Source organism: Streptomyces sp. DH37, assembly GCF_029813835.1.
Lineage (GTDB): Bacteria > Actinomycetota > Actinomycetes > Streptomycetales > Streptomycetaceae > Streptomyces.
The window spans coordinates 57,511-114,604 of record NZ_JARVKV010000001.1 but is presented as its reverse complement, the minus strand read 5'-3'; the positions used below and the strand labels follow the sequence as shown (position 1 = coordinate 114,604).

48 protein-coding genes and 1 riboswitch (2 of these 49 running past the window's edge) are annotated in these 57,094 nt (G+C 75.3%); of the genes, 16 read left to right on the top strand and 32 right to left on the bottom strand.

The genetic code is table 11. The annotated features are described in order from the left end of the window. From QC029_RS00455 to QC029_RS00440, 4 genes are all read left to right on the top strand, one after another. Nucleotides 1–791 carry the 3' end of an ABC transporter ATP-binding protein gene (locus QC029_RS00455; protein ID WP_279553348.1) on the top strand. 943 nt of this gene lie to the left of the window's left edge, so only the last 791 of its 1,734 coding nucleotides appear in the window; its start codon lies off the left edge, out of view; it ends in the stop codon at nt 789–791. Next, a complete protein-coding gene (locus tag QC029_RS00450; RefSeq protein WP_279553224.1) occupies nt 791–2,713 on the top strand; it encodes an ABC transporter ATP-binding protein in 1,923 nt (640 codons plus the stop codon). The genes QC029_RS00455 and QC029_RS00450 overlap by 1 nt, the downstream gene beginning before the upstream one ends. A 79-nt stretch (nt 2,714–2,792) precedes the next feature. Further along, complete coding sequence (locus tag QC029_RS00445; RefSeq protein ID WP_336621549.1) at nt 2,793–3,023, top strand: hypothetical protein; 231 nt, start codon at nt 2,793–2,795, stop codon at nt 3,021–3,023. An 87-nt stretch (nt 3,024–3,110) separates the two neighbouring features. After that, nucleotides 3,111–3,599, top strand: a complete 489-nt coding sequence (locus QC029_RS00440) for a hypothetical protein (protein ID WP_336621548.1) — start codon at nt 3,111–3,113, stop codon at nt 3,597–3,599. 58 nt (nt 3,600–3,657) lie between these two features. Here the strand turns inward: QC029_RS00440 and QC029_RS00435 are convergent, their stop codons facing one another. The 3 genes from QC029_RS00435 to QC029_RS00425 all read right to left on the bottom strand — a co-directional run bounded on the left by QC029_RS00435 (nt 3,658) and on the right by QC029_RS00425 (nt 5,299). Next, complete coding sequence (locus tag QC029_RS00435) at nt 3,658–3,987, bottom strand: hypothetical protein (protein WP_279553222.1); 330 nt, start codon at nt 3,985–3,987, stop codon at nt 3,658–3,660. Nucleotides 3,988–4,086: 99 nt separating this feature from the next. Then, nucleotides 4,087–4,284, bottom strand: a complete 198-nt coding sequence (locus tag QC029_RS00430) for a hypothetical protein (protein WP_279553221.1) — start codon at nt 4,282–4,284, stop codon at nt 4,087–4,089. Nucleotides 4,285–4,420: 136 nt separating this feature from the next. Beyond that, nucleotides 4,421–5,299, bottom strand: a complete 879-nt coding sequence (locus QC029_RS00425; RefSeq protein ID WP_279553220.1) for an alpha/beta fold hydrolase — start codon at nt 5,297–5,299, stop codon at nt 4,421–4,423. Between the two features lie 121 nt (nt 5,300–5,420). On the opposite strand from QC029_RS00425, the gene QC029_RS00420 reads away from it, so the two are divergent. Further along, nucleotides 5,421–7,400: a BTAD domain-containing putative transcriptional regulator gene (locus QC029_RS00420; protein ID WP_279553219.1), complete on the top strand. Its 1,980-nt coding sequence runs from the start codon at nt 5,421–5,423 to the stop codon at nt 7,398–7,400. A 40-nt stretch (nt 7,401–7,440) separates the two neighbouring features. Here QC029_RS00420 and QC029_RS00415 read toward each other — a convergent pair whose 3' ends face one another. From QC029_RS00415 to QC029_RS00405, 3 genes are all read right to left on the bottom strand, one after another. Then, nucleotides 7,441–7,860 (bottom strand): PPOX class F420-dependent oxidoreductase, encoded by a 420-nt coding sequence (locus QC029_RS00415; protein WP_279553218.1) that lies wholly within the window; start codon nt 7,858–7,860, stop codon nt 7,441–7,443. Nucleotides 7,861–8,044: 184 nt separating this feature from the next. Then, nucleotides 8,045–9,721, bottom strand: coding sequence for a family 16 glycoside hydrolase (locus QC029_RS00410; RefSeq protein WP_279553346.1), 1,677 nt, complete (start codon nt 9,719–9,721; stop codon nt 8,045–8,047). Between the two features lie 230 nt (nt 9,722–9,951). Further along, the gene (locus tag QC029_RS00405; protein ID WP_279553217.1) at nt 9,952–12,438 is read right to left on the bottom strand and encodes a ThuA domain-containing protein; all 2,487 of its coding nucleotides are present in this window, start codon (nt 12,436–12,438) and stop codon (nt 9,952–9,954) included. 298 nt (nt 12,439–12,736) lie between these two features. Here QC029_RS00405 and QC029_RS00400 point away from each other — a divergent pair, with 298 nt between their 5' ends. Further along, nucleotides 12,737–13,762 carry a multicopper oxidase domain-containing protein gene (locus tag QC029_RS00400; protein ID WP_279553216.1) on the top strand — a complete coding sequence of 342 codons (1,026 nt, stop codon included), beginning with the start codon at nt 12,737–12,739 and terminating at the stop codon, nt 13,760–13,762. Nucleotides 13,763–13,852: 90 nt separating this feature from the next. Here the strand turns inward: QC029_RS00400 and QC029_RS00395 are convergent, their stop codons facing one another. The 15 genes from QC029_RS00395 to QC029_RS00325 all read right to left on the bottom strand — a co-directional run bounded on the left by QC029_RS00395 (nt 13,853) and on the right by QC029_RS00325 (nt 30,417). Then, nucleotides 13,853–14,866 carry a sugar phosphate isomerase/epimerase gene (locus QC029_RS00395; RefSeq protein ID WP_279553215.1) on the bottom strand — a complete coding sequence of 338 codons (1,014 nt, stop codon included), beginning with the start codon at nt 14,864–14,866 and terminating at the stop codon, nt 13,853–13,855. A 52-nt stretch (nt 14,867–14,918) separates the two neighbouring features. Then, nucleotides 14,919–16,313, bottom strand: coding sequence for a nucleotide pyrophosphatase/phosphodiesterase family protein (locus QC029_RS00390; RefSeq protein ID WP_279553214.1), 1,395 nt, complete (start codon nt 16,311–16,313; stop codon nt 14,919–14,921). Beyond that, nucleotides 16,310–17,494, bottom strand: coding sequence for a metabolite traffic protein EboE (gene eboE, locus QC029_RS00385; RefSeq protein ID WP_279553213.1), 1,185 nt, complete (start codon nt 17,492–17,494; stop codon nt 16,310–16,312). Before eboE ends, QC029_RS00390 begins: the two co-directional genes overlap by 4 nt. A 3-nt stretch (nt 17,495–17,497) precedes the next feature. Next, nucleotides 17,498–18,346, bottom strand: coding sequence for a TatD family hydrolase (locus QC029_RS00380; protein ID WP_279553212.1), 849 nt, complete (start codon nt 18,344–18,346; stop codon nt 17,498–17,500). After that, nucleotides 18,316–19,038: an EboA domain-containing protein gene (locus QC029_RS00375; RefSeq protein WP_279553211.1), complete on the bottom strand. Its 723-nt coding sequence runs from the start codon at nt 19,036–19,038 to the stop codon at nt 18,316–18,318. Before QC029_RS00375 ends, QC029_RS00380 begins: the two co-directional genes overlap by 31 nt. After that, nucleotides 19,032–19,913 carry a sugar phosphate isomerase/epimerase gene (locus QC029_RS00370; RefSeq protein ID WP_279553210.1) on the bottom strand — a complete coding sequence of 294 codons (882 nt, stop codon included), beginning with the start codon at nt 19,911–19,913 and terminating at the stop codon, nt 19,032–19,034. The genes QC029_RS00375 and QC029_RS00370 overlap by 7 nt, the downstream gene beginning before the upstream one ends. Then, nucleotides 19,910–20,812, bottom strand: a complete 903-nt coding sequence (locus QC029_RS00365) for an SCO3242 family prenyltransferase (protein WP_279553209.1) — start codon at nt 20,810–20,812, stop codon at nt 19,910–19,912. Before QC029_RS00365 ends, QC029_RS00370 begins: the two co-directional genes overlap by 4 nt. Then, entirely contained in the window at nt 20,809–22,047 is a 1,239-nt protein-coding gene (locus QC029_RS00360; protein ID WP_279553208.1) for an inositol-3-phosphate synthase, read from the bottom strand. The genes QC029_RS00365 and QC029_RS00360 overlap by 4 nt, the downstream gene beginning before the upstream one ends. Nucleotides 22,048–22,286: 239 nt before the next feature. Further along, complete coding sequence (locus tag QC029_RS00355; protein WP_279553207.1) at nt 22,287–22,445, bottom strand: hypothetical protein; 159 nt, start codon at nt 22,443–22,445, stop codon at nt 22,287–22,289. A 450-nt stretch (nt 22,446–22,895) separates the two neighbouring features. Beyond that, the gene (locus QC029_RS00350; protein ID WP_279553206.1) at nt 22,896–23,903 is read right to left on the bottom strand and encodes a sugar phosphate isomerase/epimerase; all 1,008 of its coding nucleotides are present in this window, start codon (nt 23,901–23,903) and stop codon (nt 22,896–22,898) included. Nucleotides 23,904–23,913: 10 nt separating this feature from the next. Beyond that, nucleotides 23,914–25,173: a Gfo/Idh/MocA family protein gene (locus tag QC029_RS00345; protein WP_279553205.1), complete on the bottom strand. Its 1,260-nt coding sequence runs from the start codon at nt 25,171–25,173 to the stop codon at nt 23,914–23,916. A gap of 77 nt (nt 25,174–25,250) precedes the next feature. Then, nucleotides 25,251–26,294 (bottom strand): substrate-binding domain-containing protein, encoded by a 1,044-nt coding sequence (locus tag QC029_RS00340; protein WP_279553204.1) that lies wholly within the window; start codon nt 26,292–26,294, stop codon nt 25,251–25,253. 90 nt (nt 26,295–26,384) lie between these two features. Beyond that, nucleotides 26,385–27,407 carry an ABC transporter permease gene (locus QC029_RS00335; RefSeq protein WP_279553203.1) on the bottom strand — a complete coding sequence of 341 codons (1,023 nt, stop codon included), beginning with the start codon at nt 27,405–27,407 and terminating at the stop codon, nt 26,385–26,387. Next, on the bottom strand, nt 27,404–28,942 hold the full coding sequence (locus QC029_RS00330) for a sugar ABC transporter ATP-binding protein (RefSeq protein ID WP_279553202.1): 1,539 nt from the start codon (nt 28,940–28,942) through the stop codon (nt 27,404–27,406). Before QC029_RS00330 ends, QC029_RS00335 begins: the two co-directional genes overlap by 4 nt. Nucleotides 28,943–29,229: 287 nt before the next feature. After that, nucleotides 29,230–30,417: an ROK family transcriptional regulator gene (locus tag QC029_RS00325; RefSeq protein WP_279553345.1), complete on the bottom strand. Its 1,188-nt coding sequence runs from the start codon at nt 30,415–30,417 to the stop codon at nt 29,230–29,232. A 239-nt stretch (nt 30,418–30,656) separates the two neighbouring features. Then, nucleotides 30,657–30,774: riboswitch (SAM riboswitch) on the top strand. 221 nt (nt 30,775–30,995) lie between these two features. Between QC029_RS00325 and QC029_RS00320 the strand changes: the two genes are divergently transcribed. Next, a complete protein-coding gene (locus QC029_RS00320; RefSeq protein ID WP_279553201.1) occupies nt 30,996–32,357 on the top strand; it encodes an aminotransferase class V-fold PLP-dependent enzyme in 1,362 nt (453 codons plus the stop codon). A 35-nt stretch (nt 32,358–32,392) separates the two neighbouring features. Here QC029_RS00320 and QC029_RS00315 read toward each other — a convergent pair whose 3' ends face one another. From QC029_RS00315 to QC029_RS00305, 3 genes are all read right to left on the bottom strand, one after another. Beyond that, a complete protein-coding gene (locus QC029_RS00315; RefSeq protein ID WP_279553200.1) occupies nt 32,393–32,737 on the bottom strand; it encodes an SCO4225 family membrane protein in 345 nt (114 codons plus the stop codon). A gap of 123 nt (nt 32,738–32,860) precedes the next feature. Further along, nucleotides 32,861–33,715: an AfsR/SARP family transcriptional regulator gene (locus tag QC029_RS00310; RefSeq protein WP_279553199.1), complete on the bottom strand. Its 855-nt coding sequence runs from the start codon at nt 33,713–33,715 to the stop codon at nt 32,861–32,863. A 410-nt stretch (nt 33,716–34,125) separates the two neighbouring features. Beyond that, nucleotides 34,126–34,797 (bottom strand): response regulator transcription factor, encoded by a 672-nt coding sequence (locus tag QC029_RS00305; protein WP_279553344.1) that lies wholly within the window; start codon nt 34,795–34,797, stop codon nt 34,126–34,128. Nucleotides 34,798–35,108: 311 nt separating this feature from the next. Between QC029_RS00305 and QC029_RS00300 the strand changes: the two genes are divergently transcribed. From QC029_RS00300 to QC029_RS00290, 3 genes are all read left to right on the top strand, one after another. Beyond that, nucleotides 35,109–35,435, top strand: coding sequence for a sigma factor (locus QC029_RS00300; RefSeq protein ID WP_279553198.1), 327 nt, complete (start codon nt 35,109–35,111; stop codon nt 35,433–35,435). Further along, nucleotides 35,408–35,602, top strand: a complete 195-nt coding sequence (locus tag QC029_RS00295; RefSeq protein ID WP_279553197.1) for a sigma factor-like helix-turn-helix DNA-binding protein — start codon at nt 35,408–35,410, stop codon at nt 35,600–35,602. The genes QC029_RS00300 and QC029_RS00295 overlap by 28 nt, the downstream gene beginning before the upstream one ends. A 149-nt stretch (nt 35,603–35,751) precedes the next feature. Next, the gene (locus QC029_RS00290) at nt 35,752–36,099 is read left to right on the top strand and encodes an SCO4225 family membrane protein (protein ID WP_279553196.1); all 348 of its coding nucleotides are present in this window, start codon (nt 35,752–35,754) and stop codon (nt 36,097–36,099) included. A 33-nt stretch (nt 36,100–36,132) separates the two neighbouring features. Here QC029_RS00290 and QC029_RS00285 read toward each other — a convergent pair whose 3' ends face one another. After that, nucleotides 36,133–38,211, bottom strand: coding sequence for a histidine kinase (locus tag QC029_RS00285; protein WP_279553195.1), 2,079 nt, complete (start codon nt 38,209–38,211; stop codon nt 36,133–36,135). A gap of 158 nt (nt 38,212–38,369) precedes the next feature. Between QC029_RS00285 and QC029_RS00280 the strand changes: the two genes are divergently transcribed. After that, complete coding sequence (locus QC029_RS00280; protein ID WP_279553194.1) at nt 38,370–41,333, top strand: SpoIIE family protein phosphatase; 2,964 nt, start codon at nt 38,370–38,372, stop codon at nt 41,331–41,333. 47 nt (nt 41,334–41,380) lie between these two features. On the opposite strand, the gene QC029_RS00275 is transcribed toward QC029_RS00280, so the two are convergent. Continuing rightward, complete coding sequence (locus QC029_RS00275) at nt 41,381–42,220, bottom strand: NAD(P)-dependent oxidoreductase (RefSeq protein ID WP_279553193.1); 840 nt, start codon at nt 42,218–42,220, stop codon at nt 41,381–41,383. Nucleotides 42,221–42,512: 292 nt separating this feature from the next. On the opposite strand from QC029_RS00275, the gene QC029_RS00270 reads away from it, so the two are divergent. Together QC029_RS00270 and QC029_RS00265 are read left to right on the top strand one after the other, a co-directional pair. Then, nucleotides 42,513–43,439: a 5-dehydro-4-deoxyglucarate dehydratase gene (locus QC029_RS00270; protein WP_279553192.1), complete on the top strand. Its 927-nt coding sequence runs from the start codon at nt 42,513–42,515 to the stop codon at nt 43,437–43,439. A gap of 234 nt (nt 43,440–43,673) precedes the next feature. Then, entirely contained in the window at nt 43,674–45,236 is a 1,563-nt protein-coding gene (locus QC029_RS00265) for a sodium:solute symporter family protein (RefSeq protein WP_279553191.1), read from the top strand. A 129-nt stretch (nt 45,237–45,365) separates the two neighbouring features. Here QC029_RS00265 and QC029_RS00260 read toward each other — a convergent pair whose 3' ends face one another. Next, nucleotides 45,366–46,220 (bottom strand): class I SAM-dependent methyltransferase, encoded by an 855-nt coding sequence (locus QC029_RS00260; RefSeq protein ID WP_279553190.1) that lies wholly within the window; start codon nt 46,218–46,220, stop codon nt 45,366–45,368. A gap of 206 nt (nt 46,221–46,426) precedes the next feature. On the opposite strand from QC029_RS00260, the gene QC029_RS00255 reads away from it, so the two are divergent. Beyond that, nucleotides 46,427–47,329 carry a slipin family protein gene (locus QC029_RS00255; RefSeq protein WP_279553189.1) on the top strand — a complete coding sequence of 301 codons (903 nt, stop codon included), beginning with the start codon at nt 46,427–46,429 and terminating at the stop codon, nt 47,327–47,329. A gap of 451 nt (nt 47,330–47,780) precedes the next feature. Beyond that, nucleotides 47,781–48,215, top strand: a complete 435-nt coding sequence (locus QC029_RS00250) for a subtilase-type protease inhibitor (protein ID WP_279553188.1) — start codon at nt 47,781–47,783, stop codon at nt 48,213–48,215. Nucleotides 48,216–48,713: 498 nt separating this feature from the next. Here QC029_RS00250 and QC029_RS00245 read toward each other — a convergent pair whose 3' ends face one another. From QC029_RS00245 to QC029_RS00225, 5 genes are all read right to left on the bottom strand, one after another. Further along, a complete protein-coding gene (locus QC029_RS00245; RefSeq protein ID WP_279553187.1) occupies nt 48,714–49,445 on the bottom strand; it encodes a peptidoglycan recognition protein in 732 nt (243 codons plus the stop codon). 236 nt (nt 49,446–49,681) lie between these two features. Beyond that, a complete protein-coding gene (locus QC029_RS00240; protein WP_279553186.1) occupies nt 49,682–52,654 on the bottom strand; it encodes a tetratricopeptide repeat protein in 2,973 nt (990 codons plus the stop codon). Further along, nucleotides 52,654–54,516: an HSP90 family protein gene (locus QC029_RS00235; protein ID WP_279553185.1), complete on the bottom strand. Its 1,863-nt coding sequence runs from the start codon at nt 54,514–54,516 to the stop codon at nt 52,654–52,656. The genes QC029_RS00240 and QC029_RS00235 overlap by 1 nt, the downstream gene beginning before the upstream one ends. Before the next feature lie 55 nt (nt 54,517–54,571). Beyond that, entirely contained in the window at nt 54,572–55,588 is a 1,017-nt protein-coding gene (locus QC029_RS00230) for a hypothetical protein (RefSeq protein ID WP_279553184.1), read from the bottom strand. A 114-nt stretch (nt 55,589–55,702) separates the two neighbouring features. Next, on the bottom strand, nt 55,703–56,251 hold the full coding sequence (locus QC029_RS00225; protein ID WP_279553183.1) for a DUF2165 domain-containing protein: 549 nt from the start codon (nt 56,249–56,251) through the stop codon (nt 55,703–55,705). A gap of 250 nt (nt 56,252–56,501) precedes the next feature. Here QC029_RS00225 and QC029_RS00220 point away from each other — a divergent pair, with 250 nt between their 5' ends. Then, a protein-coding gene (locus QC029_RS00220; protein ID WP_279553182.1) for a hypothetical protein crosses the window boundary here: on the top strand, nt 56,502–57,094 show its 5' portion. Its footprint extends 2,014 nt past the window's final position; only the first 593 of its 2,607 coding nucleotides appear in the window; its start codon is at nt 56,502–56,504; its stop codon lies off the right edge, out of view.

The following is a 57,094-nucleotide window of genomic DNA, read 5'->3' as shown; positions in this document are numbered from 1 at the left end:
CCACCAGCGTGGCGCCGCCCCGGGACCCGGTGCGGGAGCTGGCGCGCCACGGCCACCTGGAGATCCGCGGCGCCGGCTTCCGCTACCCGGGCGCCGAGGAACCGGTCCTGCGCGACGTCCTCCTGACGGCCAGGCCCGGCGAGACCACGGCGGTCATCGGTTCGACCGGCAGCGGCAAGTCGACGCTGCTCGGGCTGGTGGCCCGGCTGTTCGACGCGACCGCCGGCGAGGTGCTGGTCGGCGGCGTGGACGTACGCGACCTGGACCCCGCGCTGCTGGCCAGGACGGTGAGCCTGGTGCCGCAGAAGCCCTACCTGTTCTCGGGTACGGTCGCGACGAACCTCCGCTACGGCAACCCGGACGCGACGGACGAGGAGCTGTGGCACGCCCTGGAGGTGGCCCAGGCGGCCGACTTCGTGCGGCGGCTGGAGGGCGGGCTGGACGCCCCCGTCGCGCAGGGCGGGACGAACGTCTCCGGCGGCCAGCGGCAGCGGCTCGCGATCGCGCGCACCCTGGTGCGGCGCCCGGAGATCTACCTCTTCGACGACTCCTTCTCCGCGCTGGACTACGCCACCGACGCGGCGCTGCGCACGGCGCTGGCGCGGGAGACCGCCGACGCGACGGTCGTGATCGTCGCCCAGCGGGTGTCCACCATCCGCGACGCCGACCGCATCGTCGTCCTCGACGGAGGCCGGGTCGTGGGCACCGGGCGCCACCACGAACTGATGGCGGACAACGGGACGTACCGGGAGATCGTGCTCTCCCAGCTGACGGAAGCGGAGGCCGCCTGATGGCCATGGGTCGGATGATGGCCGCGGGCGGCCCGGACCAGCGGTCGATGGACTTCAAGGGGTCCGGCAGACGGCTGCTGGCGCGGTTCGGGCCGGAGCGGGCCACGCTGTACGGGATGCTGCTGGCCGTGGTGCTGAGCGTGGCGCTCTCCGTGGCCGGGCCGAAGATCCTCGGGCGGGCCACCGATCTGCTCTTCGCCGGGATCGTGGGACGCGAGATGCCCGCGGGAGCCGGCCGGGAGCAGGTCCTGGACGGCATGCGGCAGGAGGGCCGGGGCGACGTCGCCGACATGCTCTCGGGGACGGAGTTCACCCCCGGCGAGGGCATCGACTTCACCGCCATCGGCGAGGTCCTGCTGCTGGCCCTGGCGGTGTTCGCCGCCGCCGGTCTCCTGATGGCGGTGGCGACCCGCCTGGTGAACCGGGCGGTGAACAACACCATGTTCCGGATGCGCGCGGACGTGCAGGCGAAGCTGGAGCGGCTGCCGCTGTCGTACTTCGACAGCCGGCAGCGCGGCGAGGTGCTCAGCCGGGCCACCAACGACATCGACAACATCGGGCAGACGCTCCAGCAGACGATGGGGCAGCTGGTCAACTCGGTGCTCACCATCGTCGGCGTCCTGGTGATGATGTTCTGGATCTCGCCGCTGCTCGCGCTGGTGGCGCTGGTCACCGTGCCGCTGTCCGTCGCGGTGGCCAAACGGGTCGGCAAGAGGTCGCAGCCGCAGTTCGTGCGGCAGTGGCGCTCCACGGGCCGGCTCAACGCGCACATCGAGGAGATGTACACCGGGCACGCCCTGGTGAAGGTCTTCGGGCGGCAGGAGGAGTCGGCCAGGACGTTCGCCGAGCAGAACGGGGAGCTGTACGAGGCGTCGTTCAGGGCCCAGTTCATCAGCGGCGTCATGCAGCCGCTGATGTTCTTCGTCTCGAACGTCAACTACGTCCTGGTGGCCGTGGTCGGCGGACTGCGGGTCGCCTCCGGCGCGCTGTCGATCGGTGACGTGCAGGCCTTCATCCAGTACTCGCGGCAGTTCTCGATGCCGCTCACCCAGGTCGCGTCGATGGCGAACCTGGTGCAGTCGGGCGTCGCCTCGGCCGAGCGGGTCTTCGAACTCCTCGACGCCGAGGAGCAGGAGGCCGACCCCGTGCCGGGCGAGCGCCCGGGCACCGTGCGCGGCAGGGTCGGCCTGGAGAAGGTGTCCTTCCGCTACGACCCGGACAAGCCGCTCATCGAGGACCTGTCGCTGACGGTGGAGCCGGGGCACACCGTGGCCGTGGTCGGCCCGACGGGGGCGGGCAAGACCACCCTGGTCAACCTGCTGATGCGGTTCTACGACGTGACCGGCGGGCGCATCACCCTGGACGGCGTGGACATCGCCGCGATGCCGCGCGACGAACTGCGCTCGCGGATCGGCATGGTGCTGCAGGACACCTGGCTGTTCGGCGGCACGATCGCGGAGAACATCGCGTACGGCGCGACCCGCGAGGTGACGCGGGAGGAGGTCGAGGAGGCGGCGCGCGCCGCCCACGCCGACCACTTCGTCCGCACCCTCCCGGACGGGTACGACACCGTCCTCGACGACGAGGGGTCCGGGGTCAGCGCCGGCGAGAAGCAGCTGATCACCATCGCGCGGGCCTTCCTGTCGGATCCGGTGATCCTGGTGCTGGACGAGGCGACCAGCTCGGTGGACACCCGCACCGAGGTGCTGATCCAGAAGGCGATGGCACGGCTGGCCCACGGCCGCACCAGCTTCGTGATCGCGCACCGGCTCTCCACCGTCAGGGACGCCGACGTCATCCTGGTGATGGAGGACGGCTCGATCGTCGAGCAGGGCACGCACGAGGAGCTGCTGGCGGCGAACGGGGCGTACGCCCGTCTGTACAGGGCGCAGTTCGCGCAGGCCGCGGTGGAGGTCGACTAGGCCCGGCAGTCCGGCCGCCCGGCCCCGGGCCCGTGCGCGGTCCGGGGCCGAGGTGCGCCGCCGGCGGCACCGGGCCAGGATGGGAGGCGTGACCGACGAAGCACCGCCGCAGCCCCCGATCGTCGTCTGGGGCGTGACCCCCGGTGACCGGCCGTTCCGCACGGTCCAGATCAGGGGGTTGCCGGCGGGGCTCGCCCGTGACGTCACCGACGTGGTCCGGCTGGCGTACGAGGCGGGCCTGAGCCCGGTGGATCTGGACGATCCGGCCGTCGTGCGGTGGGTCGGCGGGGACAAGTACACCTGGGCCTGAGCGGCCGTCCGTCCCCGCGCGAGCGTGGCGCGGCGGTCACCCTGAGCGGCAGCCGCCGGGCCCCACCGCACCCGACCGGGAGGTTCCATGCCCATGCCCACCACCCGTACGCCGCGCCCGGACGCGGCGACCGTCGCCCGGCGGCTGCCGCTCAGGGTGACCGCCGGGGCGTTCCTGCTCAACTCCGGACTGTCGAAGAGGAACCCCGACGAGGGGACCGCCGAAGGACTGCACGGTTTCGCCTCCGGCGCCTATCCCTTCCTGGAGCGCCTGGAACCCCGGCGGTTGACCGGGCTCCTGTGGAAGGCGGAGGTCGGGCTCGGAGCGGCCCTGCTGCTGCCCGGCGTCCCGGCCGCCGTGGCGGGAGCCGGGCTGACCGCGTTCTCGCTCGGCACGCTCGGCCTGTACCTGTGCACCCCCGGCATGCGGCAGGAGGGCAGCCTGCGCTGGACGGAGCAGGGGCTTCCGCTGGCCAAGGACGTCTGGCTGCTCGGCATCGGGGTGTCCCTGGTGGTCGACGGGCTCGCCGGGGGGCTCACGCCCCGGCGCGCGCCCCGGCACAGGCGCGGGCGGTAGCCGGCCGGCGGACGAACCGGCGGTGCCGTCACCGGCGCCGCCCGCGTCCGGTACGGCCTCAGACGTCGTACCCCCGGGCGGCCAGCCACCGGTGGACCGCCGCCTTGTCGGCGACGCTGATGTGCGCGGGGCCGTCCGGGGCGGGCCCCTCGTCCTCGTTGAACCCGGTGTCGGTGACCCGGGCCGTCACCCAGTCGGCCAGCTCACGGGCGGCCTCGGACGACAGGCGGCCCTGCTTCCAGTCCCGCCCGGCCCGCTCGGCCGCGCCCGCGTCGTAGCGGGCCGCCTCCTCCAGCCAGACCGGTACGAGGCGCTCGGCGACCCGCTCGTCCGCCGGGTCGGCGGGGTCCGCGGGGCCGGCGGGGGAACCGTGGGGGAAATCGTTCATGACACGACGTATGTCCGGCCAGGTCGGGCGCCATGCCCGAATCCCCCCGCTCCGTCCGGGTGGGCCCCGAGCGGGGCCCACCCGGACGGAGCGGGCGGGTCACCGGGGAAGCCCCTCGGCGCCGCCCGGGCCGGCCGCCTCGGGCGCCTGCCACCGCACGGTCCCCGCCACCGGTTCCTTCCGGCGGGCGCACCGGTTCAGCAGCCACACGGTGCCGTTCAGGCCCCAGGTGAGGAGGGCCAGAGCGGCTATGGGCACGACCACGAGGCCGAGGATGAGAAGGATGGTTTCTGTCACGGCGCCTCCTGAAACGACCGGCCTGTGATCGACCGGTGCCCCGTCTGGAGCAGGACACTCCTGCCGGCTCGCGGGGCCGTCGAGGGAGCCTCGCGGCCCGGCCCGGCGGCCCCGCGGGCCCGGCCGTCCCGGTCGCTCAGCGGGCCATGAGGTCCCGCAGGGCCCCGGCGACCTCGGCGGGCGCCTCCTCGGCCATGAAGTGGCCGCAGGTGACGGTGGTGTGCCGCAGGTCGGGCGCCCAGGCCCGCCACAGCGCGGCGGCGTCGTAGCCCAGGGCCGCGCCCCAGTCCTGCTGGAGCACGGTGACCGGCATCCGCAGCCGGTTCCCGGCGTCCCGGTCGGCCCGGTCGTGGTCGGCGTCGATTCCGGCCGAGGCCCGGTAGTCGGCCGTGATCGAGGGCACCGCGCCGCGGCAGGCGTCCAGGTAGGCGGCGCGTACGTCGGCGGGAACGGCCCGCGGGTCGCGCGTCCAGGCGTCGAGGAAGTGGCCGAAGAAGGCGTCCGGACAGGCGGCGATCATCCGCTCGGGCAGGCCGGGCGGCTGGGCCATCAGGTAGAGGTGGAAGCCGACGGCGGCGTCGGCGCCGCGCATCACCTCCCACATGTCCAGGGTCGGCAGCACGTCGAGGCAGGCCAGGTGGGTGACCGCCTCCGGATGGTCGAGCCCGGCGCGGAAGGCGACCAGGGCGCCGCGGTCGTGCCCGGCCAGCGCGAAGCGCTCGTGCCCCAGCGCGCGGGCCAGGGCGACGGTGTCGGCGGCCGTGGTGCGCTTGGCGTAGGCGGTGCCGTCGGTGTCGGCCGGCTTGTCGCTGGCGCCGTAGCCGCGCAGGTCGGGGCAGATGACGGTGTGGTCGGCCGCGAGGTCGGCGGCGACGTGCCGCCACATCAGGTGGGTCTGCGGGAATCCGTGCAGCAGCACGATCGCGGGGCCCGAGCCGCCGATCGCCGTGTTGAGGGACACGCCGTCGGCGACGGGGACGCGCCGGTGGTCGAAGCCGGGGATGGCGGGGGTCATGGTCGCACGCTCTCTTCCGTGGGCGGATGGGATGCTCCGAGCCTGGTGGACGCGGATGAGCACCGGATGAGCGCGCTGTAGCGTGGCGCCCGGGACGGTGTCCCGGAGAGGGTGGTCGCGGGTGCGGGTCGTGTTCGGGGTGCTGGGTCCGGTGACGGCCTGGGACGGCGCCGGGGGCCCGGTCGCGCTGAAGGGGCCGCGGCACCGGGCGGTGCTGGCCCGGCTGGTCGTGGCACGCCGCCGCGTCGTCCCGGTCGCCCGTCTGGTCGACGACCTGTGGGAGGACCCGCCGCCGGACGCGGTGGGCGCGGTGCGCACCTTCGTGGCCGCGCTGCGCCGCGCGCTGGAGCCGGAGCGCCCGCCCCGCGCTCCCGCCCGGCTGCTGGTCACCGACGGTCCCGGGTACGCGCTGCGCGCCGGGCCGGACGAGGTGGACGCCTGGCGCTTCGAACGGGCGGTGGCCGCCGCCGCGGCGCTGCCCCCCGAAGAGGCGGCCGCGCGGCTGGCGGAGGCGCTGGAGTGGTGGCGCGGGCCCGCCTACGCCGACTTCGCCGACCGGCCCTGGGCCCGTGCGGAACGCTCGCGCCTGGCGGAGCTGCGACTGCACGCCGTCGAGCGGCGGGCCGAGGCCCGGCTGGCCCTGGGCCTGGCCGCCGAGGCGGTGCCGGACCTGGACGCGCACGTGGCCGAGCACCCCTGGCGCGAGGACTCCTGGCGCCTGCTGGCGCTCGCGCTGTACCGCGCCGGCCGCCAGGGCGACGCGCTGGCGGTCCTGCGCCGGGCCCGTACGCTCCTGGTCGAGCAACTGGGCGTGGACCCGGGCCCCGCGCTGCGCGGGCTGGAGACCGACATCCTCGGCCACGCCGCCCATCTCGCCCCCTCCCCCGCGCCGCGGGAGGCGGCGGAGCGGGTGTGGGCGCGGACGGCCGCCGCCTACGCGCGTGCCGTGCCGTCCGGCGCCCGGGTCCGGCTGGAGTCGACGGTGGGCCTGCTGCGCGACCTCGCGGTGACCGGGGGCGGCGGTCTGGAGGCGGCCCGCGAGCACCGTGTGGCCGCCGTCGCGGCGGCCGAGGAGCTGGGCGACCCGGAGCTGACCGCCCGGATCATCGGCGTCTACGACGTCCCGGCGGTCTGGACCCGCGTCGACGACCCCGGGCAGGCCGCGCGGGTGGTCGCGGCGGCCGAGCGCACCCTGGCGTCCCTCCCGGCCGCCGGGCACGACGCGGCCCGGGCGCGGCTGCTGGCCACGATCGCCCTGGAGTCGCGCGGCGCGTCCTCCCCCCGCGGGCCCCGGGCCGCCCGGCGGGCGGAGGAGATCGCCCGCCGTCTGGGCGATCCGGCGCTGCTGGCGTTCGCCCTCAACGGCGTGTTCATGCAGACCTTCCACCGCACGGGCCTGGCGCCGCGCCGCGACGGGATCGGCGCCGAACTGGTCGACCTGTCCGCCCGGCACGGCATGCCCGTCCACGAGGTCCTCGGCCACCTCGTCCGCCTCCAGGCGCGCTGCGCCCTGGGGGACTTCGCGGGCGCCGACCGCCACGCGGCCGCCGCGGACCGCCTGGCCGGGCGTCACGAACTGCCGCTGGTGGGCGTGTTCACCCGGTGGTACGCCGCGCTGCGGCTCGACGCGGCCGGCACGGCGCCGGCGGCCGGGGTGGAGGCGGCCTACCGGAGCGCCGCCGCGCGGCTGGAGGGGGCCGGCATGCCCGGACTGGAGCGCGGTCTGCTGCCGCTCGCGCTGCTCTGCCTGCGCGTGCGGCACGGGCTGCCGGTCCTCCGGACCGGCGAGCACACCGACTGGGGGCCGTACGAGCCGTGGGCCCGTCCCCTGGTGCTGCTGGACCGGGGGCGGCGCGGCGAGGCCGCCCGGTCGCTGCGCGCGGTCCCGGACCCGCCGCGCGACCTGCTGTGCGAGGCCCTGTGGTGCCTGGCCGCACGGGCCGCCCTCGCCGTCGGCGACCGGGGGACGATGGAGCGCGCCCACGCCGCGCTCGCCCCCGCGGCGGCCGAACTGGCCGGCGCGGGCAGCGGCCTGCTCACCCTGGGCCCGGTCTCCGGCCACCTGGCCGATCTCGCCGCCGCCCTCGGCCTCCCCGGCTGACCGCGCCCGCCCGCGCGGGGCGGGCGCGGCCGGGGCGGCGTCAGCCGGGCTGGTCGCTGTCCTTCAGGGAGCCCCAGCCGTGCCAGCGGTCGATCTCGATCCAGGCGCTGACGCGGCGGCGGTCCCGCCGGCCGTACGGCTCCCCGAGGTAGTGGCGGGCCAGCCGGTCGATGTCGGCGAGGTCCTCGTCGTCGCGGATCTCGGCGACGCGGCCGATGAGGCTGACGTGCGTGTACCAGTTGCCCTCGTCCAGCACCGTGAGCGTGACGCGGGGGTCGTCGCGCACGTGCCGCAGCCGCTTGCGGGCCTCGTCCATGTTGACCAGCACCCGGCCGTCGTCCCACAGGTACCAGGTGGCGGTGGACACCGGCTGGCCGTCCGACCGCAGTGTCGTGATGACGGCCGGGTTGGCCTTCTCCAGCATGGTCACGGCCGCCTCGGGAAGCGGTGGCTTCGACATCGGTGACACTCCTCGACACATCGCCGTACGCCGTCGGACCGGCATGATCCCGCCCAGCATCACACACCGGCCGCGCCGATCGCGGGAGCACGCACGGGCGTCGGCCCGCACCGGGCCGCCGGGCGCGGCGCCGGCGCCCTCCACCGGTGTGCGGCGGAGGGCGCCGGCGGACTCCTCACCGCGGCTACAGCTCCTTGATCCGGATGTCCCGGAAGGAGACGACGTCGGCCGTGCCATGGGTCTGCAGGCCGATGTGCCCCGAGGCGTAGCGGCGGCCGTCGGTGCCCGGGTCGCCCGCCCGGGGCGGGGAGAACTCCTGGCCCGCGACGTTGTCGAACTCGTTGATCAGCACGCCGTTGCGGAAGACCGAGTAGTGCTGGCCCACCACGCGGATCTCGTACTCGTTCCAGGTGCCCTTCTCCGTGACGCCGGCTCCCCCGAGGCCGACCCGGTCGAACCCGTAGACCGAACCCGTCTTGTACTGGTCGCCGTCGGGTCGGTCCAGGATCTGCACCTCGTGGCCGTACGTGATCGCCACCCACTCGGGGCGGGGCTCCTCGGGGTGGTCGTGTACGTCGGGGAAGCGGACGAAGACGCCGCTGTTGGCCCGGCCCGCCCCCGGCGCGTCGTCACGGAACCGCAGCTTCAGGGAGAAGTCGTCGTACCTCCGCTCCGGGAACCACAGCATGCCCATGCCCGGCACGGTGGTGCTGCTGGTGAGGGTGCCGTCGTCGTTCAGTTCGAAGGCCCCTCCGCCGACGTGCCGCCAGCGGCCGAAGGACTTCTCCGTGCCGTCGAACAGGTCGCGGTAGCCCTGGCCCTGCCCCGGCCTGCCGATGCCCGACTGCCTGGCGGCCCTGTTGACCGCCCTGTGCTCCCGCCCGTCGATCACCCCGTCGTCCAGCAGTCCGTCCGTCACCTTCCTCACGTGCTTGAGGAAGAGGGCGTGGGACGCCCAGTCCTTCTCGTCCTCGATCAGCTCGTTGACGGTGCAGCGGTTGCCGGTGACGCGGTTGGGCACCCCGGTGTCGACGGTCCCGACGACGACGGTGCGGCGCTCGTCCCATTCCGGGCACTGCGGGGCGGGCACCCCGCCCCCCTCGGCCACGGTGAAGGCCACCCGCTTCGCCTCGGAGGTGTTGCCCGCCCTGTCGGTGGCCCGGTGGGCGACGGTGTGGCGGCCCACGCGGTCGACGGTCACCGGGCCGGTGTAGGCGAGGTAGGGGCCGCCGTCGAGCGAGTACTCGGTCCTCTCGACGCCGGAGCCGCCGTCGGTGGCGGTCACCGTCACCTTCGCCCTGCCCACGTACGCGCCGTCGGAGTTCCTCTCGCCCTCCACCGTGGCGGAGGTCTCCGGAGCGGTGGTGTCGCCCGTCGGCGGGGCGGCCACGGTGAACTCCACCGACTTCACCGCCGAGGTGTTCCCGGCCCGGTCCGTCGCCCGGTAGCGCACGGTGTGCGCGCCCGTCTCGTGCACCGCCACCGGAGCGGTGTACGGCCGGAACTCCCCCTCCCCCACCGCGTACTCGATCGTGCCGACGCCCGAGCCGCTGTCGGAGGCGGTGACGGTGACGGTGGCCGTGCCGAGGTAGGCGCCGTTCGCGTCCCGGTCGCCCGAGACGGTGGCGGAGGTCTCCGGAGCGGTGGTGTCCTCGCCGGGACCGCCGTCCGTGACGGTGAGGATGCCCTCCATCAGGCCGTGGCCGGGGATCGTGCAGTGGTAGCGGTACCGGCCGGGGGTGAGGGTGACCTCGGCGGTGTGCCTGCCGCCGGCGGCGTCCAGGGGGCTGGCCAGGATGTTCAGCGGGACGTCGTTGTTGTACTCCGGGTCGGAGACGTCGAAGGTCAGGGTGTGCGGCATGGCGGTGGTGTTGCCGGTGGCCTCGCTGTTCTCGAAGACGATCGTGGCCTTTCCGGCGACCGCGGTCGCGGGTGCCGAGGCGTACCGCGTGATGTCGTCGCCGGCCGTCCAGGTGAGCACCTGCTCCGCGGTGGGACCGGCCGGCGGGGCCGGCCGGCCGTGGGCCGCCGGGGAGGCCAGGCCGAGGACCGTCAGCAGCGCGGTCACCAGGGCCGTCCAGATCCTCCGGTTCACCGCTCCGCCCCCTCGTCCGTCTTGCTCGTCTCAACTGTCTCGTCTGTCTTGTCAGCCTTGTCCGTTGTCCCGTCCGCGCCGATCAGATCGCCGGGCGGCGGGGTCGCCTCGCCGCCGTGGTAGGTGACGCGCCACAGCGCCGACGCGTCGTCGTAGGTGAAGAAGCCGCGCCCGTAGTCGAGGACGTACAGCGCCCCGTCGGGCCCGAAACGCCAGTCCATGAGGTTGCGGATGCCTCCCCGGCCCACGGGGACGATCCCGTCCAGGCTCTCGGCGTGCACGGGCAGGCCGCCCCTGCCGACCGTCTTCGGGTCGGTGAGGACCGCGTGCCGCGGCTGGTCGCCGTCGTAGAGGTCGCCGACGAACCACTTGCCGTCCCAGTACTCCGGCCACTTGTGCGCGCTGCCGCTTCCGGCGTCGTGGCGGTAGACGGGCCCGTTCATCGCGGCCTGGCCGCCGCCCCTGAGCCACGGGAGCAGCAGCTCCTGCTCCTCCAGCCGGTAGCTGGGTACGCCGTCGGCGTCGCGCGGGAAGTCGGGGGCGCCGCCCTGGGGGGAGTACCAGATGGTGTTGGAGGTGACCGGGGGGAGGTTCACCAGGCCGTCGTTGTGGGGGGACTCGTTCCTCGGGCGGTCGCAGTCGTACCAGCCGAGCGGCTTGCCCGGGTCGGGCAGGTTGCGGTCCCGGTAGGGCTGCTTGTTGCCCATGCAGAACGGCCAGCCGTGGTTGCCCGCCCTGGTGATGGCCGCGAAGGTGTCGTACTTCGCCGGTCCCCACACGGGGCTGGGCGCGGAGGCGTCCGGGCCGACCCACCCGGCGTGGAGGACGTCGGTCTCCCGGTCGACGGCGATGCGGGCCGGGTTGCGGACGCCCATGACGTAGATCTCGCCGCGGGTCTTGCCGCCGCCCTCGTCCTGCTCCCTGCCCGTGAAGAGGTTGCCCTCGGGGATGGTGTACGTCCCGTCGTCCTCGGGGTGGATGCGCAGGATCTTCCCGTTGAGGTTGTTGGTGTTGCCGGAGGTGCGGCGGGCGTCGGCGAAGGCCCCGCCCCGGAAGTTCGGTTCCGGGTTGTTGCCGGAGTAGCCGTCGCTGAAACCGGAGGAGTTGTTGTCGCCGGTGGCGATGTAGAGGTTGCCCTTGGAGTCCCAGGCCATGCCGCCGCCCGCGTGGCAGCAGCTGTGGATCTGGACGGGCCACTTCAGCAGGACCTTCTCCGAGGAAAGGTCGAGCCGGTTCGTCCCGGGGTCCAGGGTGAAGCGGGAGACCCGGCGCTCGGCCGTGCGCGTGTCGCGGTCGATCCGCGAGTGCGGGGTCCAGTGGAGGTAGACCCAGCCGTTGTCGGGGAAGTCGGGGTCGAGTTCGATGCCGACCAGTCCCTCCTCGTTCTTGGTCAGTTCCCCGCCGCCGCCCTTGTTGCCGAAGACGTCCAGGGTGCCGACGAGGGTGACCTCCCGCGTCCTGGGGTCCCACACGTGGACGGTGCCCTCGCCCCTGCCGATCCCGGGGTCGTTCCAGTCGGTCCTCACCGGGTCCCCGGCGGCGCCGCCGCCGCGGCCGATGTAGAAGACCCGGCCGTCGGGGGCGGTGACGAGCCCGTGCGGTTCGCCGATCTGGTCGGTCCGCCCCGGCTGGTTGGGCCGGGTGAGCCGCTCGGCCTCGTAGTGGGCGGTGATGGTCGCCTTGCAGTCGGCGCGGGCCAGGCGCGTGGTCCACATCAGCGCGCCGCGCAGATGGGTGCGGAAGTCGGTCTCCCGGAAGCTCGCCGCCGTACCGCCCATGGCGGTGTAGAAGGACCGGCCGCCGTCGTAGTCGCGGCACCAGGAGACGGGGTGGTCCCAGTCCCCCGCGTCCGCTCCCGGTCCGCGGGGCTCCTCGCGCACCCGCGCGACCGTGTGCACCTTCCCCGAGGGGTTGGCCTCCCAGTCGATCCACCGGTCGGACCGCTTCCACTCCAGCGGGAGGTCCTTCGTGGCCGGATGCGCGCGGTCGCCGACCTCGACGACGGCGCGTCGCACCGCTTCCGTCCCGCCGGCCGCCGGCCGGGCTCCGACCAGGCCGGTGAACCACGACGAGTACGGTTCGGCGCGTGCCGCGCCGTGGATGCCGAGGAACCCGCCCCCGGCCTCCAGGTAGCTCTCCAGTCCCGCTTCCTGCTCGGGGTCCAGCACGTCCCCGCCGCCGGTGAGGAAGACGACCGCGTTGTACCTGCCGAGCCTCTTCGAGGAGAAGACCGAGGCGTCGTCGGTGGCGTCGACCCTGAAGCGCTCGGCGGCGGGGCCGGTCCTCCCGATCCGTTCGACGGCCTCGATCCCGGCGTCCACCGTCGGCGGTTCCTCGCCGGCGGAGGCGTGGAAGACCAGGACGCGGACGTCCTCCCCACCCGGCGGGGACGCCAGGCGGAGCTTCGGCGCCGGAGGGTCCGGGTCGAGACGGGCGGCGGCCGGTGTGCCGCCCAGCAGGGTCGCGGTGATGGCGCCGGTCATGAGGGCGGCGAGGAGGCCGCGTCGCTTTCCGAGGTGCAGTGTGCTGGTCCCTCGTCTCGCCGAGGGAAGTCGATGCGGTGCGTGCCGCATGGTCCACTCACCTTCTCCGGTCGTCTCCGGTCGGAGCAACGGCCGTTGAAACTAGACCTCTTTTCGCGGCTCGCCAACAGCTATGACCGACATCGAACAAACTTTGTCTCGAATGTGGACGAACGGAGACCACCGGTCTACCGTGGCGTTGTCCCGCCACCCATGCACCCCGTCAGCCCCCTCCACCGCAGCGCGAGTTGGGAGAGCCATGACCGAGGCAGCCGGCAACATCCCCCGACGCACCTTCAGCCGGCGGTTCCTCGCCGGCGGCGCGGCCGCCGCGGCCGTGGGCACGGCCGTTCCGGTCGCCGGCGCCCCCGCCCCCGCTTCCGCCGCGGGGACGGCCGCGCCCGCGGCCGCGGGGGAGGCGGTCCGCCGGGCGCGGGCCGGGGGCGAGGTCCGCCACATGAGGATGTACGCCGAGCGGCTGCCCGGCGGGCAGATGGGCTACGGCCTGGAGAAGGGCGGGGCCACCATCCCGGGTCCCGTGATCGAGCTGGTCGAGGGCGACACCCTGCACATCGAGTTCGAGAACACGACGGACGTGGAGGTCAGCCTCCATGTGCACGGCGTCGACTACGACATCGACAACGACGGCACCCGGATGAGCCGCAGCACCGTGCCGCCGGGCGGAAGGCGCACCTACACCTGGCGCACCCACGAGCCCGGAAGGCGCAGGGACGGCACCTGGCGGCCGGGCAGCGCCGGGTACTGGCACTACCACGACCACGTCGTCGGCACCGAGCACGGCACCGGCGGCATCCGCAGGGGCCTGTACGGGCCGGTGGTGGTCCGCCGGAAGGGCGACGTCCTGCCGGACAGGCAGTTCACCATCGTCTTCAACGACATGACGATCAACAACAGGGGAGCCGGCGAGACCCCGGACTTCGAGGCGACCGTGGGCGACCGGGTCGAGATCGTCATGATCACGCACGGCGAGTACTACCACACGTTCCACCTGCACGGTCACCGCTGGGCGGACAACCGTACGGGCCTGCTGGAGGGCCCGGACGACCCCAGCCGCGTCATCGACAACAAGATCACCGGCCCCGCCGACTCGTTCGGGTTCCAGGTGAGGGCCGGGGAGAACGTGGGCGCCGGGGCGTGGATGTACCACTGCCACGTCCAGAGCCACTCCGACATGGGCATGGCCGGGCTGCTCCTGGTGGCCAAGCCCGACGGCACCGTCCCCGGCCACGAGCCGCACCACCCCCCGGGGCACGAGCACCCCTGACCGGCCCCGACCCCGCGGGACGTCCCCCTCGCGCGAGCGCGCGAGGGGGACGCGCCGCGCCCCGGTCCGCCGCCCGGTCGTCGCCGGCGCTCAGCAGCCGTCCTCGCGCAGCGAGCGCAGATGGGCGGCGGAGCGGCGGGCGAAGCGGAAGGAGTCGCCGGGGTCGTCGTGTTCGGCGATCCAGTGGTGGTCGCGGCGGCGGGAGAGCCGCTCGACCCCGCCGATGAACCGCTGGTAGTCGATGTCGCCGTCGCCGACGTCCGTCATGCGGTAGCCGTCGCGGGCCGACGGGTCGCTCTCGCCGTCCTTCACGTGGAACAGCGGGTAGCGGTGCGGGGCCGCCAGGACGTAGTCGATCGGGTCGAAGGGCGCGGGGACCCCGTCGGGGCGGGTGCTGAAGCGGAACTGCCCGCAGTACGCCCAGTAGACGTCCATCTCCAGGTGGACCAGGTCGGGGTCGGTCTCCGCCAGCAGCACGTCGTACAGGCGCACGTCGGGGCGGTCGCTCGCGAAGGAGAACTCCTCGGCGTGGTTGTGCTGGTAGAACTTCATGCCGCGGGCGCGGGCGGCGGCGCCGTAGGTGTTGAAGTCCTCCGCGGCCCGCTTCCAGGCGTCGACCGTGGAACCGTGGCGGAACGGTCCGCTGGCGGTGCCGATGTGCTTCAGCCCCAGTTCCTGGGCGTCGTCGAGGACCTTCTCCAGGTTGGTGGCGAAGGTGTAGGCGTTCGGGTCCGGGGAGTAGTAGCCGACATGGCTGCCGACGGCCCGCAGCCCGTTGTCGCGGACCAGGCGGCGCAGCCGCCTCAGGGTGATGGGGCCCGCCGAGCCCTGGGAGTAGCCCGCGAACTCGACCTCGGCGTAGCCCTGGCGCCGCAGCTCTTCGAAGACGCGGGCGAAGCCGACGGTGGAGACCTGGTCGCGGAGGCTGTAGAGCTGGACGCCGAGCCTGTCCCGGGGGACGAGCGGACCGCCGGGACGGCGGGACGCGGCCGCCGCGGTACCGCCGGCGGCCGCGCCGAGGAGGGCGGCGGCGGCCGTCCCGGCGGCGACGCCGAGGAGGCCGCGGCGGCGGATGAGGTGGGCGAGTTCGTCGTGTGAGGTCACGTCGCGGCTCCTTGGGCGGGTCCGGGTGGACGGGTGCGGTCGGGGGCGGCGGTCAGGAGAGCCCGGCGAGGCCGAGCAGGAGGCCCTTGACGTCGGTCGCCGCGACGGGGCCGCCGACGGCGCCGGGGCGCGAGCAGATCAGGACCGGCCCGTCGTCCTCGCCGGCGGGCAGGCGTCCGTGGCTGCCCCGCACGGGCGAGGGGTCGAGGGGGACGACGGCCATGCGGTAGCGCATCCCGAGCCTCTTGCGGGCCAGGGCGGCGGCGGCGCGGACGCGGACGTACGGGTCGAGGGGGTCCATGAACAGCTCGGCCGGGTCGTAGCCGGGTTTGCGGTGGATCTCGACCGTCCGGGCGAAGTCGGGGGCGCGGTCGTCGTCGAGCCAGTAGTAGTAGGTGAACCAGGCGCCGGGTTCGGCGACCGCCACCAGTTCCCCGGAGCGCGGGTGGTCCAGGCCGTGGGCCTTCTTGCCCTCCTCGTCGAGGAGCTCGTCCACGCCGGGCAGGCCGGCGAGGACGGCGCGCGCGGCGCCGAGGTCCTCGGGCCGCTTCACGTAGACGTGGGCGATCTGGTGGTCGGCGACGGCGAAGGCGCGGGACGCGCCGGGATCGAGGTACTCCATGCCGTCCTGGGTGTGGACCTCCAGGAGCCCGGCCCGGCGCAGCGCCCGGTTGACGTCCACGGGCCTGCTGACGGGGGTGATGCCGTACTCGGAGAGGACGACGACGGTGCGGCCCTCGGCGCGGGCGTCGTCCACCAGCGGGGCGAGGGTGCGGTCGAGTTCGGCCGCGGCGGCGAGGGAGCGCGGGTCGTCGGGGCCGTGGCGCTGGAGGTCGTAGTCCAGGTGGGGGACGTAGGCGAGGGCCAGGTCGGGCCGGCGGGTGCGGAGGACGTGGCGGGTGGCGTCGGCGATCCACCGCGAGGAGGCGAGGCCGGCCCCGGGACCCCAGTACTGGAAGAGGGGGAAGGCGCCGAGCGCGTCGGTCAGTTCGCCGTGGAGCTCCGGGGGCCGGGTGTAGCAGTCGGGTTCCTTGCGGCCGTCGGCGCGGTAGACGGGGCGCGGGGTGACGGTGATGTCGGTGTCGGCGCCCATCGCGTACCACCAGCAGATGTTGGCCACGGTGTAGCCGGGGTGGGCGCGGCGGGCGGCGTCCCACAGCCGGTCGCCGCCGACCAGCCCGTTGTGCTGGCGCCACAGGAGCACCTCGCCGAGGTCGCGGAAGTACCAGCCGTTGCCGACGACGCCGTGCCCGGCGGGGGTGGTGCCGGTGAGGAAGGTGGCCTGGACGGAGCAGGTGACGGCGGGCAGGACGGTGCCCAGGGGCGCGTACGACCCGGTGTCCGCCAGGTCGCGCAGGCGGGGCATGTGCTCCAGCAGCCGGGGCGTCAGCCCGACGACGTCGAGGACGAGCAGGGGGGTCGGGCGGCGGCTCGCGGCCGGGGTCACGGCAGCTCCTTCAGTCCCAGTTCGGTCAGCAGGTCGCGGGCGAGGTCGAGTTCGGCGGCGATGCCGTCGGCGAGCTGGGCCCGGGTGCGGGGCCGCAGCGCGGGCGGGAGGGCCTGCCAGGTGTAGGTCTCGACCTCCAGGTGGCGGGTGAGCGGTTCGGGTCCGCCGACGAGCCGGGCCAGGGTGTCGCGCAGGACCGGCAGGGTGGAGGTGAGCGGCGGCTCGGGCGCGGCGTGCAGGGGGACATGGAAGTGGGCGCGCCAGGGGCCGGTGGCGGGCAGGGGACCGTCGTCGGCGAGGGCCCGGTCGAGGTCGTCGGTGCCCAGGACGGTGCCGTCGGGGGTGCGGACGCGGGTCTGGTGCAGGAACCGCGGTTCGGCGAAGGCGGCGAGCGCCTTCCGTACGGACGCCTCGCGCGGTTCGTCGGCGTGCAGGGCGGCGGAGAGCTGGGCCTTGACGACGGGGACGCCGGCGGAGGCCAGGCCGTCCAGGGCCTCGTCGGGGTCCTCGAACTGGGTGGCGAGGTGGCAGGTGTCCAGGCAGAGGCCGACGCGCTCGCGCGGCGGGGCGCCGGGGGCGGTGAGGGCGCGGACGGCGTCGGCGGTGGTCTCGACGGTGCAGCCGGGTTCGGGTTCGAGCCCGACGCGGATGGAGCGGCCGGTGAGTTCGCCGAGGGCGTCGAGCCGCCGGGTGAGGGTGGTGAGCGCGCCGCGGGCGGCTTCCGCGCGCCGCGCGTCGAAGCCGGTGCGCCAGGCCAGCGGCAGGGTGGAGACGCTGCCCTCGGTCACGTCGTCGGGCAGCAGCGCGGCCAGGAGGCGGGCGAGGTCGGTGGTGTGCTCCAGCCGCTCGGGCTCGGTCCAGTCGGGCCGGTACACGCGGTGCTTGACGACCTGGTCGCCGAAGCCCCGGTACGGGAAGCCGTTGAGGGTGACGACCTCCAGGCCGCGGTCGTCGAGCTCGGAGCGCAGCGCGCGCACGGCGGCGGGGTCGGAGGTGAGGGCGCGGGCGGCGTCGCGGGCCAGCCACAGGCCGATGCCGAGGCGGTCGCGGCCGAGGCGGCGGCGTACGGGCTCGGCGTGCTCGCGGAGCTGGCGGCGCACCCCGTCGAGGTCCTCGGCGGGATGGACGTTGGTGCAGTAGGCGAGGTGGACGGTGGAGCCGTCGGGGTGGCGGAAGCGCACGGCTCAGCTCCCCCCGCGCAGGATGGAGTTGCCCTCGTGGGTGGCCCCGGGCTCCTCCACGTCCAGGTCGAGCCGGCCGCTGAGCCCGTAGAAGGCGACCGGGTTGCGCCACAGCACCCGGTCGACGTCGTCCTCGTCGAATCCGGCGGCGAGCATGGCCTCGCCGACCCGCCGGGTCTTCAGCGGATCGCTCCTGCCCCAGTCGGCGGCCGAGTTGACCAGCACCTTCTCCGGTCCGTACTCCTTGAGGACCGCGACCGTGCGCTCCTCGTCCATCTTGGTGTCGGGGTAGACGGAGAAGCCGAGCCAGCAGCCCGCGTCCCTGGCCTCCTTCACGGTCGTCTCGTTGAGGTGGTCGAGCAGGACGCGCTCCGCCGGGAGCGCCGACTCCCGTACGACGTCGAGGGTGCGCAGCAGTCCGGCGAGCTTGTCGCGGTGGGGGGTGTGGACGAGCGCGGGCAGGCCGTGGTCGGCGGCGAGCTGGAGCTGGGCGGCCAGGGCGGCGTCCTCGGCCGGCGTCATCGAGTCGTAGCCGATCTCCCCGACGGCGACGACCCCGTCCTTGGGGAGGTAGCGGGGCAGCACGTCCAGGACGGGGAGGCAGCGCGGGTCGTTGGCCTCCTTGGGGTTCAGGGCGATGGCGCAGTGGTGGGCGATGCCGTACTGGGCGGCGCGGAAGGGCTCCCATCCCAGGAGGGAGTCGAAGTAGTCGAGGAAGCTCTCGGGCGAGGTGCGGGGCTGGCCGAGCCAGAAGGACGGTTCGACGACGGCCCGGACCCCGGCGGCGCGCATGGCCTCGTAGTCGTCGGTGGTGCGGGAGGTCATGTGGATGTGCGGATCGAAGATGCGCATCGGTCCTCCTCGGGGCGGGGGGTGGAGGCGGTCAGGTCCAGCACGCGGTGGAGGTCGTCCGGGACGGGACGGCCGGCGGCCGTGCGCTCGCGGGCGTGGTCGCGGAGCATGCGCGCCAGCTCCGCGTCGCCGCGGGCGCGGTCGGCCAGGGCGGCGACGGCGGCCACCGGCACCCCGGTGAACAGGCACTTCAGGACGGCGTGCCGCCAGGCGTGGGCGTCGAGGTGGTCGGCGGCGTACGGGCCGACGGCGGCGGCCACCAGCCGTGTGTCGTTGGTGCGCAGGGCGTCCTCGACCAGCGGCACGGCGGCGTCGCCGACGTCGAGGTACGGCAGGGCGAGCAGGACGGCGCGCCGCTCGGCGGCGGTTCCGTGCGCGTACAGCCGCGCCGCGCGGGCGGCGTCCGCCCCGGCCGCGTGGAGCAGCAGCACGCGCGCGGCGTCGGCCGCCTCCCCGGCGGCAACGGCGGCGCCGGTCGGCGGCGCGGGGGTGGAGGGGCGGCAGTGGCGGCCGGCGGACGCGAAGTGGAGCTCCCAGGCGGCGGGGCGCGCGTCCGGCTCCTCCTCCGGTCGGTCCCGCGCCGCTCGCGCGGCCTCGGCCAGCGCGCGGTCCAGCCACTCCCGGGCGGCCCGGTCCAGCCGTGCGGTGAGGTCCTTGCGGAGGCCGGCGACGGCGTCGCGGCGGGTCAGCACGGCACGCCTCCGGCGATCCGGTCGGTCTCGCGGAGGAAGGCGAGGGACGCGGCGGCCAGATCGGGGCCCGCGTGGGAGCCGCGGGGCAGTTCGACGCCGACCAGGCCTCCGTAACCCGCCTCGTGGAGCGCGACCAGCACCGGCCGGAAGTCGATCTCCCCCTCCCCGAAGGGCAGGTGCTCGTGGACCCCGCGGCGCATGTCCTCGATCTGGACGTGGCGCAGCCAGGGGGCGGCGGCGCGCACGCAGTCGGCGGGCGGATCCGGCTCCAGGCACTGGCAGTGGCCGATGTCCAGCGTCAGGCCCAGTCCGTCCGGGTCGCCGAGGTCCGCGCGCAGGCGGTGGAAGCCGGCCAGGTCCTGGAGGAGGTGGCCCGGTTCGGGTTCGATCGCGAGCGGCACGCCCGCGGAGCGGGCCGCGTCCAGGACGGGGGCGACGGCCTCCGCCAGGCGCTTCCAGGCCGTGTCCGGGTCGGTGCCGGGCGGGATGCGGCCGCTGAAGCAGTGCACGGCCGTCGCGCCGAGGTCGGCCGCGATCCGGACGGCGGTCAGCAGCAGCCCGGTGCGCGCGCCCCGGGCCCGGGGATCCGGGTCGAGGAGGGTGGGGTGGTGCTTGCGGCGGGGGTCGAGGACGTAGCGCGCCCCCGTCTCGACGGCCACGCCCAGTCCCAGGCGCTCCAGGCGGCGGGCGACGTGCCGTGTCCGGGCGGCCAGTTCGGGCGCCGGGGCGAGCGGGTCCAGGTGCATGTGGTCCAGCGTCAGGCCGACGCCGTCGTAGCCGAGGTCGGCGAGCAGCTCCAGGGCGTCGTCGAGCCGCAGGTCGGCGAGTCCGTTGGTGCCGTAGGCGAGTCGCAGGGGGGTGGGCGGTGGGGTCATGTGGGGCTGACCTTTCTCGACAGGCGGCGGGCGATCGGCAGCAGCACGGCCAGCGGCAGCGCGGTCCCCACCGCGCCGGCGCGCGCGGCGAGCGCCGCCTGGAGGGGGATCAGGGCGCGGATGCCGGCGCCGACGGCCCGCTGGGTGAGCTGCGGCGACGGGTTGAGCGCGGCGTGCGCGTACGGCCGGGCGGCGGTCGCTCCGTACGCGGCGCAGAGTCCGGTAACCGCGCACGCACGGAGTCGGCCGGGGGCGGCGGGCCGGCCGGCGACGGCGCGGGAGATCGCGGCGGTGGCGGCCAGCGCGGCCAGCGGCGGCAGGCAGGAGCCGCCCTGCGCCTCCCGCCGGGAGACGGAGGTGACGGCCAGGGTGTGCGCGCCCAGCAGCGCGGCCGGCGGCAGCGCACCGCGCACCGCGCGCCGCGCGTTCGCCGGGGCCGTGGCCGTGGCCGCCGCGCCGAGGAGGAGGTCCAGGGCGCGTGCGGCGGCCATGGCGACGGGTCCGGCGGGGGTGTTCTTCAGCTTGAGGTCGTAGGCCCAGACCGCGCCGGCGAGGGCGCCCGCGGTGGCGAGGGCGGGGCGGCCGGCCGCGGCGGCGAGGGCCAGTCCGGCGGCGGTGAGCCCGCCCGCGGCCGCCAGTGCGGCGCCGGGCGCGACGCGGCCCGAGGGCAGCGGGCGGCGCGGCCGTTCGACGGCGTCGGTGTCGCGGTCGGCCCAGTCGTTGAGCGCCATGCCCGCCTCGTAGAGGCAGAGGGAGGCGCCGGCGGCGAGCGCGGTGCCGCGTCCGGGCGGGCGGCCAGCCGCCGCGGCGCCCGCGAGGGCGTCGCCGGGCACGGTGACCAGGGCGGAGACCCTCAGCAGTTCGGCCCAGGCCCGCGACCGGCCGCTCAGGGGGGTCACGCGTGCTCCCGGAGCCGGTCGGCGAGGGCCAGCAGCGCCTGCCACTGGTCCGCCAGCGAGGAGGACGCGCCCGGGTACGGGTCCTTGAAGAAGAAGCCGAGTTCGGGGAGGGGGCCCGAGAGCCCGGCGGCGTGGGCCGCGGCGGTCAGCCGGGCCAGGTCGAGGACGAGCGGGGCCGCGAGGGCGGAGTCGCAGCCCTGCCAGATCGTCTGGAGGACCATCCGCGAGCCGAGGAAGCCCTCGAAGGCGACGTGGTCCCAGGCCGTCTTCCAGTCCCCGAGGGCGGGCACGTTGTCGATGTGCAGCTCCCCGTCGGGGAGTTCGCCCAGGGTGTCGGAGAGGACCCGGGCCTTGCCGGCGTTCTTGGCGGCCGCGGCCGCCGGGTCGGCGAGGGCGGCGCCGTCCCCGCCGCCGAGGAGGTTGGTGCCGGACCAGGCCCGCACCCGCAGGGCGCGCTGCCGGAACATCGGCGCGAGCACCGACCGCAGCAGCGTCTGCCCGGTCTTGCCGTCGCGGCCCGTGTACGGGAGCCCGGAGCGGGCGGCGGCGGCCGCCAGGGCCGGGTGGCGCAGCCCTGCGGAGGGGGTGAAGTCGACGTAGGGGCAGCCGGCGCGGAGGGCCGCCGCGGCGTAGAGGGAGCTGGGCGGCAGCCGGTCGCCGCCGCCCGCTCCGGGTGCCGGTTCGGTGGAGGCGACGTTGACGACGACGGTGCGCGCGAGTCCGCGGCCGGAGGCGAAGGCCGTGAGGTCGGCCGCGAAGGCGTCGGCCAGCTCCTCGTCGGTCCGGCGGTCGCCGGGTCGGGGCCCGCCGGGGCGGATCGCGGCGTCGGCCGCGGCCAGTTCGGCGTGCACGGCCCCGGGCAGTCCGTGCGGCAGCACACCGCCCGCCGCCAGGGCCTCGGCACGCTTGGGCAGAGGGCAGTCGGCGGTGTCGTGGCCGCCGAAGACCAGGGTCTCCAGGGGCGGGAGTCCGCAGCCCTCGAAGGGTTCCGTCTCGGTGACCATGCCGGCGGGCGGGTGCAGCCCGGCGGTGATCGCCGCCCAACCGGCCACCACGGTGGTCGCGACGGACCCCCGGGCTCCGATCAGCCAGACGCCGGTACGGGGTGCCTGGTCGACGGGGGTGCCGGCGGGGGTGTCGGCGGGGGTGTCGGCAGGGGCGCCGGCAGGGGCGCCGTCGGCGGGACGGGGGGACACGCCGCCCGAGGCGGGCTGGCCGGAGTGGTCGGTGGTCATGGGCTGCCTCCCGAGCGATGAGTGGCACGGCGTTGCTCCGGTGCGGTGGTGCGCGGTGGTGCGGCGCTTCGGTGACGCGGTGACGCGGTGACACGGTGACGCGGTGCTTCGGTGACGCGTGGCCGGGCGGCCGGGCGCGCCGCACGGCGGGGCGGCGGGGTCGGCGGCGGGGAGTCGGCGGTCTCCCCGCCGCCGTGGCCGCCGCCGGTCCCTCTCGGGCCGTCGGCGGCCGGACCTGCTCAGGACGACCACGCGTCCCTGACCGGCCGTTCCTTCACGCGGGTGGCGCGGAAGGACAGCTCGCCGCCGTCGCCGCCGTCGCCGTGGTTCCGGGTGCCGGTGCGCCCCTGCCGCGGGCCGCGCGCGGGGGCTGTGCCGGTGGAGTCGTCGACCTCCACGCCGTCGGGCCGGACCCTCAGCCGCCCGCCCTCGGCGCGGATCTCGCAGGTCCTCCACCGTCCCGGCCGGGGGCGGGCGGGCCGGAGCCGTCGCCGGCCGGCAGGGGGAGGTCGCCGCCGGCGCGGGGGGCGGTGAGCGCGGGGGCCGTGCCGGCGAGGAGGGGGCTCGTGGGGACCGCGGGGACCTCGCGGAGTCTGGGCCGTTTCCTGTGCACGTTCGTCCTCCGGGGGGTGGCGGAGTGTGACAGGCGCGCGCCGCCGCGCCGGACCGGTCGAAGAGGAGCTTTGTGACCGGTACATCTCAAGCGACCGTAACCGGCTCCACCTGATCCGGGAACTCCTCCGAAACAGAATCGGCCTCCCTCCTCCTCCCGGCGGACAAAGTGCGGGAGAGCAGGGCGGACCGGCCCGGCGGCGCGGCGTGCCACCGGGCCGGTAGCCGGTCCCGGCTCAGCCCCCGCCACCGCCGAAGGCGGCGTCGAAAGCGGCCGAAGGTGGCTCGAAGTCGTACGCCCTGAGCCGGGCCAGGGCCTCGGGCGCGCCCTGGAGGCGGTCCATGCCGGCGTCCTCCCACTCCACCGAGACCGGGCCGTCGTAGCCGATGGACCGCAGCATCCGGAAGACGTCCTCCCAGGCCACGTCACCGTGCCCGGCCGAGACGAAGTCCCAGCCGCGCCGCGGGTCGCCCCACGGCAGGTGGGAGCCGAGGCGTCCGTTGCGGCCGTCGAGGCGCTTGCGCGCCTCCTTGCAGTCGACGTGGTAGACGCGGTCGCGGAAGTCCCAGAGGAAGCCGACCGGGTCGAGGTCCTGCCAGACGAAGTGGCTGGGGTCGAAGTTCAGCCCGAAGGCGGGCCGGTGGTCCACGGCCTGGAGGGCCCGCCGGGTCGTCCAGTAGTCGTAGGCGATCTCTCCGGGGTGCACCTCGTGGGCGAAGCGCACGCCCTCCGCGTCGAAGACGTCCAGGACGGGGTTCCAGCGCTCGGCGAAGTCCTCGTAGCCCCGGTCCACCATGGCGGGCGGGACGGGCGGGAACATGGCGACCAGATGCCAGATGGACGAGCCGGTGAAGCCGACGACCGTGCGGACGCCGAAGGCCGCGGCGGCGCGCGCGGTGTCGGCCATCTCAGCCGCGGCCCGCCGCCGCACCCCCTCCGGCTCGCCGTCGCCCCAGACGCGGTCCGGCAGGATCGCCCGGTGGCGCTCGTCGATGGGGTGGTCGCAGACGGCCTGGCCGACGAGGTGGTTGGAGACCGCCCAGCACCGCAGGCCGTACTTCTCCAGCAACGCGCGCCGGCCCTCGAGGTAACCGGTCTCGCCCAGTGCCCGGTCGACCTCGAAGTGGTCGCCCCAGCAGGCCAGTTCCAGACCGTCGTAGCCGAAGTCGCGGGCCAGCCGGCAGACCTCCTCCAGCGGCAGGTCGGCCCACTGGCCGGTGAACAGGGTGAAGTTGCGGGGCATCCGCGCCTCCTTATCGGGCCTGTGCGGCGGGAACGGGTGCCACCGGCGACGCCGGCGGCACGGGCGTGTAGACGCAGTTCTTCTCGGCGCTCTCCTCGACCGCGGCCAGCACCCGCTGCACCTGGAGGCCGTCGTCGAAGGAGGGCTCCGGCTGGTCCCCGGCGGCGATGGCGCGCACCAGGTCGGCGGCCTGGTGGACGAAGGTGTGCTCGTAGCCGAGGCCGTGGCCGGGCGGCCACCAGGCCTCCAGGTAGGGGTGGTCGGCCTCGGTGACGAGGATCCGCCGGAAGCCCGCGGAGGCGGCGGGCTCGGTGTGGTCGTGGAAGGAGAGCTCGTTGAGCCGCTCCAGGTCGAAGGCGAGGGAGCCGCGGTCGCCGTTGAGCTCGATGCGCAGCGCGTTCTTGCGGCCCGCGGCGAAGCGGGTGGCCTCGAAGGAGGCCAGCGCCCCGGAGGCGAACCGTCCGGTGAACAGCGCCGCGTCGTCCACCGTCACCCGGCCGCGTGCCGCGCGGCCGGGTGAGGGCGGGCCGCCGTCCGCCGACGCGGTCAGGCCCGCCGAGGCCCCGGCGGGCAGCGGACGCTCCCGTACGAAGGTCTCGGTCAGCCCGGCGACGCCGGCCAGGCGCTCCCCCGCCAGGTACTGCGCGAGGTCCACGATGTGCGCTCCCAGGTCGCCCAGCGCGCCCGAGCCCGCGTGCTCGCGCCGCAACCGCCAGACGAGCGGGAACTCCGGGTCGACGATCCAGTCCTGGAGGTAGGCGACCCGCACGTGCCGCAGGACACCGATCCGGCCGGCCTCCACCATGCGGCGCGCCTGGGCGATGGCGGGGGTGCGGCGGTAGTTGAAGCCCACCATGGCGACCTGCCCGCGCGCCCGCGCCCTGCGGGCCGCCGCCGCCATCGCCTCGGCCTCCTGGACCGTGTTGGCCAGCGGCTTCTCGCACAGCACGTGCTTGCCGGCCTCCAGCGCGGCGATCGCGATCTCGGCGTGGCTGTCCCCGGGGGTGCAGATGTCCACCAGGTCGACGTCGTCGCGGGCGACCAGGGCACGCCAGTCGGTCTCGGCGGCGGCCCAGCCGAGTCTGTCCGCCGCGGCGCGCACCGCGTCCGGGTCGCGGCCGCACACCGCGGCCATGACCGGGTCGAGGGGCAGGTCGAAGACCCGGCCGGCGGTGCGCCAGCCCTGGGAGTGGGCGGCGCCCATGAAGGCGTAGCCCACCATGCCCACGCCGAGGGTGGGCCGCTTGCTCTCGTTGCCGGAAGAGTCCATGGGACCTCCAAATCGTCGTCCGCGCCGTCGGGTCCGCGCCGGTCGGGACCCCGCCCGTGGGGTGTCCGCGGAAGGTGTCAGCTGAAGCCGGTCGGCAGGTACTCGTCGACGTTGTCCTTGTCGACGACGGCGGAGTAGAGGGTGATCGAGGCGGGGATCTCCTGTTCGGCCATGCCGGCGACGCCCTTGGCCTGCCCGAGGGCGCGGGCGAGGTCGATGGCGGAGGCGGCCATGGTCGGCGGGTACAGGACGGTGGCCTTGAGCACGGTGTCGTCCGCCTTGATGGCGTCCATGGCGTGCCGGGAGCCGGCGCCGCCGACCATGAAGAACTCGTCCCGCCCGGCCTGCTTGATGGCGCGCTCGGCGCCCACTCCCTGGTCGTCGTCGTGGTTCCACAGGGCGTCGAAGGACGGCTGGGCCTGAAGGAGCTGGGACATCTTGGCCTGGCCGGACTCGACGGTGAACTCGGCGGCCTGGCGGGCGACCTTCTCGATGTTGGGGTAGTTCCTCAGCGCGTCGTCGAAGCCCTGGGTGCGCTGCCGGGTCAGCTCCAGGTTGTCCAGCCCGGCCAGTTCGACGACCTTGGCGTTCTTCTTGTCCTTGAGCCGCTCGCCGATGTAGCGCCCGGCGTTGAGGCCCATGCCGTAGTTGTCGCCGCCGATCCAGCAGCGGTACGCCTGCGGGGAGGCGAAGACCCGGTCGAGGTTGACCACGGGGATGCCCGCGCGCATGGCCTTCAGCCCGACCTGGGTCAGCGCCTTGCCGTCGGCGGGGAGGACGACCAGGACGTCGACCTTCTTGTTGATCAGGGTCTCGATCTGGCCGATCTGCTGGGCGGTGTCGTTGGAGCCCTCGGTGACCTCCAGGGTGACGTCGGAGTACCTCTTCGCGCGGCTGGTGGCGTTCTCGTTGATGGCGTTGAGCCAGCCGTGGTCGGCCTGCGGGCCGGCGAAGCCGATGGTGACCGGCCTGCCGGGCTTGTCCTCGGCGGCCCCGGCCTGCCGGGCGTCGCTCTCGTCGTTGCTCTCGTTGCTGGTGCAGCCGGTGAGGAGGGCGCCGGCGGAGACGGCGGCGGTGCCGAACAGCAGGCCTCTGCGGCTGGGCAGGGATGGTGTGGGCATGGCGGGACCCTTCGGTTCGGACGTGCGGGGACGCGGGGAGGTGTCTGGAAGGGGTCGGACGCGTGCGGGACGTGCGGGACGCCGGCGGGGCTACGGCGCGTCGGCGCGCGCGGTGCGGTGCTGGATCAGGACGGCGGCGACGATGATGGCGCCCTTGGCGATCTGCTGGACGTCGCTCTGGAGGTTGTTGAGCGCGAACAGGTTGGTGATGGTGGTGAAGACCAGGACGCCCAGGACGGAACCGGTGATGGTGCCGCGGCCCCCGCTGAGCAGGGTGCCGCCGATGATCGCGGCGGCGATGGCGTCGAGTTCGTAGAGGTTGCCGTTGGTGTTCTGGCCGGAGCCGGTGAGGACGATCAGCATGAAGGCCGCGATGCCGCAGCACAGCCCCGACAGCAGGTACAGCAGCAGCCGCTGCCGCCTGACGTCGATGCCCGCCAGCCGGGCGGCCTCGGCGTTGCCCCCGACGGCGACCGTGCGGCGGCCGAAGGTGGTGCGGTTCAGCAGCAGCCAGCCGACGGCGGTGACGGCGGCGAAGACCAGTACCAGGGGCGGGACTCCGAGGACGTACGCGCCGGGCAGCCCCAGGTCGAGCACCGCGTCCACGGAGACGACCTGGGTCCTGCCGTCGCTGATCTGCAGGGCCAGGCCGCGGGCCGAGGCGAGCATCGCGAGGGTGGCGATGAAGGGCACCATGCCGCCGTAGGCGATGAGCGCCCCGTTGACGAGGCCGCAGCCGAGGCCGACCAGCACCGAGCACAACAGCACCCCGCCGAGCCCGTACTCCTGGGTGGCGAGCGTGGTCGCCCAGACCGAGGCGAGGGCGACGATCGCCCCGACGGACAGGTCGATGCCCCCGCTGATGATCACGAGGGTGACGCCGACGGTGACGACGCCGATGACCGAGGCCTGGGTGAGGACGAGCTGGAGGTTGTCGGCGGAGAGGAACTGGTCGGGCTTGGTGAGGCCGCCGACGGCCACGAGCACCGCCAGCACGCCGAGCAGTGAGAGGTTGCGCAGGTCCGCGCGGCCGAGCAGGGCGCGCAGGGGACTCCCGCCCGCCGGGGCGGCGGGCTTGGCGGGGGCGTCGGACACGGTCCCGGGCGAGCTCATCGCGACGGGCTCCCTTCCATGACGAGGTCGAGGATCCGGTGCTCGTCGAGCTCCCGGGTGGGGGCGGTGTGGACGACCCGGCCCTCGCGGAGCACCAGCACCCGGTCGGCGAGGCCGAGGACTTCCGGTATCTCGCTGGAGACGAGGAGGACGGCCACCCCGTCGTCGGCGAGGCGGCGGATGACGGCGTAGAGCTCGGCCCGGGCGCCGACGTCGACGCCGCGGGTGGGCTCGTCCAGCAGCAGGACCCGGCAGCCGCGCAGCAGCCAGCGGGCGAGGACGGCCTTCTGCTGGTTGCCGCCGGAGAGGGTGCGCACCGGCCGGTCGGGGTCGTCGGGGCGCAGGGACAGGTCACGGGTGTGGCGCCGGGCCTCGGCGCGTTCCCGGCCGCGGTCGAGCCAGCCGAGGCGGGAGAAGCGGTGCAGGCTGGAGACGGACACGTTGCGGGTGACGGAGTCGAGCATCAGCAGGCCCTGCGCCTTGCGCTCCTCGGGGGCCAGGCCCAGCCCGGCGCGGACGGCGGCGGTGACGCTGCCGGGGCGCAGGGGGCGGCCGTCGACCAGTACCCGGCCGGCGGTGGGGCGGCGGGCTCCGTAGATGGTCTCCAGGACCTCGGAGCGGCCGGAGCCGACCAGGCCCGCCAGGCCGACGATCTCGCCGGGGCGCACCTCCAGGTCGACCGGCGCGAACTCCCCGTCGCGGGCGAGGCCCTCGACCCTCAGGACGGGCCGCGCGGAGGGCGGCGGGGGCCCGGAGGTCCGCCGGGGGAAGGCGTGCTCGGCGTCGCGGCCCGTCATGAGCGAGACGATGTCGCGGGTGGGGGTGGACCGGGCGGGCAGACCCCGGGCGACGGCGCGGCCGTCCTTCAGCACGGTGACCCGGTCGCCGATGCGGCGGATCTCCTCCAGCCGGTGGGAGATGTAGACCACCGCGACGCCGTCGGCGGTGAGGCCGGCGACGATGCGGAAGAGGTTGTCGACCTCGTCGGGGTCCAGGACCGCGGACGGCTCGTCCATGACGATGAGGCGGACGTCGTGGGAGAGGGCGCGGGCCATGGAGACGATCTGGCGGGCGGCGGCGGACAGCCGGCGCACCGGGGTGTCCGGGCCTATCTCGGGGTGGCCGAGGCGGGCGAGGAGCCGCGCGGTGGCCTCGCGGGCGGCGCGCGGCCGGACGAAGCCGGCGGTGGTGGTCTCGTGGCCGAGGTGGACGTTCTCGGTGACGGACAGGTCCTCGACCAGGTCGAGTTCCTGGTAGATGGTGGCGATGCCGAAGGCCATGGCGGCGGTGGGCGACTTCAGCCGGACCGTTCCGCCGCGCCAGGTGATCTCGCCCTCGTCGGGCTGGTGGGCCCCGGCGAGGACCTTGATGAGGGTCGACTTGCCGGCGCCGTTCTGCCCGAGGAGGCAGTGGACCTCGCCGGCCCGCACGTCGAGGTCGACGCCGTCGAGCGCGCGTACGCCCGGGAAGGACTTGGTGATGCCGGACATGGTCAGGAGGGGGGCGGGGTCTCGCTGGTCTCGTTCTGGTGCCATGGCGGGCTCCTGGGAGTGCCCCCATGCCGTTCGGGCCATGGGGAGGGTGCGGCCGGTGAGACGGGCAGGACGGAACGGAGCGGGGCGGGGCGGGACGGATCAGGACAGGACGGAACGGAGCGGGGTGCGCGGCGGCGCCACGGGGTGGCGCGGCTCGTTCTGCGAACGGCGGGGCGTGCGTCCGGTGGTGTGCTCGGTGCTGCGGGGTGCTGCTCGGTGCTGTTGGGGGGCGGGGTGCTGCGAGGTGCGGGGTGCTGCGGAGTGCGGGTGGTGCCGTACCCGGCGGCTCAGGCCGGGGAGAACAGGTGGTCGCTGATGAGCCGGGCCGCGCCGATGACTCCGGCGACGGGTCCCAGCTCGCCCAGGACGATGGGGAGGTTGCCGGTGGCCAGCGGCAGCGACTGGCGGTAGACCTGGGTGCGGATGCTGGCGAGCAGGGTGTGGCCGAGCCCGGTCACACCGCCGCCTATCACCACCAGACCGGGGTTGAAGAAGCTGACGAGGGCGGCGATGACCTGGCCGGTGCGGTTGCCCCCCTCGCGGATGAGGTCGAGCGAGGCGGCGTCCCCCGCGGCGGCCGCGGCGGCCACGTCGGCGGCCGACAGCCGTCCGGCGGACTCCAGCCGGGAGGCCAGCTCCGGCGACCGGTCGTCCCGGGCGGCCTCCTCGGCGTCGCGGGCGAGCGCCGCACCGCTGAAGTAGGCCTCCAGGCAGCCGCGGTTGCCGCAGGCGCACTGCCGGGTCTGGGAGCCGTGCTCCACCTGGATGTGCCCGATGTCGCCGGCGCTGCCGGTCGTACCGCGATGGACCTCTCCCCCGACGACGATGCCGCAGCCGATGCCGGTGCCGATCTTGACGCAGAGGAAGTCCTGCACGGATCGGGCCACGCCCGCGTGCTGCTCCCCCAGGGCCATCAGGTTCACGTCGTTGTCGACCATGACGGGGCAGCCCAGCTCCTGGCTGAGCGCCTCGCGGACGGGGAAGCCGTCCCAGCCCGGCATGATCGGCGGCGCGACCGGAACGCCCTCGGGGAAACGGACGGGCCCCGGCACCCCGATGCCGGCGCCGTCGAACCCCTCGGCCACCCCGGTGGCACGGAGCTTGGCCGCCATGGCGAGCACCTGCTCGAACACGGCGACCGGGCCCTCGCGCACGTCCATGGGCTGGTTGAGGTGGCCGAGGATCTCCAACTCGGCGTTGGTGACGGCCACGTCGACCGATGTGGCGCCTATGTCGACGCCGAGGAAGCGGAGTTGGGGCGCGAGCCTGATGTTGTGGGAGCGCCGGCCGCCGCGCGAGGCGGCGAGTCCGTCGGCCACCACGAGCCCGGTCTCCAGCAGGCGGTCGATCTCCACGGCCAGCTTGGAGCGGGAGAGGTCGACCTGGTCGCCCAGCTGGGCGCGGGAGTTCGGGCCGCCGTCGCGCAGCAGACGGAGCAGCCGCGCCTGGTGCGCGTTCGCGGGCCGAGCCGTCATGCGTCTCACGCCACCCTCCCTCCCGGCTTCGGGCACGGGGCGCCCGCCGGTCTCGGTCCGGCGAACGTTCGGGGGTTCGCCGGGCTTTCACGGGGGAACGTAGCAGCGCTCGCCAGGGCTGGGAAGAAGAAGGACACGAATCCATCTCCCTTTTTCCCAACAGAGGACAAAGTCGGGTTCCGTGCCGCCCCCACCCGATGCGCGGCCGGGCCGCGGGCCGTGTGCCATAATCCCTGCCAGGTCACGAGTGACAGCCCTTCAGGCCCCGGCCGGCTGTCCGGCAACCCTCCGTCCGTGGCGGGGTGCCCCGGGTGAGGACCGGGCCGTACGGCAGACGCCGTACGGCAAGCGCGGACCCCTCGCGGTGCTCCAGGGGTCCTGGTCCCGAGGGAAGACACCATGACGAAGCGAATGCGCTAGAGGCCCGGAGCCTCCCCCGCCGCCCTCCGCGGTCCCCGCCGCCTCCCGGCCCGCACGCACGGCCCGGAGGCCGGATGCGACCGCCGCCGCACAGGCCCGCCCCTCCGCACCCCCGCCTTCCGTGCGCCCGCGCGCACCCGTCCTCCGGGAGCAACGCCATGCCCGCCCAGCCCGCTCTTGCCACCCGTCCCTCCGCCGCCCCCTCCCCCGCCGCCGTACGCGCCCCGCTGCCGGTCCTGGGCCTGGACGTGGAGGTGCCGCTGGCGAACGGCGCGACGGTGCCCCACGCGGCGCTGGACTACGCCGCCAGCGCCCCGGCGCTGCGGCGGGTGTGGGACGACGTGGCCGCCTACCTGCCGCACTACGCCGCCGTGCACCGCGGCGCGGGGCACCTGTCGCGGCTGTCCACCGACCTGTACGAGGAGAGCCGGGAGACCGTCGCCGGCTTCCTCGACCTGCCCGCCGGACACCAGGTGGTGTTCACCCGGGGCACCACCGACTCCCTGAACCTGCTGGCCTCGGCCCTGCCCGCCGGTACCCGGGTGTACGCCTTCGCGGGCGAGCACCACGCCTCGCTGCTGCCGTGGCGGCGCGACGGACTGCACCCGGTCTGCCTGCCCCTCCCCCGCTCGCCGCGCCGGGCGGTGGCCCTGCTGGAGGAGGCGCTGGCCGCCGCGCCGCCCGGTCCCGGCCTGCTGTGCGTCACCGGCGCCTCCAACGTCACCGGGGAGGTCTGGCCGGTCGCCGAGCTGGCCCGGACCGCCCGCCGCCACGGTGTCCGCGTGGTGCTGGACGCCGCCCAACTGGCCCCGCACCGACGGGTGTCGGTGCGGGAGCTGGGCGTGGACTGGGTGGCCCTGTCCGGGCACAAGCTCTACGCCCCGTTCGGCGCCGGGGTGCTGGCGGGCCGCTCCGACTGGCTGGACGACGCCGAGCCCTACCTGGCCGGCGGGGGCGCCAGCCGTGCGGTGGAGCGCCGGGACGACGGCACGGTGGCGGTGGAGTGGCACCGCGGCCCGGCGCGGCACGAGGCGGGTTCGCCCAACGTCGTCGGCGTCCACGCGCTGGCCTCGGCGTGCCGGGCCCTGTCCGAGGCGGGCCTGGACGCGCTGGCGGCCCGCGAGGAGGCGCTGCTCGGCCGGCTGCTGGACGGCCTCGCCGGCGTACCGGAGGCACGGGTGCTCAGCCTCTTCGGCGAGGACCACCCCCGGGTCGGGGTGGTCTCCTTCACCGTGGACGGCTGGGACGGCTCCCGCTTCTCCGCCGCGCTCTCCGAGGAGTACGGCATCGGCGTCCGCGACGGCCTGTTCTGCGCCCATCCGCTGGTGCGGGCCCTGCTGGGCGGCGCCCCGGCCGCACCGGCCGGGTGCGGTGCGGCCGGAGCGGCGCCGCCCGGCGGGCGGCGGCTGGACGCGGTGCGGGTCAGCTTCGGCGCCGGCACGCCCGACGAGCACATCGAGCGCTTCCTGACCGCCGTGCGGGACCTGGCCGGCCGGGAGCGCCGCCGCGCGGACCGCTGAGCCCGGCGGGAAGGTGAGGCGCCGCCGTGGAGGGGTCAGGCGCGGGCGGCGCCGCCGCGGAACCGGCGCAGCACGGCGCTGAACGCCCAGGCGTTGACCACGGCCGCCGCCCCGACCAGGGCGAGCAGGAGCACCGCCCCGGCCGGGCCGTCGGGCAGGGGCACGGCGAGGGCGAGCAGGCTGGTGGGAGCAGTGGCCGCCAGGGGCCACACGCCCGCCATCGAGGCGTCCTCGTGCTGGACGAACGCCGCGTCCAGCACGACCCACAGCACCAGCGCCGCGCACACCGCCAGATAGATCCGGGCGGGCCAGTTGTCCGCGATGCGTCCGGACAGCCGCCGGATTCCGTTGCCGTTGTTCCGCATGCTCATGTCACTCATCTGTCTCTTCCCTCTTCTCGTTCGCAGGTCTTCGCAGGTCTACGCAGGTCTTCGTCCGCCGTGCCGCGCCGGCCGCGGGCCGGACGGGAGGGCGGACACGGCGGGCCGCTCGCGCCCCTCCCCTCAGCCGGCCATGGCGTGCCCCTGCTGTACGGCGCGGCGCGGCGCGGGCGGGGCCGGGGGGCGCGGCGGGGCCGTCCGCTGCCGGCGCAGCGCCGGGCCGGGTTCCAGGCCCGGCTCCCCCAGCAGCAGGCGGTGCACCCGGTCGTACTGCCGGGCCGCCTCGGCGGGCCGTCCGGCCAGCCGCAGGGAGCGCAGCAGCAGCGTCCACGCCGACTCCCGCAGGGGGTGGCGGTCGGTGAGGACCCGTGCCGCGGCGACCGCCTGCCCGAAGCGCCCCTGGGCCAGCAGCGCGTCGACGCGCAGCTCCCGGCCGGTGGCCCGGAGTTCCTCCAGCCGCCAGACCTCCTCGGCCGCGAACGGGTGGTCGGCCGCGTCGGCCAGCGCCGGACCGCGCCAGAGGGCCAGGGCCCGGTCCACCTCCTCGCGGGCCTCCTCCGGCCGCCCGTCCTCCAGCAGGCGGCGGGCCCGGTCCAGCGCCCGCTCGAAGCGGACCGAGTCCCGTGCGGACCCGGCGGCGCGCAGCGCGTATCCCCCGCCGCCGCGGACCAGCAGCTCCCCGCTCCCCCGCCCGGTCCGGCCGGGCTCCAGCGCGGAGCGCAGCCTGCTGATGTGCGCGTGCAGCGAGGAGAGCGCGCCCGTGGGCGGGCGGCCCGCCCACAGGTCCTCGCACAGCCGGTCGGTGCTGACGAAGCCCCCGTCCTCCAGCAGCAGCCGGACGAGCAGCACACGCCGCTGCGGCGGTCCCGGGTGGACCGGGACGCCCGCCCTGCGGACCTCGACCGGGCCGAGCAGCCCGAACCGCACTCCGGGGTCCGGGCCGTGCCGGTCGTGCCGGGTGCTGTGTGTCGTCGTCACTTCGTCCCCCTGGGATCCCGCCTGTGCCCGATGCCGCCGCCCGCCGCCCCCGGAGCGTGGTGCGGGGGGCGGCGGGCCGCGGCGGCCTGTGGTTCCAGGATCTCCTCGGGACGCCCCCGGTCTCCTCGGCCACCGGCATGAACGTCCCCTCTACCCCTGGGTAGAGGGGACCTCCTGCCGCCGGCCGATCCGGCGCCGCGGCGGCGGTCGCCGAGCGGCGGGGCGTGCCGTGCGAACCCCTGTGAACCTCCTCGCCCCCCCGCCCGTGGTGAGCGGTGGCACGGACGCACCCCGCCCGCCCGGCGGCCACCGGGCGGCCGGGAGAGACGGGTGGAGAGGAGCGGAGACGGGAGGAGACGGGGGGAGACGGATGGAGGGGTGAGGGAGCGGCGGGAGGGGCGCCGCGGCGCCTACGGCGTGGCGGTGGAGCGCGGCCTGATCAGCCCGGTGTCGTACGCCAGGATGGTCGCCTGGACGCGGTCGCGCAGCCCCAGCTTGCCGAGCAGCGCGTTCACGTGCGTCTTGACCGTCCCGGTGGAGACCCCCAGGCGCTCACCGATCTCGGCGTTGGTCAGTCCCGAGGCGACGAGGAGCAGCACCTCCCGCTCGCGGGGGGTGAGCCGCTCCAGCGCCTCGCCGGCCTCGGGGCGGGTGGGCGCGCCCCGCGCGAAGGCGGCGATGAGGCGGCCGGTCACCGCGGGGGCCAGGATGCCGTCGCCGGAGGCGACCACCCGGACGGCGGACAGGAGGTCGTCGGCCCGGGCGTCCTTGAGCAGGAAGCCCGAGGCGCCGGCGCACAGGGCGTCGAAGACGTAGGCGTCCAGATCGAAGGTGGTGAGCACCAGGACGCGGGCCCGGCCTCCGCCGCCGGCGATCAGACGGGTGGCCGTCAGCCCGTCCATGCCCGGCATCTGGATGTCCATCAGCACCACGTCGGGGTCGAGTTCCGCCGCCATCGCCACCGCCGAGGCGCCGTCGCCGGCCTCGCCGACCACGGACAGGTCCGGTTCGGCGTCGACGATCGCGGCGAAGCCCGCGCGGACGACGGCCTGGTCGTCGACGACCAGCACACGAACAGCGATGGGTCCACCCCCTGGCCCGGGCCGGTGGGCGCTCCGGCCGACTGGTCGCCATCGTCCCACGTGCGCGGGTCCGGCCGTCCCGGTGCGCTCCGGCGGGCGGGAACGGCGACAAGAATCGGACAGATCCCTCTGGTGAGGGTGGGCCCGTCCCCGCGCCAGGCGCGGGCACGTCACGGAAACGCCCGGACGACGGATGAGGACGCCACCCATGACATCGATCACGGACGCCCGGCCGGGCCCGCTCCCGCACGGTCCGGCCGAGGACCGCCCCGGGGCGCGGGACGCCGGCCGCGAGGAGTTCGTCGGGGAGCTTGTACCGGTGGCACGGGCTGCCGCTGCTGCGCTACGCGGCGCGGCTGCTGGGGGGCGACCGGCACCGGGCCGAGGACATCCTCCAGGAGACCGCCGCACGGGCCTGGAGGCACGCCCCCGCCCTGGAGGGCGGTGCCCGGGAGGCGCGGGCCCGGCTGTTCACCGTCGCCAGGAACCTGGTGGTCGACCACCACCGCGCCCGCCGGGCCCGCCCCGTGGACCTCGGGCCCCCGGAGGACCTGGAGCGGCTGGAGCCCGCAGTGCGGGACGGCGCGGACCGGGCGCTGACGTCCCCCAGGTGGTCGGCGAGGCCCTGCGGTGCCTGAGCGGGCGGCACCGGGAGGTGATCGGCCTGATCCACTACCTGGAGTACAGCGTGGCCCAGGCCTCCGAGCACCTCGGCGTTCCGCCCGGCACGGTCAAGTCCCGCACCCACTACGCCATGAGGGCGCTCCGGAAGGCGCTGGAGGAGCGCGGCGTGCTCGGCGTCTGACGCGGGCCGCCCCCGCCCCTCCCGTGTCCGCCTCCGTCCCGCCGCCGCGCGCCGTCGGGGCGGGTAGCCTGGGCAGCGCTCCGCCGGACCGCCGGACCGCCGCACCGGCGGCCAGGGGCGGGGGCGGACACGGGAGGGGCGGGGCGCGGATGGACAGCGCACAGCGCACACGGGGCGCGCGGCACACACGGCGCGTCCTGACGGCGGTGGCCGGAACGTGGACGGCGCGCGCCTATCTCGTGCTGTGCGGGGCCCTGCTGGTGTGGGTGCTGGCGGACGCCGCCCTCGTGACCCACGAGGACGCCTCCTTCGCGGGGATCTTCCCCCTGCTGGCCACCGCTCCGCTGAGCCTCCTGTTCCTCCTCCTCGCGCCCGGGGAGGGTCTGCTCGTCTACCTGCTGGTCGTCGTCGTGTGCGCCGTGGCGAACGCCGCCCTGATCAACTGGTGCGTACGGGCGGCGGGACGAGGCGGGAGGAGCGCCGCCGGCGCTCCCTGACGCTCCGCCACTCCCCTCCCCCACGGGCCCCGTTCACCGCCGCACCGCCGCCGGCGGTTCCGCCGGTAGGCCCTGCGGGCCGTCCTCCCGCCCGGAGACGGCGGTCGTCACGGTCCCCGCGCCCGGTGCGCGGGCGGGGCGGTCACCGGGCCCGTGCAGGGTGGCGAGCAGTTCGCGCATGGCGGCCAGCGCCGCGCGGGCCTCGGCCGCCACGTCGTCCAGCCGCCCCTCCTCGGCGCTGCGCACCACCCGGCCCGCACGGTCCAAGACGGTTCCGCGCAGTCCGGCGGCGATGTGCCGCCGCTGGGCGCGCGCCGCCTCCGCCGCCTGCCGCACCGCCTCCTCCAGGGCCGCCCGCTCGCGGGCCGCCGTACGGGCGCCGCGGGCGCGGGCGGTGGCGCCCGCCCGCCACACCGCGGCGAACAGCGCCGTCAGGGCCGCGACGAGGAGCACGGTGAGCACCGACCGGGCCACCGGCCCGGCGAACCGGTCCGGCAGCAGGCCGCCGGCCGCCGCGGACACCCCCACCGCCACGCCCAGGACGAGCCCCGCCGCGGGAACGGACCACCGCGCCCCGCGGCCGTGGCGGCCGTGGACGGCCACGGCGTGGACCGCCGCGACCTCCGCGCCCGCGCCCACCCACAGCAGCGGCAGCACCGCCGGGGGCAGCGCCCCGGACAGGGCCGCCGCCGGCCACAGCGGCGCGGTGGCGAGGACCGCCGCCAGCACCGCCAGAGGGGCGCGCCGCCGCCACAGCAGCGGCAGTCCGTGGACGGCCGTCAGCAGCAGGTACAGCGCGTCGGCCGCCGGTCCGTGCGACGCGTCGCCGACCGTCCCGGCCGTCAGCACGGGGACCAGCGGATTGAGGACGGCGACCAGGGCGAGGAGCACCTGGGCCACCCGCCGGCGGCTCGGCCGGGGTACGCGCCGGCGCCCGCGGGGTCCGCGTCCGCCCGCCGGGGCCGCGGGGCCGTCGGCGGGCAGTTCGGCGTGCACCCGCCAGCCGCCGCCGGGGCGGGGCCCCGTGGTCAGGCGCCCGCCGGCCGCCGCCGCGCGCTCCCGCATCCCCGCCAGGCCCCGTCCGGCCCCCAGGCCGTGTACGGCGCCGGCCGCGTGCGCGGCCCCGCCGGACGGCGGAACGTCGTTGTCGACGGTCACCTCCAGCAGGCCGCCGCGGTGCCGGACGGCGACCCGGACGGCGGCGCCGGGCGCGTGGCGCAGCGTGTTCGTCAGGGCCTCCCGCACGATCCCGAAGACGGTCTCGCCCGTCCGCCCCGGCAGGTCCGCGCGGAGGTCGAGGTCCACCGGTCCGCCCAGTCCGGCGATCCCGTCGGCGAGTTCCCCGATGCGGCCGTTCCAGCTGCGGGGCGGTTCCCGCTCCGCGGTGCGCATCACCGCCACCAGGTCGCGCAGCGTGGAGACGGTCTCGCGGCCGCCGCGCGCCGCCGCCTCCAGGGCCTCGGCGGCGAGTTCGGGCCTGCTCCCGCCGAGTCTGCGCGCGGCCTCCGCCGTGACCACGACCGAGGTCAGGTGGTGGGCGCCGACGTCGTGCAGCTCGCGGGCCAGCCGGTGGCGCTCCTCGTCGGCGGCCCGGCGCCGCTCCTCCTCGGCCCGGGCCAGCCGCGCCCCGGCGGTGCGCCGGGCGGCCAGCCTCCGCCGCCTGCTCAGACCGGTGCCGGTGCCGACCGCGTGCGGCACGACGGCGAGGACGAGGCCGACGGCGGCGCCCCGGTCGCCGCCGTACAGCGCGACGCCCCACAGCAGCTGCCAGCACAGCTGGGCCGCGCCGGTGATCGCGGTGGTGGGCGCGTCGCACCGCACCGCCACCGCGTGCAGGGCGAGGGCCACGCCGGCGCTGCCGAACAGGTCCAGTGCGCCGGGGAACGACGCGGCCGGCCCGAGGACCGCCACGGCGGTGACACCGGCCAGCACGTGCACCGGCGCCCGCCGCCGCAGAGCGAGCACGGCCGCGGCCAGGCACACCGCCAGCAGTCCCGCGCCCACCTCCACCGGCCCGGGGGGACCGCCGCCGCGCAGTGCGTCGAAGGGCCACCACGCCACCTGTGCGGCGGCGAGGGAGGCGGGGAGCGGCCAGGGCCGTGGGACGTCCATGGTCCGAGGACCCTAGCGGCGCGTCCGCGGGCGGTCGTCGGCGCGTCCGGCCCGCGGACGGCGGGTCGCCCCCCGTCACGGCGCCGCGCCCCTTCCGTCCGGCGTCCGGCGTCCGGCGACATGAAGAAATGTCGCGTTTGTCATATTATTCTGTTCTGGTGACTTCTTTCCCGGCATCCGCGGGGGACGGCCGCGACGGGCGGCCGTCCGATCCCGGGGTGCGCGCGGAGATCCTCGCCTCCTGGCAGCGTTCGCGGTCGCTCGGCATCGACCAGGAAGGGGCGGCGCTGCCGGTCGAGAGCGACCTGGACCCGGACTCGCGGCTGGTCAGGGCCGCCGCGCCGGTGCTGCGGCGGCTGTACGAGCGGTTCTCCGACATGCCGGTCACCGTGGTGCTGACCGACGCCAGGGCGAACATCGTGCACCGGCTCGGGGACCCCAAGGGGCTGGAGCTGATGGACGCCGCCTCCCTGGTGCCGGGCGCCAGCGTCGACGAGCGGTTCATGGGCACCAGCAGCGTCAGCATGGTGCTGAGCACCCGGGCGCCGTTCGTGGTCGTCGGGCACGAGCACTTCCTGCACAGCCTCAAGAAGCTGACCTGCATGGCCGCCCCGGTGCGCGACCCGGTGGGCGGAACCGTGCAGGGGGCGGTGAACCTCTCCGTCCCCAGGGAACTGGCCGACCCCGGCATGGCGCTGGTGCTCCAGGAGGCCACCGACCGCATCGGCGAGCGCCTGCTGGAGATGGGGTCGGCCAGGGAGCGCGGCCTGGTGGAGTCCTTCCTGCGGGCCAGGCGGCGCGGCGAGCACGCCGGAACCGGCCCCCGTCCGGGGACGCCGGCCCGCCCGGGCAGGGCGGCTCCCCGGCTCGCCCCGCAGGAGGAGCTGGCGCTGCTGGAGACCGCCACCGAGCTGATCTCCTCGGAGAGCCGGACCTTCGCCGAGGTGCCGCTGGCGGGCGGCCGGGTGGCGGCGCTGCGGCGCAGGCGCCTGCACCACGGCGACGCGGAGGGCGCCGCCGTCGAGATCAGCTTCCAGGACACCACCCGCTCCACCGCCGTCACCGCGGGAGCGCCCGCGGTGACGGCCACCGCCCCGGACGGCCGGGAGGTGCCGCTGCTGCGGCCGACCGCCGCGTCCGCCCCCGCCACGTCCACCTCCGCCGGTCGGCCGCCGCAGGAGCCCGGCACGGAGGGCACCACCGGCCCCACCGCGGACGCCGAGGACGCCGAGGGCGCCGAGGGCGCCGCCGTCACCGAGGAAGCCCCGGACGCCGGTCGGCCGGCGCGGGGGACGGGGGAGCGGCGGCACGGGCGGCCACCGGGCAGCCCCGACGCATGGCTGCTGCTGGTGGGAGAGCCCGGCGTCGGCCGTCTCGCCGTCGAGGCCCGCAGGCGGCTGTCGCTGCTGAACGAGGCGGGCACGCGCATCGGCACCACCCTGGACATACGGCGTACGGCGGAGGAACTGGCGGAGATGACCGTGCCGCGGTTCGCCGACGTCGTCGTGGTGGACCTGGTCGAGGACGTCCTGGCCGGTGAGGAGCCCCCGCCGGGAACGCCCGGAGCCGCCCCGGTGCTGCGCCGGGTGGCCGTACGGGCCGGCGAGGACGCGAACGGCGCACGGGCCGGCGGTGCGGGCGAGCCGGTCGGCTACGCGCCCGGTACGCCGCAGGCCCGCTGCCTCGGCACCGGGCGGCCGGTCGCGGACTCGGTGCTGACCGGGCTCCCGGCGGCGCCCTCCCCGGCCGGAGCCCACCCCGTCGGCCTGCTCGGCGAGGGCGAGCACTCGTATCTGGCCGCCCCGCTGCGCGCCAGGGGCGCGATCCTGGGACTGGCCGGTTTCTACCGCCGCGGCAGGGACCGGCCCTACGAGGAGGACGACCTGACCCTGGCGGGCGAGCTGGCGGCCCGCACCGCGATCAGCGTGGACAACGCCCGCCGCTTCAGCCGGGAGCGCGACGCCTCCCTGACCCTCCAGCGCAGTCTGCTGCCGCGCGACACCCCCCGGCTCGCCGCCGTCGACCTCGCCCACCGCTACCTGCCCGCCGACGGCAGGACGGGGGTGGGCGGCGACTGGTTCGACGCGATCCCGCTGTCCGGGATGCGCTCGGCGCTGGTCGTCGGGGACGTGGCGGGCCACGGCCTGCACGCGGCGGCCACCATGGGCCGGCTGCGCACGGCGGTGCGCACCCTCGCCGACCTGGACCTGCCGCCCGAGGAGGTGCTGGCCCATCTGGACGACCTGGTCGGCCGCTCGCCCGACGACCCGGCCACGGCCGCGACCTGCCTGTACGCGGTGTACGACCCGGTGTCCTGCCACTGCACCGCCGCCCGGGCCGGGCATCCGCCGCCCGCCGTGGTGCTCCCGGACGGCGAGGCGCGGCAGCTCGACCTGCCGGCCGGTCCGCCGCTGGGACTGGGCGGGCTCCAGCCGTACGAGTCCGCCACCGTCGACCTGCCGGCGGGCAGCCTGCTGGCGCTGTACACCGACGGGCTGATCAAGGAGGGCCGCGCCCACGGCGACACCGACGCGCGGACCGGGCGGCTGCTGGCCGCGCTGCGCGGCGCGGAGCCGTCGCTGGAGCGGATCTGCGACCGGGTCACGGACGCCCTGCTGCCCGGCGGTCCGCGCGACGACGTGGCCCTGCTGCTGGCCCGCGTGCACGCGCTGCCCGCCGACCGGGTGGCGTCCTGGGAGCTGCCCTCCGACCCCTCGGTGGTGTCCGAGGCCAGGGCCCTGGCCAGGCGGCAGCTCGACCGGTGGGACCTGTCCGGCCTGGAGTACGGCACCGGTCTGGTGGTCAGCGAGCTGGTCACCAACGCCGTGCGGTACGGCGGGGGCGGACCGGTGCGGCTGCGGCTGCTGCGCGGCACGTCCCTGGTCTGCGAGGTCTCCGACCGCAGCAACTCCTCCCCGCGCATCCGGCGCGCCGGGGTGACCGAGGAGGGCGGGCGCGGTCTGTTCCTGGTGGCGCAGTTCACCAGGAGCTGGGGTGCCCGCTACATGCCGCAGGGCAAGACGGTGTGGGCCGAGCAGGTGCCGCACGCCGGGCAGCGGGAGCATGCGGCGGAGGAGACGGACGAGCAGACGCTGCTGGCCATGTTCGACGACCTCGGCTGAGTCCGGGCCGGACGGGCCGCGTCCGGCGGAGGCCCGCGGTCCCCGTCTCAGTGCGGCCAGATCGGCGGGTTGACGGTGAAGTGGCCGCCCAGGCAGGCGTGCTCCGGGTTGTCCGGGTCGAGTTCGCCCTGTTCGGCGATGAGTCTGGCCGCGTACGGCTCGGAGTCGTCCTGGGGCTGGTATCCCAGGGCGCGGGCCGAGGAGAGGTCCCACCACAGCCGGGTGTTGGCGGAGCTGCCGTGGACGACGGTGTGTCCGACCCCCTCGGCGGTCAGTGCGGCGTGCAGGAGGCGGGCCCCGTCGGCCGGGCTCATCCAGACCGAGAGCATGCGCACCGAGGTGGGTTCGGGGAAGCAGGAGCCGATGCGGACGGAGACGGTCTCGATGCCGTGCCGGTCCCAGTAGAGCTGGGCCAGGTCCTCGCCGAAGCACTTGGACAGGCCGTAGAAGGTGTCCGGGCGGTGCGGGGTGTCGACGGGGATCAGCGGGTCGCCCTCGCGCGGGCGGGGGGTGTAGCCGACGGCGTGGTTGCTGGAGGCGAAGACGACGCGCCCGACGCCCTCCTCGCGCACCGCCTCGTAGAGGTTGTAGGTGCCCTCGACATTGGCCCGCAGGATCTTCTCGAAGGAGGCCTCGAGGGAGATCCCGGCGAGGTGGACGACGGCGTCCACGCCCCGCACCGCCTCCCGCAGCGCCGCGCGGTCCGAGAGGTCGGCGGTGATCGTCTCCTCGGCCCGCTCCGGCCGCCCCTCCGCACCGGGCAGCGGTTCGACGGGGGCGACGTCGAAGAGCCGGAGGGTGTAGCCGTAGGAGGGCAGCAGGCCTCGCATCAGGGTGCCGAGGCCGCCCGCGGCGCCGGTCAGCAGGATGGTTCTGGGAGCGGGCATGGACGGTCTCCTCGGTGCGGTGGACGGCCGACGCACGGGCTGGCGTGCATCCGGCGTATGTGCGGATGCATGGACGGAATTCACAACTGTGGGCAGATTAGGGAGTCTCCCAGGCGCCGTCAAGGGAAAAGGGAAAGCGCTTTCTGAGAGGTCGTCCGACCTGCCGAAAGCACCCGGCACGGGGGCTTCTTGACCGTGTCGAGCCGCTGCCTTACCGTAACGGTGTTCATAAATGTAAACACTGGTCGCCAATGTGTACATCGTCCACCGTGTCACACACCCAGGGAGAACCGTGACCCCACCCCCTCTCGCCACCCGGCTCGACGGCCTGCTCTTCTTCCCCGTCACCGCGTACGGACCGGACGGCGCACTCGACATCGACACGTTCCGCGCGCACGTGCGCGACGGCATCGACGCCGGCGCGGCCGCCGTCTTCGCCTGCTGCGGCACCGGCGAGTTCCACGCCCTGACCCCCGAGGAGTTCAGCGCGTGCGTCTCCGCCGCGGTGGCGGAGGCGGCGGGACGGGTGCCGGTGATCGCGGGCGCCGGGTACGGCACCGCCCTCGCCGTGCGGTACGCCCGCGCCGCGGAGGAGGCGGGCGCCGACGGACTGCTCGCCATGCCCCCCTACCTGGTCGTGCCCGGCCAGGAGGGGCTGCGGGCCCACTACACCGCCCTCGCCGACGCGACCGGACTGGACGTCATCGTCTACCAGCGCGACAACGCCGTCTTCGCCCCGGCCACCGTCGCCGAACTCGCCCGCCACCCCAGGATCGTGGGCCTGAAGGACGGCGTCGGGGACCTCGACCTGATGCAGCGGATCGTCAGCGCCGTGCGGACCGCGGACCCCGGCACGGAGTTCCTGTACTTCAACGGGCTGCCCACCGCCGAACTCACCGGCCTCGCCTACCGGGGCATCGGGGTCACCCTCTACTCCTCCGCCGCCTTCTGCTTCGCGCCGGAGGTCGCCGTCGCCTTCCACCGGGCCTTCACCAAGGGCGACGACGCCACGGCGCACCGCCTCCTCGACGGCTTCTACCGCCCCCTGGTGGAGCTGCGGAACAAGGGGCGCGGCTACGCGGTCTCCCTGGTCAAGGCCGGAGTACGGCTGCGCGGCCTGGACGTGGGCGGGGTGCGGTCTCCCCTGAGCGAGCCGGCCCCCGAGCACATCGAGGAACTGTCCCGTCTGATCGAGCGCGGGCACGCCCTCCTGGCGTGAGACGGGCGCGGGGCGCCGAGGCCGGAGGCGGGGCCTCCGCACAGGCGCCTCCGCTCGTCACCAGCTCAAGCATCATTCGCGTACGTGGACATGAACCCGGATCCACGACCCTCCCCTATTTCTTGCCGCACCGGTGTCACCCGTGTATTGACGCACCGTGAAGGCGCTTCTACTGTGACGGCACGCATTCATAGAGTTGACAGAAGTTCACATCTATGAACCAAAGGAGCCGTCGTGGCCACACTGGACTGGATCGTGCTGGGTGCGTACTTCCTCGTGATGGTGGGCATCGGCCTCTGGTCGAGGAAGCGCATCCACACCATCGCCGACTTCTTCACGGCCCGCGGCCGCATACCGTGGTGGCTCTCCGGGATCTCGCACCACATGTCCGGCTACAGCGCGATCATGTTCGTGACCTTCGCGGCCGTCGCGTACGACCACGGCGTCACCGTCTACTTCTGGTGGCCCCTCACCATCGGGCTCGGCATCGGCGTCGGCGCCTTCCTCTTCGCCGCCCGCTGGAACCGGCTGCGCGCCAGACACGGGGTCAACTCGCCGCTCGCCTACCTCGCCGTCCGCTACGACCTGCCCACCCAGCAGGTCCTCGCCTACAGCGGAGCCGTCCTCAAGGTGGTGGACATCGCCGCCAAGTGGGTCGCCATCGCCCTGCTCCTCCAGGGCTTCGCGGACATCCCGCTGGTGTGGGGCATCACCCTGACCGGCATCTGCACCATGTTCTACATGGCCTTCGGCGGTCTGTGGGCCGACGTCCTCACCGACTTCGGCCAGTTCGTCATCCAGGCCGTCGCCGGGTTCGCGATGCTCTTCGCGCTCTTCGCGCACCTCGACGGCGTGGCCACGCTCTGGACGATGTGGGGCGACCTGCCGGCCGACCGCGGCGACCCGGTCAACGGCCCCGTCACCACCGGGCTGATCATGGCGTTCCTGCTGGTGAAGACCTTCGAGTACAACGGCGGCATGTGGAACCTGGCGCAGCGCTACATGGCCGCGCCCTCCGGCTCCCGGGCGAAGAGGTCCGCGCTGCTCTCCAGCTTCCTGTGGATCGTGTGGCCGTTCATCCTCTTCGTGCCGATGATCGCCGCCCCGCTCGTCGTCCCCGGTCTCGACGACGGCGAGCGGTCGTACATCATGCTCGCCCAGGAGCTGCTGCCCGCGGGCGTCATCGGCCTGCTCCTGGCCGGATTCTTCTCCCACACCATGGCCATGGTCGCCTCCGACTCCAACGTCATCACCGCCGTCATCACCCGCGACCTCGCCCCGGTGGTCGTCCCGGGCGTACGGCGCCTGACCGAGGCCGGGCAGCTGCTGTTCGCGCGGATCACCACCGTCGCCTTCGTCACGGTCAGCATGGCCTTCGCCCTCCTCACCGACCCGGACGGCTTCATCATGACGGTCGTGGTGAGCATCGTCGCCGCCACCATGGGACCGATCTCCATCCCGCTGATGCTCGGCCTGCTGCCCTGGTTCCGGCGCCACGGCCCGCTCGCGGCGCTCACCTCCTGGGCCGGCGGCCTCGCGGTCTGGGCGTACCTGTACTGGTGGGTGGAGGACGCCACCCAGACCGTGAACGTCGGTCTGCCGGTCCTCACCTCGCTGACGCTGTACGTCGTCGTCGGGCTGGTGCGGCCCGAGGGCAGCGCGGCGCGCGACTCGCTGATCGACTCCCTCGACAGCGATCCGTCGGAGGCCGAACGGGTCGCGCTGGAGAGGAAGTTCGCCGAGCACCCGCCGGCCTCCGACGGCGACGCCGTGGCGGACACCGTCGTCACCCGCTGAACCGGAGCCCGGCGGGGCGGACGCGGCACCGGCCCGCCCGGCCCGGCCGGCCGGAGGGTCTCGTCGCCGAGACCGGCGCCCGTGCTGGGACCACACCGCGTACCGCCGCCGCGTCCCCGGGTCGGGACACTAGGGGCGCAGGGCGGTGACCAGCCAGGCGGCCGAGTCGTACAGCACGCCGTCCGGTGTCCCGTGCGCGGCGAGGGACGCCCGCAGACGGGCGAGGGCCCGGTTCCGCTCGCCGGCGCCGAGGTCGCCGAGCATCCGGTCGAACATGCCGGAGACGAACCGGTACGCGTCCTCGGGGTCGGACCCGAAGCACATGGGCGCGGACAGTCCCTCGACGCGCGGCACGCCGAAGCCCGCCGCCATGAGGCAGGCCCGCGCCCGTTCCGGGTCGGCCAGGGAGAACGGCCCGGGGGCGCCGGGCGGCGGCTCCGGCAGGACCCGGCCCGCGGCGAGCGCCGCGGTGAAGGCGAGGAACCACTCGTTGCGGGACGGGGGCTGCCACACGAGCAGGACCAGCCGTCCGCCCGGGCGCAGGGCGCGTGCGATGTTGCGGAACGCGGCCACCGGATCGGCGAAGAACACGGCCCCGTTGCGGCTGACCGCGATGTCGAAGCGCGCGTCGGGGAAGGGGTGGGTCTGCGCGTCGGCCCGCTCGAAGGCGATGTTGCCGAGCCCCTCCCCGAGGGCCCGCCCCCACGCCACCCGGAGCATCTGCCCGGACAGGTCGACGCCGAGCACCGAGCCGCCGACCGCCAGGCGCGCGGCGTCGCGCGCCGACTCGCCCGTGCCGCACCCGATGTCGAGCACGCGGTCGCCCGGCCCGATGGCGGCCGCGTCGAGGAGGGGCGCCTCGTAGCCGCGGACGGCGCGGTCGAACCGGTCCGCGTGCGCGGCCCAGTAAGCCCCTTCCTCGCCGTCCCAGGCCCGCGCCTGCTCGGCGTTCGACCGGTCGACCCGCAGGGTCCTGGTCGTCATCGTGACCACCGCCTACCTCCCGAAGGGGCCATCGGTTCCGGTCTACGCCCCGGGAGTCCCCGTATCAAGCCGCCCCCGGCCGGGACCCGCGCACGGTGCGGGGCCGCCGGTCCCGTACCCCCCTCCCCCGGTCTCCTGGCACAGGGCTATGGTGAATACAACAACAAAAAGGACATTTCTCACGGCATGGACGGCAGGTGTCTGTGATGACCCAGGGACTCATAGTGGCAGGGATCGCGGTGCTCTGCGTCTGCGCCGTGTACCTCGTGCTGGCCGCCCGGGTGGTCAAGCAGTACGAGCGCGGGGTGGTCTTCCGGCTCGGGCGGGTCATGGATTCCGTGCGCACGCCGGGCTTCACCCTGATCGTTCCGTTCGTCGACCGGATGCGCAAGGTCAACCTGCAGATCGTGACCCTGCCCGTACCGGCGCAGGAGGGGATAACGCGCGACAACGTGACCGTCCGGGTCGACGCGGTCGTCTACTTCAAGGTCGTGGACCCCACCGACGCGATCGTCAGGGTGGAGGACTACCGCTTCGCGGTCTCCCAGATGGCGCAGACCTCGCTGCGCTCGATCATCGGCAAGAGCGATCTGGACGACCTGCTCTCCAACCGCGAGAAGCTGAACCAGGGCCTGGAGTTGATGATCGACAGCCCGGCCGTGGGCTGGGGCGTCCACGTCGACCGGGTCGAGATCAAGGACGTCTCCCTGCCGGAGACGATGAAGCGGTCGATGGCCCGCCAGGCGGAGGCCGCCCGCGACCGGCGGGCCCGCGTCATCAACGCCGACGCGGAGTTCCAGGCGTCGAAGAAGCTCGCGGAGGCGGCGCAGCAGATGGCCGACACGCCGTCGGCCCTGCAACTGCGCCTGCTGCAGACGGTGGTGGCGGTCGCGGCCGAGAAGAACTCCACCCTGGTGCTGCCCTTCCCCGTCGAACTGCTGCGGTTCCTGGAGAGGGCGCAGCAGGGCCCGCACCCGGACGCGGCGCCCCCCGAGCGGGCGGCGGTGCCGCCCGCGCCCGGGCAGGCTCCGTACGCGCAGGCCCCCTACGCGGCGGCGTCCCCCGCCCGGGCCGCGGCCGACGCCGGGAACGGGGGGCAGGCGGCCTGAGGGCGGTGGCGGTTCGGTTCCGGCGGCTCGGAAACCGCACCGGGCCGCCCGGCGCCGCGTCGGCGTTCATGGTCGGCGCGGTCGTACGCGACCGCAATCGCGGCGGAGCCGGGCACGCCGTGCGCGGGCGTCCGGAGCCCGCGGGGCGGCGCCACCGAAGAAGGGGGAGGTACGGCTCTTTCCGGTCGAGGTGACGCGTCCGGAGAGAAGCGGCCCGGAAGAGGATCAGCAGGTCGGCCCCACTTCGCCCGTCCTCCACCGACGCCCCGTCCACATGGTGGACACGCTCTCCCGGCGAGCGCAAAGGGCTTCCGAGCTGCCCGGACACCACGGCAAGCCACCGGTCCGTCGCGGAAGGTGACCGGAAGTGATCCATCCGATGTGCGCTCGTCGTTCGCTCCAGCAAGACTCCCGTTCGGAATCTGCCAAACCGAGCCAAGGAGTGTTCGATATGCGGTACGCCATCAAGGGTTTGGGGCTGAGCGCCGCGCTGGCCGCCGGCTGCCTGGCAGGCGCGGTGCCCAGCGCGGCCGCCGCGCCCGCACAACCCCAGGGGCTGTACGCGCCCTCGGCGCTGGTGCTCACTGTCGGCGAGGGCGAGGACCCGGCGACGTCCACCGTGCGCCGGGCCGTCGTACTGCGCTGCTCGCCGGCCCCCGGCGGCGACCACCCCGCCCCCGCCCGCGCGTGCGGGGAGCTGCGTGCCGTGAACGGCGAGTTCGCCGCGCTGGCCGAGGCCCGCGGCGACCGGATGTGCCCGATGATCTGGGACCCGGTCACCGTGACCGCCGACGGGGTCTGGGAGGGCCGCAGGGTCTCGTACGCGCGCACCTTCCCCAACGCCTGCGTCATGGCGGACACCGCGCCCGCGGTCTTCTCCTTCTGAGACCTTCGGGAACCCCCGGAGCCTCCTGAAATCTCCCGAGATCCCCTGAGGGCGCGACCGACCGCGCCGACCGCCCCCCGGACACCCGGAACGTGTCCGGGGGCGGCCCGTCGGCGGAGCCGCCGCCGCGCGTCAGGCGACCCGGTGGACGAGCCGGCTGCCGGTTCCGCACCGCGCGCCGGCGATCGTCGGCCCTCCCGCGTCCGCCCCGGCGGCCGGGTCGGGCTCCGCGTCCGGTCGCGGCCGGCCGCGACCGGACGAGCCGTACGCTCGCCGTGACCGCCGTGACCGCCGTGACCGCCGTGATCTCCGTGACCGCCGCGCTGATACGGACCGCACCGCTCAGGTCGCGGTCGGCACCGCCGGGCGTATCCGCTCGGCGGTGTACCGGATGTGCGCGGGCGGTTCCCCGCCCGTCCCGCCCGCGTGGCGCGGCGGCGGGGCCCGTCGGCCGGGGACGGGCCGCGCGACCGGAGGCCGTACCGCCGCCCGGACCGGTCAGAGCCGCCGCAGCCGGGCCGCCTCCGTACGGATCTCCGGAAGGCGGTCGTACAGCGCCTGGCCGGGGCAGTCGGTCTGGTGGCTGTCGCGGTGGCCGGAGATGACGTCGAACGTCGCCGCCTGGCCCTCGTCGTAGCGGCTCTCGTCGTTCGTCGAGACCAGTCGCACCCTGCCCTGCGGATCGGCGCCGGGCCGCAGCTTCCACGCGGCGACCTCGGCGATCGCGTCGATCACCGCGCGCGGTACCGTCTCCCCCGCCCCGAAGGTCCCCAGCGCGGCCACGCCGACACTGTTGCGGTTGAAGCCCTTGGTGTGCGCGCCGTACACCGAGCGTCCGATGCCGCCGCCCCGGCCCTCGTAGATGGTTCCGCACCGGTCCACGACGAAGTTGTAGCCGATGTCGTCCCAGCCCTGGCCGGTGATGTGGTCCGCCTCCAGGGCCCGCAGCATCTCCGGGACGTCCGAGCAGTCGTAGCCGTTGGGGTGGCCGGTGTGGTGGACGAAGACGGCGCTCACCGGACCCGTGTACCTCGCGGCCTCCCTGACCAGGTCTTCGTCGGCGCGCCAGGTCTTCCGGCTGACGACCGCGGGTCGCGGCGCGGTGTCCGGGGACCCGGGGCCGGCGGCTGCCGGCCCCGGGGGGTCGATGAGGTGGGCGGGGACGTCCCGCATCACCAGCAGCGCCAGCGGCAGGAGGGCGGCGCCCAGCGCGAGTCGTGGGTACCACATGCCACCACCCTGCCCCCGCCCGCGGCCGATCTCGCGGTCAGGCGGGCCGACCGGGTGACACCGCGCCGCTGCCCCCCGCCGCGTCCGCGCGGCTCACGGGCGGTACGACGGGGTCCGGACGGGGAGGCGCGAACCGCCGCCGCGACCACCGGCCGCACGGGCCCGGAGCCGCCGGAGCCGGGCCGGGCCGGTCCGGGCCGGTCCGCGGCGGACCGGCCCGGTGCGAGGACACGGCCTCAGCGGGAGGCCATGTCCTCGCGCAGGGCCGTGAGGATCCGGGCGGCCTCGTCCAGGTCGGCTCCGGCGCAGCGGCGGATCGCCGCGTCCAGGCGGACCACGGCCGCCTCCGGCCGGCCCAGCCCGTTGCCCTCGACGACCGCGGCGAGCCGGGCCGCCTCCGCCCGGCTTCCCGCGCCGTCCGGGCCGCCTTCCGCGAAGCGCGCGTCGGCCCGTTCCGCCTCGCCCAGCGCCTCGTCGAAGCGCTCGGTGCGGGCCAGGCAGCGGGCCCGGCACAGGTGGTTCTGGCCGGCGTGGTACCAGTGGGGGAAGTCCTCCCCGTCCCCGGGCGCGTCGGCCAGCAGCCCGTCCGCGGCGGCCAGGTGGCCGAGCGCCGCCTCGGCGTCCCGCTCCTCGCCGCGCGTGGCGAGGTCGGCGAACTCCCTGAGCATCTCCAGGACCGGCCCCGGGTTCGGCGCCTCGCGGTGCGACTCCAGCGCGCGCTCACGGGCGGCCCCCGCCGCCTCCCGGCGGCCGTCGCGGGCCAGTGCCACCGCGGCCTGGGAGGCGACCATGGTGTGGGTGAACCGCTCCTCCCACCCGGCGACCGCGTCGGCCAGGCGCAGGAACTCCTCGGCCGCGGGGCGGTGCTCCTCCAGGTCCGACAGGCCCCGGGCGAGGGTGAGGCGGATCTGGGCCAGGAGCCGCTCGTCGAGCGGGCTCCCGGAGTCCGCACCGCCCTCCCGGACCGCGGACTCCAGCACGGCGACGGCGTCCTCCGGCTGTCCGGAGGCGGCTAGGGCGTCGGCGAGTTCCAGACGGCACTCGGCGGCGCCGTTGTGGTCGCCCTCCCGGTCGAGGCGGGCGGCGGCCTCGGACAGGTGGCGGACGGCTCCGGGGAGCTCGCCGGCGTGCTTGCAGGCGTGGCCGAGCATCGCGTGGACGGAGGTGGCCGGGAACGACCGGTCGTCGTACCGCGCGGCTCGGGCCATGGCCTGCCGGAACACCTCCGCGGCGTCCGCGGCCCGGCCGGTCCGCAGCAGGATCTGGCCCAGCAGCAGCATCCCGCGGGTCGCCCGCCACGGGGTGCCGGTCTCCTCCAGGATCTCCTGGGAGCGCCGCTGCCGTTCGACGGCCTCCTCCAGGCGCCCGGTGCGGGCGGCGACGTCGGCGGCGTACAGGTGGGCGGCGGCGGTCTGGTGGGGGACCTTCCACCGCTCGGCCCCGGCGTGCAGCGCCGCGACCGCCTCCTCGAAGCGCGCCACGGCCTCCGGGGCGGCGTCCGGGAGCCGGTCCGTCAGCTCGGCGTGCGCGGCGAAGGTGCGGCACTGGAGCACGACGAGGTACTTGTCCGGCCGGAACTCCGCGTCCGGCTCCCGGTCCCCGCCGGGGAGCATCCGCTCGGCCCGCTCCAGCAGGGAGTCCAGCTCCCGGCGTACGGCGGAGTGATCGCCGGACGCATCGCCGGAGTGGTCGCCGGAGTGGTCGCCGGAGGCGCCGTCCCGCCCCTGCTCGGTCCGGCACGCCGCGCGGGCCCGGGCGGCCAGCTCGTGCCAGGGCAGGCCGGCCCGGACGTACAGGTCGGCCGCCTCGGCCATCGCGGCCCGGCCGTCCCCGCCCCGCTCGTCCTCGGCGAACCCGCGCTGTTCGGCCAGCTCCGCCAGGAGCCGGTCCGGGTGGCCGAGCGCCGGGTCGTGGACGTACCCGTCGGCGGCCACGCGCTCGGCGATCCGCTCCCACAGCGGGGTGTCGCCGGGGTGGCCCTCGTCCGCCAGCCGCCGTGCCTCGGCGACCAGTTCGGCGAAGTCCTCGGGAACGGCCACCCGGTGCGCGGCGGGGGCGGGTGCGGGCGCCGGGGCGGCCCCGCCGTCCGCCGGGCCGGTCAGCGGCGTGACGCGCAGGCCCAGGGGGAGGGGCTCGTCCAGCAGGGGGCGCCGCGCCAGGCGCGCGCGGCGGCGCTCGCCGACCGACGCGGTGCCGTTGCGCCGGTCGAAGGCGGCGGCCAGGCCGTCCGCCTCGGCTCCGACCTCGGCGAGCAGCGTCCGCGCGGTCCACTGCCGCCCGGGCGGTCCGGCGACGGGGGCGTCGGCGTACCCCTCCTCGGTGAGGCGGCCGAGCAGCACCTGGACGCCGGTGAGGAAGGCCAGCCGCGCCTTGGGGGCGCCGGTGGCGCCGAACAGCTCCCGGTTCTCGGCGAGGATCTCCAGTCCGCGCCCCTCGTTGCGGGTCAGGGCGCAGAACTCCAGGTGCAGGCCGATCTCCTCGGCCATGCCCGTCCGTCCGCGGGCGTAGCGGTATCCGGCCAGATGGTGCGAGCGGGCCTCGTCGGCGCGGCCGGCGCGCAGCAGCGGCAGCAGCGCGAAGGCGTGGCTGACGTACGGCTCCTCCTGGCAGCTCACGGCCCCGGCGAACAGCGGCGCCCAGACCTCCAGGGCGCGCTCGTCGTCCCCTAGGGCGAGGTGGTGCAGCGCCCGGTGGCGTATCTCGCACGCCTCGCAGTCGCTCAGCCGCTCCCGCGGGCGGGTCACCCACAGGTCGTAGGCCGCCTCCAGACCGCTGCCGGTGTGCAGCGCGACGCGGTGGGCCATGGCCGCCACCGGCTGCATGCCGTGGCCGGCCTCGCGGTAGCGCCCGCGCATCCGGCCGATCCACTGCTCGACGGTGGCCAGCGGTACGTCCGGCACCTCCAGCAGCGAGGTCGTCACCCACTTGAAGCGCCAGTAGACCTGGTGGCCCTCCCATTCGCTGAACGCGTCGGGGCTGCTGTCCCACAGCTGGAGGACGCGGGCGAAGACGACCGGCGACTTGCGGTGCTCGCCGGTGTACTCGTAGGCCTCCATCAGCTCCAGCAGCGCGGTGACCAGGACGTCCGGCTCCTCGAACTGCTCGGCCGCGGCGACCAGTTCCTCGGCGGCCACGGTCCTGGGCAGGCCGTAGGGGCGTTCGTTGTTCTCCCGCAGCGCGTCGAGCACGGCCTCCGGGGTGTCCAGCATCACGGCTCCTTCCGGGAGGCCGAGCCGCCGCGAGGGCCGGCCGGGTCGTGCATGGCGTGGTCGAGCAGGCCGAGGAAGGCCCGATTCAGCAGGGCGCTCTCGGCGGCGCGCAGCGGGCGGCGGCTGAGCAGCAGCGCCTGCCCGTACAGCGCCTCCGCGGTGGCGGTGGCCAGTCCGCGTTCGGTGATCGTCACCGCACGGCGGACCAGCGGGTTGAGGTGGTTGAGGACCAGTTGGGCGCGGGGGGCCTCGGTGCGCAGGGAGCCGAGGATGTCGGCCCACAGCCCGTCGCCGGCGCCGGCCAGTTCGGAGCGGGTGCGCTCGTGCCGGGCCTCCCGGTTGTCCAGCAGGAGGGCGGGGGCGGTCACCGGCTGGAAGCTGCGGAGCACCACGTCGCAGTCGTGGGCGCCGACCGCCTCGCGGGCCACGGCCAGGAAGGAGGCCGCGGCCAGTTCGGCGGCGGGCTCCACCGCGTCGAGGTGGGCGGTGACGGTGGCCGGGTCCAGGTCGCCGACGGTGGTGCCGGGCCGTATCTCCGGCAGCCGGTGCACCAGGTCGCGGTCGTAGGTGTAGCCGCCGTTGACGACCCCGAGGCCGGCCGCCGCGGCGATCGGCGCGACCTGCCGGAACTCCTCCACGCTCCGGGTGACCAGGACCGTGGGGTGGCTGCGGGCGAACTCGTCCAGGGTGACGTTGCCGTCGGTGGTCTCGAACGGCAGCCACGGCAGCAGCATCCGCAGCAGCGCGTCGTCGTGGCGGGCCAGCGCCTTGACGGCCAGGTGGTGGACCTCGATGAAGCGGTGCAGGAGGGTGGGGTCGCCGGCGGCCAGGCCGGTGAGCCAGTCGCGCAGCCGGGCGCCGAGCGCCTCGCGCACGGCGTCGAGCGTCTCGTCCTCGTACAGCGCCTCGCGGGAGGCGGTGGGCCGCAGGCCGGTGGTGTCCACCACGCAGCGCACGAAGAACGCCCAGTCCGGCAGGAGTTCGGAGGCCTGGTCCGACAGGAGCATGCCCTTGAGGTGCACCCGGTGGCCGGCGCGCCGGGAGGGGCTGACGGCGGTCGGCAGGACGTGGGCGACGCCGCGCAGCCCGACGACGGGCAGGTCCAGTTCGACGGTGTCCAGCGGGGTGAAGCCGAAGGTGGAGCGGCAGTGTTCGGCCAGCGCCTCGCGGCGGGCCAGCGGCGAGGCGTGGCGCTCCTCCCACGGCGGGGTGCGGTTGACGCGGGTGGCCGTGCCGCGCGCGTCGACCACGGTGACCTCGTGCCTCAGCAGGCCGCCGTAGTGGCGGGCCAGTTCGAGGACCCGGTCGGGGCGCGTCCACTCGGTGCCGTCCGCGCGCGGGGTCAGCCGCACCGTCGTGCCCGGCTCGGGTCTGGCGTGCGGGGGCAGGGTGCGGATGGTGTAGCTGCCGTCGGCCCGTCCGCGCCACTCGACGACCGGGGCCTCGGGGGTGGCCGCCGATCGGCTGACCACGGTGATCTCGTCGGCGACGACGAAGCAGGCGAGCAGTCCGATGCCGAACTGGCCGATGAAGTCCGCGCGCGCGGAGGCGATGGCGGTTCCGTCGAGGCCGCCGTCGGCGGAGCGCTTGGAGCTGCGGCCGATCGTGGCCAGGAAGGTGTGGACGTCCTTCTCGGACAGGCCGACGCCGGTGTCCGTGACGGTGAGCGCCTCACCGGTCTCCACGGTGATCCGGGCAGGCGCGTCCGGGGACAGGGCCTGGCGGGCGGTGATGGCGTCCACCGCGTTCTGCAGCAGTTCGCGCAGGTAGACGCGGGGGCTGGAGTAGAGGTGGTGGGAGAGCAGGTCGACCAGGCCGCGCAGGTCGACCTGGAAGGTGTGGGACGTCTGATGCTGGGACACCGGGGCGGGCTTTCTTCCGGGGGGAGACGGGGAGGACGGCGGCGGGGCGGCGGGGTCAGCGGCCGGCGCGCGAGCGCCACTTCCGGAACGCCGCGACCGGGTCGCCGGAGTCGAGGTACTGCCAGGGGAACTCGGTGACCTGTCCGTCCAGCGGTGCGAAAGCGGCGGCCGCGGCCCCGCGTTCGCCGGCCAGCGAGAGGGCCATCGCGAAGGTGTTGTGCACGCCGATCCAGTCGGACGGGCGGCCGAAGGCGGGGTGCCCGATGGACCGGTCGGCGGCCTCCAGGAGCTGGGCCCGTACGTCGGGGCGGCCGATGTACTCCGCGTCCTGCCCGGGCTCCAGGTCCAGCCAGTGCTCGAGGTGGGCGAGGGCCACGAGTTCGCCCAGGGGGCTGCCCTCGGGGGCCGCGAGCATCGAGTCGCGGGCGAAGGCGTGCATCTCCTCGTGCGAACCGCCCCACTTGGCGCACACCTGCTGCAGGTGCTGGCGGTGCGCCCCCAGGTGTCCCGGGCTCCGGCGCACGGTCGCCTCGAAGCGGAGCCGGGCGATCTCCCGCCCGACCTGGAGGCCGCGTCCGGAGACCTGGAGCATGAACCAGGGGGCGACCCAGTCGGGTTCGCGCTCGGCCACCCGGTACAGCAGGTCCTCGGCGACCTCCAGCCGCTGGTGGAAGATCCGGAACTGCTCGCGGGAGACCTGGGAGGCCCGTGCGCCGGTGCGGGCCTCCCAGGCCCACTGGACGTGGTGCGCGCCGGCCGTCAGCAGGGCGAGCGTGCCGTCCGGCTCCCGTTCCAGGACGCCGCCCATCCAGGCGGCCATGCCGGGTGTGTCGGAGACGTGCCAGACGAGCCGGCACAGCTCGTCCCCGTCGGCCGCGGACGCCAGCCGCTCGCGCACGGCGGGCCAGTCCCCCGCCCGGGCGGCCTCCCGGAGCCGGGCCAGCCCCGGATCGCCGAAGTCGGTGGTGAGGCGCGGCGCGGGCCTGCGCTTCCACAGACCGAACGGGAACGCCGGCCGCCGCCCGCCGGCCGGCCGCTCCCCGGATGCGGAGCGGTGGCTGGTGGTTGCCATGGAATACCCCCCGTGAAACCCCTGACGGAGCCGCTGATCACCGCCCCGGAGAACGAATATCATGCGGCACCGACACCGCTTCGGCCAGGGGTTTTCCGACCGGCGGCCGGCCCGTCAGCGGCCGTCTCCGCGCGGGGACGCGAGACGGACCACCACGAGCGCGAAGGCGGCGAGCGCGACGTTGCGCGCCGCCGCGTCCAGGCCGTTCCAGTCCGAGGACTGCCACATGGCGAACCACTCCCCGCCGATGCAGATGAAGCCCAGCCCGAACAGCAGCAGGACCATCACCAGGCCCAGCGTGCTCGCCCGGCGGGCCCGCTCCGGGCCGCCGCGGCGCGGGCCCGCGATCCAGAGCCAGGTGGCCAGGAGGAGGACGAGGGAGGTGAGGACCTCCCAGACGATGATGGCGACGTAGGCGGCGTCCTGCAGGACGGGCGACTCCACCGCCCGCCACATCAGGTCCGGATCCCGGAACGTGGTGTCCATCGCCAGGACGTGCCGGACGAACTGCCGGTTGGTGTCGAAGTCGGTGATGTTGCCGAAGGCGACCAGAGCCATGTAGAGCGCGACGGTGCCCGTCAGCACGGTCGCCGCGACGGGCGGTGTGCCCAGCCGCAGCAGCCGGTCCAGCCTGGTGCCGGTGCGCTCCTCGCCGTCCGCCATGCGTCCTCCCCCGTCGGGCATCGGCCACGTCCCCCGAGTGTCGCAGGATCGCGGCGGCCGTGCCCGGTGTTTCACCGCGGGGGCGGCGGAGGGGAGCGGTGGGGGGCGGTGGAGAGGGGCGGAGGGGCGTCCCCGCGCCCGCCGGGCGGCGCGGCCGTCCCGCGGCGCCGAGGAACACCGACCGGACAAGGAGGTTGACTCTCCGTCACGGAGCGGGCACGCTCGTCCCACCGGATTTCGGGGGGCTGAAGTGCCGGACTTTCCTGGCTGGGAGCACGCTGCCGACTTCGTCGACGCCTACCGCGCCGCGGTGCGCACCCGGTCCCGGCTCCACAAACGCGTGCCGAAGTACCCGCCGATCGTGCTGCGGACCGGCCCCGACGAGGCCCGGCAGGCGCTCCAGGCCCTGGAGGGCGCCCTGAAGCGCTCCACGGCGGCGGGCGGCTCGGTGCCCTGCGTCCCGTACGCCCACGTCCGTCCGGGCGGGACCAGGACCGAGCTGATCGAGGAGATCGCCGAGGAGCTCCGCGAGAACACCCCCGCGGAGATGGGCCGGCTCCGGCTGCCCACGTACGACCTGGTCCGCGGCGTCCCCGGCGAGCAGGACGTGTCGCTGGCGGACCGGGCGTACGCCGGGCGGCGCGGACGCCGCGGCCCGGACGTCTCGCGCCGGGACGGTTCCAGCCCCGCGACGGTCACGGCGTTCTTCCTCACCGTCCCGCTCGACTCCCTGCGGTCGCTGGCGGAACGGGCCCACCGGACGTGGTGGGAGTGGCGCTGGGGGGTGCGCCTGTCGCGGGGGCGGCTCCACCGGCACCTGTGGCCGGACGGCTTCGAGGGGAA

Coding starts and splice junctions, on each gene's coding strand:
- QC029_RS00450 (WP_279553224.1), top strand. CDS start 791: ATGGCCATGGGTCGGATGATGGCCGCGGGCGGCCCGGACCAGCGGTCG.
- QC029_RS00445 (WP_336621549.1), top strand. CDS start 2,793: ATGGGAGGCGTGACCGACGAAGCACCGCCGCAGCCCCCGATCGTCGTC.
- QC029_RS00440 (WP_336621548.1), top strand. CDS start 3,111: ATGCCCATGCCCACCACCCGTACGCCGCGCCCGGACGCGGCGACCGTC.
- QC029_RS00435 (WP_279553222.1), bottom strand. CDS start 3,987: ATGAACGATTTCCCCCACGGTTCCCCCGCCGGCCCCGCGGACCCCGCC.
- QC029_RS00425 (WP_279553220.1), bottom strand. CDS start 5,299: ATGACCCCCGCCATCCCCGGCTTCGACCACCGGCGCGTCCCCGTCGCC.
- QC029_RS00415 (WP_279553218.1), bottom strand. CDS start 7,860: ATGTCGAAGCCACCGCTTCCCGAGGCGGCCGTGACCATGCTGGAGAAG.
- QC029_RS00410 (WP_279553346.1), bottom strand. CDS start 9,721: ATGCCGCACACCCTGACCTTCGACGTCTCCGACCCGGAGTACAACAAC.
- QC029_RS00405 (WP_279553217.1), bottom strand. CDS start 12,438: ATGACCGGCGCCATCACCGCGACCCTGCTGGGCGGCACACCGGCCGCC.
- QC029_RS00400 (WP_279553216.1), top strand. CDS start 12,737: ATGACCGAGGCAGCCGGCAACATCCCCCGACGCACCTTCAGCCGGCGG.
- QC029_RS00380 (WP_279553212.1), bottom strand. CDS start 18,346: ATGCGCATCTTCGATCCGCACATCCACATGACCTCCCGCACCACCGAC.
- QC029_RS00370 (WP_279553210.1), bottom strand. CDS start 19,913: ATGACCCCACCGCCCACCCCCCTGCGACTCGCCTACGGCACCAACGGA.
- QC029_RS00360 (WP_279553208.1), bottom strand. CDS start 22,047: ATGACCACCGACCACTCCGGCCAGCCCGCCTCGGGCGGCGTGTCCCCC.
- QC029_RS00350 (WP_279553206.1), bottom strand. CDS start 23,903: ATGCCCCGCAACTTCACCCTGTTCACCGGCCAGTGGGCCGACCTGCCG.
- QC029_RS00345 (WP_279553205.1), bottom strand. CDS start 25,173: ATGGACTCTTCCGGCAACGAGAGCAAGCGGCCCACCCTCGGCGTGGGC.
- QC029_RS00340 (WP_279553204.1), bottom strand. CDS start 26,294: ATGCCCACACCATCCCTGCCCAGCCGCAGAGGCCTGCTGTTCGGCACC.
- QC029_RS00335 (WP_279553203.1), bottom strand. CDS start 27,407: ATGAGCTCGCCCGGGACCGTGTCCGACGCCCCCGCCAAGCCCGCCGCC.
- QC029_RS00330 (WP_279553202.1), bottom strand. CDS start 28,942: ATGGCACCAGAACGAGACCAGCGAGACCCCGCCCCCCTCCTGACCATG.
- QC029_RS00325 (WP_279553345.1), bottom strand. CDS start 30,417: ATGACGGCTCGGCCCGCGAACGCGCACCAGGCGCGGCTGCTCCGTCTG.
- QC029_RS00320 (WP_279553201.1), top strand. CDS start 30,996: ATGCCCGCCCAGCCCGCTCTTGCCACCCGTCCCTCCGCCGCCCCCTCC.
- QC029_RS00315 (WP_279553200.1), bottom strand. CDS start 32,737: ATGAGTGACATGAGCATGCGGAACAACGGCAACGGAATCCGGCGGCTG.
- QC029_RS00290 (WP_279553196.1), top strand. CDS start 35,752: ATGGACAGCGCACAGCGCACACGGGGCGCGCGGCACACACGGCGCGTC.
- QC029_RS00285 (WP_279553195.1), bottom strand. CDS start 38,211: ATGGACGTCCCACGGCCCTGGCCGCTCCCCGCCTCCCTCGCCGCCGCA.
- QC029_RS00275 (WP_279553193.1), bottom strand. CDS start 42,220: ATGCCCGCTCCCAGAACCATCCTGCTGACCGGCGCCGCGGGCGGCCTC.
- QC029_RS00260 (WP_279553190.1), bottom strand. CDS start 46,220: ATGACGACCAGGACCCTGCGGGTCGACCGGTCGAACGCCGAGCAGGCG.
- QC029_RS00255 (WP_279553189.1), top strand. CDS start 46,427: ATGACCCAGGGACTCATAGTGGCAGGGATCGCGGTGCTCTGCGTCTGC.
- QC029_RS00250 (WP_279553188.1), top strand. CDS start 47,781: ATGCGGTACGCCATCAAGGGTTTGGGGCTGAGCGCCGCGCTGGCCGCC.
- QC029_RS00245 (WP_279553187.1), bottom strand. CDS start 49,445: ATGTGGTACCCACGACTCGCGCTGGGCGCCGCCCTCCTGCCGCTGGCG.
- QC029_RS00240 (WP_279553186.1), bottom strand. CDS start 52,654: ATGCTGGACACCCCGGAGGCCGTGCTCGACGCGCTGCGGGAGAACAAC.
- QC029_RS00230 (WP_279553184.1), bottom strand. CDS start 55,588: ATGGCAACCACCAGCCACCGCTCCGCATCCGGGGAGCGGCCGGCCGGC.
- QC029_RS00225 (WP_279553183.1), bottom strand. CDS start 56,251: ATGGCGGACGGCGAGGAGCGCACCGGCACCAGGCTGGACCGGCTGCTG.